Source organism: Pantoea sp. PSNIH1 (genome assembly GCF_007680655.1).
GTDB lineage: Bacteria > Pseudomonadota > Gammaproteobacteria > Enterobacterales > Enterobacteriaceae > Pantoea > Pantoea eucrina.
The window spans coordinates 143,914-193,515 of the sequence record NZ_VEIP01000005.1 but is presented as its reverse complement, the minus strand read 5'-3'; the positions used below and the strand labels follow the sequence as shown (position 1 = coordinate 193,515).

The window sequence follows — 49,602 nt, the reverse complement described above, 5'->3', positions numbered from 1 at the left end:
GCGTCTGCTGCGAGGTGGCGTATATTACGCTTTCCTCCTCCGGAGTCAACCACTTTTTTCAGCGTTTTCTCCGGCGGAAGTTCTTACCGAATCTTCCTGTCGACGCCGTTTTCCGTAAGCCGGTGTGCCGTGTCGATGGAGGCGCATTATAGGGAGTTCTTCCGGGCTGACAAGCGTTAAATACAAAAAAAGAATCGTTCGCGCTATTTTTCGCCACAACGCTCTATTTCACAACGATTTGCCTGGTAACTGCGCAAATTCATACGCAAATCTGCTCACTGCAGACCAGTCGGTGTACTCGACTTCTTTAGAGGTATCGGTTTCACCACCGGTCATGCGCATAATTAACTGAATCATTACCCGATCAAACCAGCGATAGCGCGGATAACGTAACGCGCCAGCAAACACAGCGCAGCAGTCGGGCTGCCACGGTGACTGCTCAAGAAATTTGCGGGTATAGGCATTGGTTTGCGGGGAACGCTTGTCAGCTTTGCGCGCCGTCAGATTCACGCTAAAAAATCCGCTTACCCGCTGCTGCAGCGACTGCCGGTGCTGCGTGACAAACTTCATCAGCGCCGTATCAAAATGACCATAGCGAATCGAGGCGCCTATCAGTACGCGATCGTACTGCGACCAGTCAATCTGTCTCGTCTCTGCAAGATCCTGCACATCACATAACTGCTGCGGTACCAGAGTCTGAGCAATACGCGCTGCAATTTCGCGGGTTTGTCCGTCGCGGGTGGAATAAAGTATTAATGCTTTCATTACAGGTTCCTGTTTCTCTTATTCACGCCAGAAAGTCGGCGTGAACAGCACCAGCAGCGTAAAGACCTCAAGACGCCCGAACAGCATCGTCAGGATCAATATCCATTTCGCCACATCATTCATGGTTGTGAAGTTGTCTGCGACTACACCCAGCCCCGGCCCAAGGTTGTTCAGCGTTGCCGCAACGGCAGCAAACGCGGAGAAGTCATCAACGCCGGTCGCGATAATTGCCAGCATGCTGAGCAGAAACACCAGCGCATAGGCGGAGAAGAAACCCCATACCGCTTCCAGAATACGCTCCGGCAGCGCCCGGTTGCCAAGCTTAATGGTGTAAACCGCATTAGGGTGCACCAGACGTTTTAGCTCACGTGAACCCTGCTTGAACAATAGCAGAATACGAATAACCTTCAGGCCGCCCCCGGTTGAGCCAGCCATACCACCGATAAATGCTGAGCAGAGCAGCAGCACCGGCAGGAACAGCGGCCAGCGTGCAATGCTATCTGTGGTGAAGCCCGCCGTTGTTGCCCATGACACTACCTGGAAAAAAGCCTGATTCAGCGTTTGCCAGCCGCTGTCATAAACATTATGCAGCCAGAGCACCAGCGTGCAGATCACCACCAGCGTAAACTGCACGCCAATAAACATCCGGAATTCAGGATCGCGCCAGTAAACCTTCAGGTTACGCCCGCTCAGCAGTGAAAAGTGCAGGCCGTAGTTACAGCCGGAAATCAGCAGAAACACCGCAACAATCGTGTTGATCGTCGGGCTGTTAAAATAGCCGATGCTGGCATCGTGCGTGGAGAAACCGCCAATCGCGATGGTAGAAAAGCTGTGCCCGATAGCGTCAAACATCGGCATGCCGGCCAGCCACAGGGCCAGCGCGCAGGCGATGGTCAGCACAACATAAATCAGCCACAGCGTTTTTGCTGTCTCTGCAATACGCGGCCGCATCTTATTGTCCTTCAGCGGCCCGGGCATTTCGGCGCGATAAAGCTGCATGCCACCAACGCCCAGAATCGGCAGTATGGCAACGGCCAGCACGATAATCCCCATACCGCCCAGCCACTGCAGCATCTGCCGGTAAAACAGAATCGCTTTCGGCAGGGAGTCGAGCCCCACCAGCGTCGTTGCACCCGTCGTCGTCAGGCCGGAAAAGGATTCGAAAAAGGCATCGGTCGCGGAGAGGTGAGGCTGCTCGGCAAAGATAAACGGCATTGCACCGACGCTGCCCAGTACCGTCCAGAACAGCACCACAATCAGAAAGCCTTCGCGCGGTTTAAGTTCGGTCTTCTGTTTACGGTTGGGCCACCAGAGCAGCGAACCAATGACAATCGCCATCAGGAACGTCTGACTGAAGGCGCGGCCGGCACCGTCGCGATAAATCAGCGCCACTAAACCCGGTACAATCATGGTTACCGAGAATAAAATAACCAGCAGACCCACAATGCGGGTAATGGCGCGGAAGTGCATTCAGCCGTGTCCTTTGTTCAGTTATCCAGCGGGAGCAGCGCTAGCGCACCCCGGCTGTAGTCAGAGAGGTTTTGCTTAAAGGCCGCTATCTGCGCATGAGGCAGCGCAATGCGCAGCGTGATGCAATCTTCATAGCGGCTCTCTTCGGTAACGCCGTCAAAACGCTGCAGCAGGCGTTCTATATCGCTCATCTGTGCATAATCACAGCGCAGCATAAAAGATTGCATCGGCACTTTGCGCTGACGCGGCAGCTGTTTCAGTCCCTGCTGCACCCCGCCGCCGTAAGCTTTGACCAGCCCGCCGGTCCCCAGCATGATGCCGCCATAATAGCGTACGACTACGGCAGTGATCTCACCAAGGCCGCTCCCCATCAGCTGCGCCAGCATCGGCTTACCTGCCGTGCCGGAGGGTTCGCCATCGTCGGAGAAGCCCAGCTGCTGTGAATCGTCCGGAGCACCGGCAACCCAGGCCCAGCAGTGATGCCGCGCAGCGGGATGCTCGCTTTTGACCCGCTGCACAAACGCCCGCGCCGCTTCAGCACCCGGCGTATGCGCCAGCAGAGTGATAAAGCGGCTTTTTTTGATCGTCTCTTCGCTGCTGCTTATCGCCTCAGCCGGAATATCATAAGCGTCCATCAGGCCAGGTGCAGGTCGCGCGTCATGTTCTCAATGCGATTAGGGTGGATCACCACATTATCTTCAATGCGAATTCCGCCATACGGCTTCAGCGCATCAATCGCCTGCCAGTCAAAGTGCTGGGTGTACTTACCCCCGCGTAGCGGCGCCAGCAGCGAATCGATAATATAGAAGCCCGGCTCAATGGTCAGTACCATGCCGGGCTCCAGCACCCGGGTGCAGCGCAGATAAGGGTATTGCGCCGGCGCAGCCAGAGGCGTGCCGCGATCGTCCTGCATAAAACCGGCCACATCATGTACCTGCAGCCCGAGGGGATGACCCAGGCCGTGCGGCATGAAAGGTCCGGTGAGATTCTCTGCCACCAGCGCCTCTTCCGTCAGGCCTTTTACCAGACCAAATTTCAGCAACAAACGCGCAATGCGCTGATGCATCTGCAGATGATAATCGGTATAGCGCACGCCCGCTTTCAGCGTAGCGATCAGCGCCAGCTCCTCTTTATTCATTGCCTCCACCAGCTCGGCATAGCGCGTTTTACTTTGCGCCGCATAGCTGCGGGTTAAATCTGCTGCATATCCTGCATACTCAGCGCCGGCGTCAATCAGGAAGCTGTGACGTTTGGCTGGCGGCTGGTGATCGAGCCGGGTGTAGTGCAGCACGGCTGCATGTTCGTTCAGCGCCACAATATTGCCATACGGCACATCCGTATCCCGGTGCCCGGTAGCGGTAAGATAGGCGAGGTTAATATCGAACTCGCTCATGCCGGAGAAAAACGCCTCTTTAGCCGCGCGATGGCCAGCAACCGCCAGCTTCTGCGCCTGACGCAGGCAGGCGAGCTCATAATCCGTTTTGATACTGCGATGATAATGCAGGAAATCGATGACCGCCTGCGGGTTGATCTGCGCACTGCTGAAGCCCAGCTGCGCAGCACGTTCCGGTACCGGGCCAATGTAGGCGACGTTTTCACGCGATGCTGGCAGCAGCTGTGCAATCTCATCTGCATTTTTCAGCCCGATGACATCAACATCTCCGGTCCAGAAGCTCTCCGGCAGCGGCTCAACGTTATGCCAGTAGTCGACGGGTGAATAGAACCACAGTTTAGGTTTATTGCTGCCGTCGACCCACAGCCAGCAGTTCGGCACCTGCGTGACCGGCACCCAGGCTTTGAACTGCGGATTCACTTTAAACGGATAGGTGTGATCATCCAGAAAAACGGTCTGTAGCTCGCCGGAGTGGATCAGCAGCGCATCCAGTTTGCCGCGCGCCAGAATCTGTTGCGCCCGCTGCTGCAGCGTTTTGATATGCGCCTGATACAGTGTTTTCAGTGAATCCATGAACGAGTCTCCGATGTCGCGAAAGTGGCCGCAGTGTAGCATAGCCGCGCCGCTATTGGCGCGCCAGCCAGCCTGTGATCGCGGTATCAAATAAGCACACTGCCGTTTGCAAAAGAGGGGCAGGCCGCTCACACTCCTGTTCATCTGGTATGACCAGATCACTTTTCGCGGTTTCAGGAGACGGATATGCTCTACCAAGGCGATACCCTTTCATTACACTGGCTCGAAGACGGCGTTGCCGAGCTGGTTTTCGATGCTCCCGGCTCGGTCAATAAACTTGATATTAAAACCGTCGCCAGCCTGGGAGAGGCGCTGAATGTACTGCAGCAGCAGCCCGGTCTGCGCGGTCTGCTGTTAAGCTCCGCCAAACCCGCTTTTATCGTCGGCGCGGATATCACCGAGTTTCTTTCGCTGTTTGATGCCCCTGAAGAGAAACTGAGCGCGTGGCTGACCTTTGCTAACAGCATTTTTAACCGGCTGGAAGATCTGCCGGTGCCGACCATTGCCGCCATTGATGGCTATGCGCTGGGGGGGGGCTGCGAGTGTGTGCTGGCAACCGATCTGCGCGTCGCGACGCCGGAGACGCGCATTGGCCTGCCGGAAACCCGACTCGGCATCATGCCAGGCTTTGGCGGTAGCGTGCGTTTGCCGCGCCTGCTGGGAGCCGACAGCGCGCTGGAGATCATTGCCGCCGGCAAAGATGTGGATGGATTAAGCGCGCTGAAGCTGGGTCTGGTCGATGCCGTGGTCAGCCGCGACAAACTGCGCAGCGCCGCGCTCACTATGCTGCACGACGCCATTACCCAGCAGAGCTGGCAGGCACGCCGGGCGCCGAAGCTGGCGCCGCTGAAGCTGAGTCCGGTTGAAGCCGCGATGAGCTTTACGCTGGCGAAAAGCATGGTGCTGCAGACGGCAGGTAAACACTACCCTGCCCCGCTGACAGCGGTGAAAACAATTGAAGCTGCCGCCGGGCTGACGCGCGATGATGCGCTTAAGCTTGAAACGGCTGCGTTTGTGCCGCTGGCACAGAGCGATGTTGCCCGCGCGCTGGTCGGCATTTTCCTTAACGATCAATATGTCAAAAGCCTGGCGAAAAAACATAGCGCCCGCGCAGAGCTGCCGCAGCAGGCCGCCGTGCTGGGTGCCGGCATCATGGGGGGCGGGATTGCCTGGCAGTCAGCGTGGAAAGGCGTACCCGTTATCCTGAAAGATATCAGTGAAAAAGCGCTGACGCTGGGTATGAATGAAGCCAGCAAGCTGCTGAATAAGCAGCTGGCGCGCGGCAAAATTGATGGTGCGAAACTTGCTGCCGTGCTGACAACTATCCAGCCGGTGCTGGAGTATAGCGGTTTCCGCCGCGCTGATGTGGTGGTAGAAGCGGTAGTGGAGAATCCGGCGGTCAAAGCGAAAGTGCTCGCTGAGACCGAACAGCAGCTGCGGGACGATGCCATTCTCGCCTCCAACACCTCAACCATCCCGATTAGCGAACTGGCGAAAGCGCTGCAGCGTCCGCAAAATTTCTGCGGTATGCACTTTTTCAATCCGGTACCGCGCATGCCGCTGGTGGAAGTGATCCGCGGCGAACAGACCTCAGAAGCGACCATCAGTAAGGTGGTGGCGTGGGCCAGCAAAATGGGAAAAACAGCGGTCGTGGTTAACGATTGTCCCGGTTTCTTTGTTAACCGGGTACTGTTCCCCTATTTTGCGGCTTTCAGCCTGCTGCTGCGCGACGGCGCTGATTATCGCCAGATTGATAAAGTCATGGAGCAGCAGTTTGGCTGGCCAATGGGGCCGGCGTGGCTGCTGGATGTGGTCGGTATCGATACCGCCCATCATGCGCAGCAGGTCATGGCGCAGGGCTTTCCGGCGCGCATGCAGAAAAACTATCGGGATGCCATCGATGTCCTGTTTGATGCGGGCCGGTTTGGGCAGAAAAACGGCCTCGGCTTCTACCGCTGGGAACAGGATAAAAAAGGCAAACCGCAGAAGATACACGATCCGGACGCCGATACGCTGCTGAGCAGCGTCAGTGAACCAGCACGCGCATTCAGCAATGAAGAGATTATCAACCGTATGATGCTGCCGATGCTGCATGAAGTGGTGCGCTGTCTGGAAGAGAAGATTATCGCCTCACCGGCAGAAGCAGATATGGCGCTGGTCTATGGCCTCGGCTTCCCGCCATTCCGCGGCGGCGCTTTCCGCTATCTTGATACGCTCGGTAACAGCAATGTGGTCGACCAGGCCAGACGCTACGCACATCTCGGCGCGCTTTATACGCTGCCGGAGGCGCTGGTGCAGCGTGCGCACGCGCATCAGAGCTGGTACCCCGCCGTTCAACCTATTGATGAAGCGTCGCTGCAGCGCGCCTGAGGAACAGAGATGGAAAATGTCGTCATTATTGATGCCGCACGCACGCCCATGGGCCGCTCTAAAGGCGGCGCCTTTCGTCAGGTGCGGGCGGAAGATCTCTCAGCACATCTGATGCGGGAGCTGCTGAGCCGCAACCCGGCGATCGACCCCGCCTCGCTGGATGATATCATCTGGGGCTGCGTGCAGCAGACGCTGGAGCAGGGATTTAATATTGCGCGCAACGCGGCGCTGCTGGCGGAAATTCCGCACCGCGTGCCCGCCAGCACGGTGAATCGCCTCTGCGGTTCATCTATGCAGGCGCTGCATGATGCTGCCCGGGCCATTATGACCGGCGATGCGCAGACCTGCCTGATTGGCGGCGTTGAGCATATGGGCCATGTCCCGATGAGCCACGGCGTTGATTTCCATCCCGGCCTGAGCCGGACAGTGGCAAAAGCCGCCGGCATGATGGGCCTGACAGCGGAAATGCTGGCGCGCATGCACCATATCAGCCGCGAACAGCAGGATGCGTTTGCTTTCCGTTCGCATCAGCGTGCATGGGCGGCGACGCAGCGCGGCGATTTTGCCCGCGAAATTATTCCCACCTGGGGGCACGACTCCGATGGCGTGCTGAAGCGCTATGAGAGTGATGAGGTCATCCGTCCGGAGACCAGCCTGGAGGGTCTGGCCGCGCTGCGGCCGGCGTTTGATCCGGTGAGCGGCACGGTGACCGCCGGCAGTTCATCCGCGCTTTCTGACGGCGCTGCCGCCATGCTGATCATGAGTGAAAGCCGCGCCCGTGAACTGGGCATCACCCCGCGTGCGCGTATCCGCAGTATGGCGGTAACCGGCTGCGATCCTTCAATTATGGGATACGGCCCGGTTCCCGCCAGCAAAATGGCGCTGAAGCGTGCCGGACTCAGCGTAGCGGATATCGGACTGTTTGAACTTAATGAGGCTTTTGCTGCGCAAACCCTGCCCTGCATCAAAGATTTAGGGCTTATGGCGCAGATGGATGAGAAAGTAAACCTGAATGGCGGGGCGATTGCGCTGGGGCATCCGCTGGGCTGTTCCGGCGCGCGCATCAGCACCACCCTGCTCAACCAGATGACACAGCATGACGTGCAGTTTGGCCTGGCAACCATGTGTATCGGCCTGGGTCAGGGCATCGCCACCGTATTTGAACGTATCTAAAACAGAGACCTGTGAATCGCACGTGTTCCCGCCCTTCCGGGCGGGCTTTTTTACGGCTGCGCCTCAGATAAACGCAAAGGCATCGCCATACATCTGCGCTTCCAGCGCGCCGCGCTCGCTGCAGAAACGCTCACGGGCAATTTTTGCCATCTCAAAGCGTCCGGCGATATAGATGTCATGGCCGCTCAGATCGGCATGATCCTGCATAACGGCGGTCAGTACCGTCCCGCTGCGCCCCTGCCAGCCATCTGCAGGCTGCTCAACCACTGGAATCACCTTGAGATTCGGGTGTTTTACCGCCAGCGCTTCCAGCTCATCCATATCGTAGAGGTGCTGCAGTTCACGTCCGCCCCAGTAAATGGCGATATCACGATCGGGCTGCTGCGCCAGCGCGGTCAGCAGCAGTGAACGCGCGTAGGAAAAGCCGGTGCCGCCGGCGATCAGAATCACCGGGCGCTCGCTCTCTTCCCGCAGCCACGCATCACCATGCGGCATATCAATCGTTACCTGGCGGTCGCTTCTGATGCGATCCATCACGGCCATAGCGTAAAGATTGAGATCGGATGCGCCAATGTGCAGCTCAATAATCTCTTTCTCCATTGGCGTTGAGGCAATGGAGAAAGGACGCTTGTCGCGCTCATCCATTACCACCATCAGATACTGACCGGCGCGAAAGCTAAATTCCGCTTCCGGGATCAGGCGCACCCGATATACGGTGTCGGTAATCGCCTCAACCGAAGTCACTTTGCAGCTTAACGTCGTCATAATTGCCCTTTCTTATGGTTCTCTGCTGCCGTCAGCGCTGCGGCGGTTCGGCAAAGATTGCTAACTCATCCCAGATTGCGTCAATACGCGCGGTGACCGCCGGATCTTTGACGATCGGCGTGCCCCACTCGCGCTGCGTTTCACCCGGCCATTTATTAGTAGCATCCAGCCCCATTTTGGAGCCCAGCCCCGAAACCGGTGAAGCAAAGTCGAGGTAATCGATCGGCGTATTCTCTACCAGTACGGTATCGCGCGCCGGGTCCATGCGGGTGGTAATCGCCCAAATCACATCATTCCAGTCGCGCGCGTTTACGTCGTCGTCACACACAATAACAAATTTGGTGTACATAAACTGACGCAGAAATGACCAGACGCCAAACATCACCCGCTTGGCATGTCCTGCGTACTGTTTTTTAATCGTCACTACCGCCAGGCGGTAGGAGCAGCCTTCAGGCGGCAGATAAAAATCGACAATTTCCGGAAACTGTTTGATTAAGATTGGCACCAGCACTTCATTCAGTGCCACCCCCAGTACCGCAGGCTCATCGGGTGGACGACCGGTATAGGTGGAATGATAGATCGGTTTACGCCGCTGAGTAACGTGCGTAACGGTAAAGACCGGAAAGCTGTCTACTTCATTATAGTAACCGGTATGGTCGCCATAGGGACCTTCCGGCGCCATGTCGCCCGGTTCAATGTAGCCTTCCAGCACAATTTCCGCGCTGGCGGGCACTTCCAGATCGCAGGAGGCGCATTTTACCACTTCGGTTTTATTGCCGCGCAGCAGGCCGGCGAAGGCGTACTCCGAGAGCGTATCCGGCACCGGCGTGACCGCGCCCAGTATGGTGGCGGGATCGGCACCCAGCGCCACCGCGACCGGAAAGCGTTCGCCGGGGTGGGCTTTGCACCACTCCTGAAAATCGAGCGCGCCGCCGCGGTGCGACAGCCAGCGCATAATCAGCCGGTTTTTGCCGATAACCTGCTGGCGGTAGATCCCCAGGTTCTGCCGCTCTTTATGCGGTCCGCGCGAAACGGTCAGCCCCCAGGTAATCAGCGGTGCCGCATCGCCAGGCCAGCACTTCATCACCGGAATACGCGACAAATCAACCTCATCGCCGCTGAAGATCTCTTCCTGACAGGGAGCATTGCGCAGACGCTTTGTTGGCATATTCAGCACCTGCTTAAACTGCGGCATTTTGTCAAAGAGATCGCGGAAGCCTTTGGGCGGCTCCGGCTCCTTCAGAAATGCCAGCAGTTTACCGACGTCGCGCAGCGCGCTGACCTCCTCCTGCCCCATACCCATGGCCACGCGCTTTGGCGTGCCAAACAGGTTACACAGCACCGGCATGTCATACCCTTTGGGGTTTTCAAACAGCAGCGCCGGGCCGCCGGCACGCAGCGTGCGGTCGGCGATTTCGGTCATCTCCAGTTCAGGATCAATCTCCTGAGTGATGCGCTTGAGCTCGCCACGCTGTTCCAGCAGCGAAAGAAAATCTCGTAAGTCCTGGTATTTCATGTGGCTTCAGTTTTCCGGCCAGAGTGAATCGGGAAATCGTGCAGATCCGTAATGGTCTGGCAGTCTGATACAGATGCGCCCTGGTCGTCAATTCTCTTGCCGCAAAGCGCACAGATAACGCACTAATCAGAAAATTCGCAGAGAATTTCTCTGGCCGGCACGGTATACGCCAGCCGATGCGCTATAACTCTGACTGCAGGTTTGTTATTCTTGGCATCCATTATTTGGGGGCAGTTATGGAATCCTGGTACTTACTCTATTGCAAACGCGGACAGCTGCTGCGCGCCAAGGAACATCTTGAGCGTCAGGCAGTAACATGCCTCAGTCCAACGATCGCGATGGAGAAGCTGGTGCGCGGTAAACGCACCACTGTCAGTGAGCCGCTGTTCCCTAACTATCTGTTTATCGAATTCGATCCGGAAGCGATTCATACCACCACCATCAGCAGCACGCGCGGCGTCAGCCATTTTGTGCGCTTCGGCGCTATGCCCGCCACGGTGCCCTATGAAGTGATTGAAGCACTGCAGACCGATACACCACAGATTGTTCTGGATCCTGAAACGCCGCAGTCGGGCGATGAAGTGCTTATCACCGACGGCACGTTTGAAGGGCTGCGGGCGATTTTTGCCGAGCCCGACGGAGAAACCCGTTCGATCCTGTTGCTGAACCTGCTGAATAAGCAGGTGATGCGCAGTGTGGATAACAAACTGTTTCGTAAGGTTTAAGCCAGCCTGAACAGCTGACGCGCGTTTGCGTCGGCCTGCGCACTCAGCGCCTCCGCCGTCTCTCCGCGCCAGCCCGCCACCTGCTGTACCAGATGAGGCAGAAAACAGGGTTCATTGCGCCGCGAGGCCGGACGGGGCCGCATATCGCGCGGCAGTAAATAAGGCGCGTCCGTCTCCAGCAGTAAACGCTCCGCCGGGATCAGCGGCAGCATCTCACGCAGCGCCATTCCGCGGCGTTCATCACACACCCAGCCGGTAATGCCCACGGAGAGGCCCAGCGCCAGACAGGCTTCCAGCTCCGCACGCGTGCCGGTAAAGCAGTGTACCACCGCTCCCGTCAGCTTCGGCAGCCACGGCTCCAGCACCGCAACAAAGCGATCGTGCGCTTCGCGGCAGTGTAAGAACACCGGCAGCTGCAGCTCTGCAGCCAGCGCCAGCTGGGCATCGAATGCATACTCCTGCTGCTGATGCGCAGCCAGATTGCGGTTGAAGTCGAGCCCGCACTCCCCTATGGCAACCACCTGTTCGCTCTCTGTCAGGCGGCGCAGCGTGCTGGCTGTTTCTGCGGACCACTCACTGGCGTGATGCGGATGGACGCCGGCCGTAGACCAGCAGTAGCCGGGATGCTGTGCTGCCAGCTGTCGTGCCTGCTGGCTCTCCAGCGCGTTAGTGCCGGTAAGCAGCATGCCGGTGACACCTGCTTCGCGCGCGCGCTTAACCACCTGAGCGCGATCTTTTGCGAATTGCGTGCTGGTCAGGTTTACACCGATATCAAACATCTCTTTCCCCAAATAAAAACCGCCCGGCAGGCGGGCGGTTTGTAAAATGCTTTCACCCCGCGCGCAACGGGGCGTCCTGCGTAAACGCGATCAGGAGTCTTCCTCTGCCGCTTTACGCCCTTTACCCACGTAGTAGCGGGAAAAGAATACGCCGACTTCAAACAGGCAGTACATCGGAATAGCGAGCAAAGTTTGGGAAAAAACGTCTGGCGGTGTGAGCAGCATCCCAACAACGAAAGCGCCGACCAGAATATAAGGCCGTTTTTTCCGCAAATCGTCTGGCGTGGTGATCCCGGTCCAGCAGAGCAGCACGATGGCTATCGGCACTTCAAACGCAACGCCAAATGCCATAAACAGCGTCATGACAAAGTCGAGATAGTTCGTAATGTCGGTTGCAATGGTGACGCCCTGCGGCGCGGTCTTGGCAAAAAAGCCAAACGCCAGCGGAAAGACAATAAAGTAGGCAAAAGCCACACCCACGTAGAACAGCAGCGTACTGGAGAAAAGCAGCGGCATAACCAGCCGGCGTTCATGCCGGTAGAGCGCTGGCGCGATAAATGCCCATACCTGATAGAGGATCACCGGAACCGCCAGAAACACCGAGACAATAAGGGTCAGCTTGATCGGCGTAAAAAATGGCGAGGCAACATCTGTGGCAATCATACTGGCGCCGGCCGGCATCTGGCTGATCAGCGGTGCGGCGACCGCGTGATAGATATCGTTAGCGAAATAGATCAGGCAGAGAAAAATCGCAAACACGGCAATGATGCAGTTCAGCAGACGCTTACGCAGCTCGATCAGATGGCTGATGAGCGGCTGGGTATCTTCAACAGCCATGGTTATCGTTCATCTTTTGCAGAAAGGGGAGTGGGTGAGTGCGCCGCATCAGCCCGATCGCTGACGGTTTCTGCGGCGGCAGGTGCCTGCGCCGGAGCGCTGGCGTGATGCTCCGCCTGCGCCGGCGTGACGGCAGCAGCCGGCGGCACATCAGGTTTAACCGCGGCAGGCTGATGAATCGTATTCGCTTCATCCTCCGCTTTTTCGATATCAATACTCTGCTGAACAGAGCGCTTCATGGAGTCAGCTGTTTTACGCAGCTCTTCCATTGACTGCTTCAGCTCCGGAGAGAGCGTTCCCTTTCCCGCCTCTTCCACTTTCTTCAGGCTGTCCTGCAACTCCTGCAGCTTTAGCTCCTGCGCCAGCTCGTGCTGCACATTAGCCGCCAGCGAGCGAATTGCCCGGATCCAGCCCACTACCGTTTTTACCGCCACCGGCAAACGTTGCGGCCCGAGTACAATCAGGCCGATCACGAACACCAGAACCAGTTCACTAAAGCCAATATCGAACACAGTTACACCTTACTTATCCCGCGGCTGATCTTTATTCACCGGGTCATGCTGTTTATCTGCCAGCGTTTTGGCATTGAAGTCAGCATCCTGCTCTTTAGGCAGATCTTTTTTCTCATCTTCATCACTCATCGCTTTTTTAAAGCCGCGAATGGATGAGCCAAGATCTGAACCGAGGTTGCGCAGTTTATTGGTGCCGAACAGAAGTACAACGATGACGGCAATGATTAACAATTGCCAGATACTGATACCGCCCATGAGATATGCCTCTGAAATACTTAACAAAACGAAAAACTGTAATGTGGCGGGCCGGGAAACCGGCTCCGGCCTGCGACATTACGCGATTTGCACCAGGCAAACAATTAGTTTGTCTTGCGCCAGCCCACCAGCCAGGTCACGATGCCCGCCGCCATTAACAGCGCCGGGAAGAAGTCCCAGTCAGGCCGGCTCAGAAGTACTGCCGTCCCGCTTAACAGCAGCGTGGCCCCCACGCCAAACAGGTAGCGCGACTGGTGATGCCGGGTGCGCTGCGCGTTCAGTTCATTAACCAGTTTATCAACGCTGTGCTGCAATAACTTATGCTGGCGCATGCTGTCGTAAAACAGTTCCGGCAGTTCTGGCAGTTTCTCTGCCCAGAAAGGCGCTTTCTCTTTAACCTTACGTACCAGTGCCGGAAGACCAATCTGATCTTTGATCCACTCTTCCAGAAACGGCTTCGCGGTTTTCCATAAATCGAGCTGCGGATAGAGCTGACGTCCAATCCCTTCAATATAGAGTAGCGTTTTTTGCAGCAGCACCAGCTGCGGCTGCACTTCCATATTAAAGCGGCGCGCCGTGTTGAACAGGTTCAGCAGCACGTGACCAAATGAGATCTCCGCCAGCGGCTTCTCAAAAATCGGTTCACAGACGGTGCGGATAGCAAACTCAAAATCTTCAACGTTAGTATCGGGCGGCACCCAGCCAGAATCCACGTGGAGTTCCGCTACCTTGCGGTAGTCGCGGTTAAAAAAGGCAATAAAGTTTTCGGCCAGATAGCGCTTATCTTCTTTGTTAAGCGATCCCACAATCCCGCAGTCGATACCGATATATTGCGGATCTTCCGGACGATCGTAACTGACAAAAATGTTGCCCGGATGCATATCGGCGTGAAAGAAGCTGTCGCGAAATACCTGGGTAAAGAAAACCTGCACGCCGCGTTCAGCCAGCAGCTTCATATTGACGCCGTGCTGCTCCAGCGTGGCGACATCGGAGATCGGGATTCCGTAAATCCGCTCCATCACCAGCATGGTTTCGCTGCAGTAATCGGAGTAGACCTCCGGTACGTAGAGCATGCGGCTCTGATCAAAATTACGGCGCAGCTGAATCGCATTGGCCGCTTCCCGCAGCAGATTGAGTTCATCAATCAGCGTTTTTTCGTAATCGCGGACCACTTCCATCGGACGCAGGCGGCGACCATCCGGCAACAGGCGCGGCACCCAGCGTGCCAGCCGGTAGATCAGCTTCATATCCGCTTTGATTACCGGCAGGATATCAGGGCGGATCACTTTGATGACCACTTTGCGGCCGTTAGATTTCAGCGTCGCGGTGTGGACCTGAGCAATAGAGGCAGAGGCGAGCGGTTTGATATCGAAATCGTCAAACCAGGTCTCAACCGGACCGCCAATCGAGCGCTCAATCTGCGCTTTTGCTTTTACGCCATCAAACGGCGCGACGCGGTCCTGCAGGATTGCCAGCTCGTCGGCAATTTTAGGCGGAAACAGATCGCGACGGGTTGAGAGCATCTGACCAAACTTGATCCAGACCGGGCCAAGCTGCTCCATTGCCAGACGCAGGCGCAGGCCCATCTCCGCTTCTTTATGCCGGTTGGGGATCCAGAATACGCAGCGGCGCCACAGCCGCAGCGGCAGCGTGATGCGCATGTGCGGTATGAGTTCATCCAGCCCGTAGGTCAGAAAAATTTTAACGATAAAATATAAGCGCCGAAGTTCTCCGAGCGTCATTTCGCCTCCCGCTGTGTCAGACGCGCCTCAAAGGCGTTTAGTGAACGCTCCATCGCTTCAACCTCTTCTGCAAACCATGCCAGCTCCAGCGCACCCGGCGCCAGCCGCCACTCTTCGGTTACCACCTGGCTGAGATAGTCCTGACGGCGCGTTACCTGCTGCTGCGCAAAAGCCAGCGCCCGCCTGCCGGCCTGACTGATACCCTGTGCCGCAATATCACCGGTCCAGGGTGCCAGATACTCTGCCGGATCGAGTTCAGCCAGATCCATTAATGCGGAGAACTGCTGTACCACCTGCAGATCGCCCTCAACGTTCAGCTCGCCGCTGCGGATCAGGCCGGTGAGCTGCTGGCGATCGCGCAGTTTAGGCAACGTACTCAGGCGCAGGCTGACGCTGCAGTCGCTGCTGTCCTGCCAGTCGCCCAGCACGTCCAGTCGCGTTTCGCTGAAGACCAGCACAAGGGGAAAATCGAGCTCCTGCAGCCGCAGCAGCAGCACCTTACCTGCCAGGCGCTGCCGGGCGGCTTTCAGGCTACGATCGCGATAAAGTACACGATTCAGCGCGGTTTCAAGCGCGCCGGTAATAAGAGGGGTTAGCGTCATGGTCACTCAGAACTTAAAGCCACGATGCAGCGCGACAATGCCGCCAGTCATGTTGTGATACGTGCTGTTTTCAAAACCGGCGTCGTTCATCATCGCTTTCAGGGTCTCCTGATCGGGATGCATACGAATAGATTCAGCCAGATAGCGATAGCTCTCTGCGTCATTCGCCACCAGCTGCCCGATACGCGGCAGAATATGGAATGAATAGGCGTCATACGCCTTGCTCAGCGGATCCAGCACCGGCTTAGAAAATTCCAGCACCAGCAGACGACCGCCCGGCTTCAGCACGCGAAACATTGAAGCCAGCGCTTTCTCTTTTTCCGTGACGTTGCGCAGGCCAAACGAGATGGTGATGCAGTCAAAATAGTTATCCGGGAACGGCAGAGCTTCCGCATTCGCCTGCACATAGCTGACGTTGCCGGTGACCCCAAGATTACGCAGCTTTTCACGGCCCATTTTCAGCATCGAGCTGTTAATATCCGCCAGAACCACCTGCCCGGTTTCACCCACCAGACGGGAAAATTTCGCCGTGAGATCGCCCGTGCCGCCTGCCAGGTCGAGCACGCGCTGACCGCGACGCACGCCGCTGCTGTCAATGGTAAAACGCTTCCATACGCGATGGACGCCGAACGACATCAAATCGTTCATCAGGTCATATTTTGCCGCAACGGAATGAAACACGTCCGCGACTTTATCGGCCTTTTCACTTTTTGCTACGGTCTGGAAGCCAAAGTGAGTAGTTTCCTGCTGTGATTCATCTGCCATCGGTTTTACCTGTTCCACAAATAATTCTCTCCGAAGTGTATCAGAGTCGCGCGATCCGAGCACGTTGCCGCCGGTTATTCATTGATACGGCGCACTTCCGCTGCCGTTTCCGCATCATCCTCTGCCCAGCGCTCATCCGCTTCATCCGGCAGCGCCTGCTGCACCAGCTGCGGATTAATGGGCCGCTTAACTTCGACTCCCAGCGACTTAAACGCCTCGCTCTGGGCGATAAGATTGCCGCGCCCTTCTGCCAGCTTTTTCATCGCCTGCTGATAGCTCTGCTGCGCCTTGTCCAGATTATGTCCGATGCCGCTCATATCATCGACAAACAGCCGCATTTTGTCATAGAGCCGTGCGGCGCGATCGGCAATCCGCTGGGCGTTGCGGCTCTGATGCTCATAGCGCCACAGATTATTGATAGTACGCAGCGCCACCAGCAGCGTAGTCGGACTGACCAGCATGATATTCTGCTGCAGCGCCTCGCTAATCAGCTCAGGCTGCCGATCGATGGCCAGCAAAAACGCCGGCTCCACCGGTATAAACATCAGCACATAATCCAGCGAGCGTAAACCGGGTAATTGTTGATAATCTTTTCGCCCCAGCAGACGAATATGACCGCGCATCGCCGCAACATGGTCCTGAATAGCCAGCTCCCGTGCGGCATCATCCTCAGCGTTAAAGTAGCGCTCATACGCGACCAGCGTCATCTTGGCATCCACCACCACATCTTTGCCCTGCGGCAGCCGGACAATCACGTCGGGCTGCATGCGCCCCTGCTCCAGCGCGATGTTAACCTGGGTTTCATACTCATACCCCTCACGCAGGCCGGACGCTTCCAGTACCCGACTGAGCACCACTTCGCCCCAGTTACCCTGAATCTTGTTGTCGCCTTTCAGCGCTTTGGTCAGGTTTAACGCCTCCTGCGCCATTTGTGCATTGAGCTGCTGCAGCTGGCGGATCTCATACGTTAACGTATGACGCTCACGCGCCTCCTGACCAAAACTCTCATTGACCTGACGGCGAAAGCCATCCAGCTGATCGCGCAGCGGCGCAATCAGGCTGTTAAGACTCTGACGATTTTGCTCATCAACACGGCGACCGCTGTTTTCAAAAATGCGGTTCGCAAGATTCTCAAACTGGGCGCTCAGACGCTGCTCGCTGCTGGTCAGCAGCCGCTGCTTCTCTTCAGCGGCAAAGCGCGTCTCCTCCAGCCGGATAGTCACCTCGCGCAGCTCCGCTTCCTGTGCGCTGTTGACCTCCAGCTGATTACGCAGCTCGCGGCTGAGCTGTTCACTTTCAGCACGCCAGTAATCCAGCTGCTGCAGGCGCTCCTGCGCCCCGCTCAGGGTGCCATGCAGCTGCCGCAGCTCCTGTTCACGCTGCCGGAGCTGCAGCTGCAGCTGTTCCTGTTCGCGCTGCTGACGCTGCTGCGCCGCTTCCAGCAGGCGATGCTCCGCGGTCAGGCTGGCGTGCTGCTGACCGGCACGCAGCTGCGCCAGCAGCCAGCCGATACCCAGACCGGCCAGTGCCAGTACAAGCGTAATAATAAGTTGCTGATCCATGATCCCCCCGCCCCTCGCGATGCTCAGGGGAAAGGTAAAGTTGGCCTGGAGGAATGTCTACTGAAATCTCTGAACGCCAGGCCGCAGGAGGTCAGCAGGCTCTGACCGTGAGTTCGCCCGCTTTCCAGGCATCGATCAGGAAAAACGGCATCGGCAGCACCCATTCACTCTCATTCACCACGCGCGCCGGATAACACCAGCTCTGGCCGCCACAGGCGAGTTCAACCTGCTGCGCACCGTTGCAGGGGGCAGTGGCCTTACCGGTCATGCTGGCATAGCCGGCGTTACTGCCGACATGAAAATGTTCTGTCTGCCAGCGAACGGGGGCGTGAGCGGGCCACGGCTGCGCCTGATGAAAATGAAAAAGATCGTCATGACTGAGCAGGCTGGCACGAACGGTGGGCCACAGCGCCACTTTGAGGAAATATTGATCGGTGAAGCGCTGATTGCCGGTGTAGCGCGCCATAAAGTCGCGCATCTGCTGCGCAAGGTTGCGGACGACGCCGTGACAGCCGCCCCACATTCCGGCCAGCAGCAGTTCGGTATGGGTAAAGTAGTCACGCATATGATGAAACCAGAACGGCGAGTCGAGCCAGGCCTGCACGGCCGCAGCTTCGCGCTCTGACAGCAGCGAGTCGGCGTCGCGAATGATAAAGCGCCTGACCGTGGGGTCATCCATTACCAGAAAGCGCCAGAGCGTAGGCTGAATCTCTTTTTCGTGCGACATATCCACCAGCTGCGCGCCGGCGTGCTGCAGGCGCTGCCAGACATGCTGCGGCACGCTTTCATCCAGATAGACGCGACACTGCCATGCCGGATAGAGCTCGCGCGCCACTTCAACGTTTTTAATCAGCGTTTCGCAGTAGCGCGGCTGGTTGCCATACAGGCTGAACGCAATACTGTTTTCCGCCGGGTTGTGCGGGTTAAACGCCGGCGGCGCATCAGCCGGAAACGGGTGCTTTTGTCCGGCAGAAAAGCGCGCATCGGAGTGCATCAGCGAAGCTAGGCCGTAGCGTGCCACCTCATCCGGCTTATCCAGCCAGCCACAGACCTCGGTCAGGCCATCCAGCCAGGTTTCCGAAGCCTGTGCACGCTGTGCGTCAGGCGCCTGGCAGATTTTCTGATAGATTTTGTACGATTTTTTATAGTCGCCGGTGCGCATCAGCGTCAGTGCATAGTCGCTGAGCACCTGCATATGGTTCGGCATTACCCGCAATACCGCTTCACAGCACTGACGCGCCTGCGCGTAGTCGCCGTCGGCCATCGCCTGGCGAAACTGCGTGGCGGCGTGTTCAACGCGCGCCTGCGCAGCAGCGGGATTATTGACAGCGGCGGAACGGGGAGCGGAGAAGGTTTTGCGCATAAAAGGGATCCCAGAGTTCGCTGAATAGGTGCGCATCCTGATTCGTCAGCGGCTGAGTTCCCTGTGAGGCGGGTCCCGCATCCATTGCCAACTGGCGCGCTACAGTAAGCGACGCGCGGCTTCCACCACAATTTTCACAGCGTCGCTCTCGGTCTGCTTCATGGTTGCCGCGTCCGGGATCTCTTTTTGCATACGGTTCACAATGACGCCAGCCACCATGCCGGCACGCAGTCCCTGACTGGCGCACATGGTTAACAGTGTAGCGGATTCCATCTCATAGTTAAGTACGCCCATCGCCTGCCACTCCTGCATGGAGCCCTGGAAGCGATTGACCACGCGACCAGAGAAGGTGTCGTAACGCTCCTGCCCCGGATAGAAGGTGTCAGAAGAGGCAGTGATGCCGATATGGGTACGCGCGCCGCACTCTTCTGCCGCCGCGACCAGCGCCGTGGTACAGGCAAAATCGGCCACGGCCGGGAATTCCATCGGAGCAAAGTGCAGGCTGGCGCCATCCAGGCGTACTGAGGCGGTCGTCACCAGCACGTCACCAACGTTAATGTGCGGCTGAATGGCGCCGGTGGTGCCGACGCGCAGGAAGGTCCGGACGCCGAGCTGCGCCAGCTCCTCTACCGCAATTGAGGTTGAAGGACCACCGATACCGGTTGAGCAGACCACTACCGGCTTGCCGTCGATCTCCGCCAGCCAGGTGGTGAATTCACGATGCGACGCCAGATGCTGCGGATTCTCCATCAGCGCCGCGATTTTTTTCACCCGCTCCGGGTCGCCCGGGACGATCGCCAGCGTAGCGCCTTTCAGGTCAGCTTTAGTGATACCAAGGTGGAAAACGTCAGACTGGGTCATATCAGACTCCTGCTAATTAAGTATTGTGACGCGCACTCTACGTGAGGCAGCGCGACAAATATGTGATATCTCTCACTTCAAATAATGAAAGTTACATTACCAACCGCACTATTTGTGATTTTTGTCACAATATAACGCGCCGTTTCACACATTTATCCGGCATGGTGCTGCGTAAGCTTCAGCGGCAATGTTAATACAGAAGCCGCATCTGAGAATCTGTTCCTTTTACCCTGTAACCATCCGGCCATCATGACCAGGCTATAGTTACCTGATTGCGCACCTGCCAGCACGGAGAGAACCATGAAAACCACAGAAAATATGGCACAAGAATCGACCCCGGGTGGCTTCGCCTCAGCGGCGCAGCCCGCCGCCAGCAGCACAATCATTACCCAAAGCGATGCGATTCAGTGTGGCGAGACCTCAATTCCCAGCCAGGGGGAAAATCTGCCCGCCTGGTACGCACGACCTAAATCATTCAGCGGTACGCTGCCGGTGGTACTGGTGGTTCAGGAGATTTTCGGCGTACATGAGCATATCCGCGATCTGTGTCGCCGCCTGGCACTGGAGGGCTACCTCGCAGTGGCACCGGAACTCTATTTCCGCGAAGGCGATCCGCAGGAGTATCACGATATCCCGACGCTGCTCAGCGAGCTGGTGAGCAAAGTGCCCGACAGCCAGGTGCTTGCCGATCTCGATCATGCGGCAAACTGGGCTGCACGGCACGATGGCGATATTCGTCGTCTGGCGATTACCGGCTTCTGCTGGGGCGGGCGCATCAGCTGGCTGTTTGCCGCACACAATCCTCAGGTGCGTGCCGCAGCGGCGTGGTATGGCCGCCTGGAAGGAGAAAAAACGCTGAAGCAGCAGAAGCATCCGATTGATGTCGCCGTCGATCTGAACGCGCCGGTGCTCGGCCTGTATGGCGGGCAGGATGAGGGTATTCCGCTGGAGAGTATTGATAAAATGCGTCAGGCGCTGCATGCCGCCAATGCCAAAGCGGAAATTGTGGTCTATCCGGATGCCGGTCACGCGTTTAACGCCGATTATCGTCCGGGCTACCATGCAGAATCGGCCCGGGATGGCTGGCAGCGTATGCTGGCGTGGTTCAAACAGTATGGGGTAGCCCCCAGCGCGTAACGTTATCCGGGGCGCTGAGGCGCCCTTTTTCATGCACGTTCTGCTTTTGACGCCCGCGTTTGCTGCCTCTGCGCACAGCAGCCCATTCCATTTAGCCATCCAGATGTTTACACCGCCACAATCTGCGGGTAGTGTATAGCTTACCGCGTTATTCGTTTTGTCCCGCTGTGAAGGATTCTCATGATCGAACTCAAACACCTGCGAACGCTGCAGGCGTTACACAACACCGGCTCGCTCGCCGCCGCTGCGGCGCAGCTGCACCAGACGCAGTCTGCCTTATCGCATCAGTTCAGCGATCTGGAGCAGCGCCTTGGCTTCCGGCTGTTTGTGCGTAAAAGCCAGCCGCTGCGCTTTACGCCGCAGGGTGAGATTTTACTGCAGCTGGCAGAGCAGGTACTGCCGCAGATCCAGCAGGCGCTGCAGGCGTGTCATGAGCCACAGCAGCAGGCCACGCTGCGCATCGCTATTGAATGCCACAGCTGTATTCAGTGGCTGACGCCTGCGCTGAATAACTTCCGCAAAAGCTGGCCGCAGGTGGTGATGGATTTTAAATCCGGCGTCACCTTTGATCCGCAGCCGGCGCTGCAGCAGGGCGAGCTTGATGTGGTACTGACCTCAGATATTCTGCCGCGCAGCGGGCTGTTTTATACGCCGATGTTTGATTTTGAGATGCGGCTGGTGCTGGCACCCGATCATCCGCTGGCGCAGCGCACGCATATTACGCCGCAGGATTTCGCTGATGAAGTTCTGATGATCTACCCGGTACAGCGCCAGCGGCTGGATGTCTGGCGTCACTTTCTGCAGCCCGCCGGCGTCAGCCCGGCGCTGAAAAGCGTGGATAATACGCTGCTGCTGATTCAGATGGTTTCGGCGCAGATGGGGATCGCCGCCCTGCCGCACTGGGTGGTTGAGAACTTTGAAAAGCAGGGGCTGGTCGTCACCAAAACGCTGGGCGACGGTCTCTGGAGCCGGCTCTACGCCGCCGTACGCGAAGGCGAACAGCGTCAGCCGGTACTGGAAGCCTTTGTGCGCTTTGCCCGCCAGCACGCCTGCGATCACCTGCCGTTTGTGCGCGACGCTTCGCAGCCGGGCGCGGTATTACCCGGCGCATCCTGATGGTCCGGCGCGGCGTGCGCGCGCCGCGCTGTTATCCCCGCCCCGCCTGCACTATAATGCGCCGCCCTTACTGCATACCCGGAGAGTTTCACCATGACCAATAACGATGTTCTGCGCAGCGTGCGCTATATGCTCGATCTGAGCGATAGCAAAGTGGTGGAGATTTTTGCCCTTGCGGGAAGCGATGTGCCGCTGGAGGATGTGCAGGCCTGGCTGAAAAAAGAGGATGACGCCGCGTTTCGCAAACTGCCTGATGTACTGATGGGCTATTTCCTCAACGGCCTGATCTACTACCGGCGCGGTAAAAGCGACGATGCGCCGGCACCCTCTGTTGAACGCCGCATGAGCAATAACATCTTTCTGAAGAAACTGCGTATCGCGTTTGCGCTGAAAACCACCGATATTCCCGACATCCTGCTGAAAGCCAACTTCAAGGTTTCACAGGGTGAAATCGGCGCTATCTTCCGCAATCCGGATCACAAGAACTATCGCGAATGTGGCGATCAAATTCTGCGTAATTTCCTGAAAGGGTTAACGCTTATCCAGCGTCCGGGAACGCCGGCGAAGAAAAGCTGATCGCACGGCGCAGCCTGCAGGCTGCGCCCGCCACGTGCTCAGGCGTGACGCCTGCCGATCACCCAGCGTTTATGCACATAGAGTGAAGCGAAGATCACCGCAGCGCCCGCAATAAAGCTCGGCCAGTGCGGCTTCTCCTGCCAGATCGCCAGATTTACCAGCAGCCCCGCCGGAACATGCATATTGTTCATAATGCCCAGCGTGCCGGCATCCACCTGCGTGGCTCCATAGTTCCACATAAAATAGCCCAGCCCGGATGCGGCAACGCCCAGCCATATCAGCACGCTCCACTGCAGCGTGGTCGTGGGCAGCTTCTGCGGATTGCCCCACAGCGACCAGGCCAGCGCGGCAATCAGCACCGCTCCGAGATAGAACCAGGAGAACGCCGTATGCTGCGGCATAGGCCGCGTCTCCTGCAGCCGTTTGTATCCCACCATGCCGACAGCAAAGCAGAGATTCGCCGCCTGCACCAGCAGCAGACCCAGCCAGAAATGATCGCTGACTTTGTCATAGCGAATAATGGCTGCCCCCGCTACCGCCAGCAGCGCGCTGAAGGCGTAGCCGATGCGCAGCGGACGCCGGCTCAGCAGGTCATAAATCAGCGTAATATAGAGCGGCGTCATCACCGTAAACAGCAGGAACTCAGATACGCTCAGGTAGAGATAGGCTTCAAAACTGAGCAGATACATAATGCCGAGCTGCAGCATTCCCACCAGCATATAAAGCAGCAGCGTTGATGCCCGGTAGCCGCGCCAGCGCAAAAACGGCAGAAAAACCAGCGCGGCCAGGCCCAGGCGCATCAACACGGAAAACCAGCTATCCACCTGGCCGGCCAGATATTCGCCGATCAGGCTAAAAGAAAAAGCCCACAATACAGTGGTGATAATAAGTAACAGCACGGCACACCATTCCCCGATAAACAGAGGCGCTAGTGTAATCAAACCTGCATGAACCAGCTGAATAATCTGGTTTACAACTGAGCATATTTTGCCCGCTTGTGGCGGACAGCTGGCGATACGCGCTGGTCAGCTGTTACCTCCTGACACAGGCTCTGGTCAGAATGCGCATGAACACCGGCTTAAAACCTGGCAAAATGCGCGAAATCCAACATTTCCTGGTTTTTTTCGCTCCTGATTGTCATAAAACTGTAACATGTGTGTCACACGTCACAGTAACGTGCAGCAACCATCTCTATCCTTTGCGCGATATGGAAACACCAGGTTTCCTTTGCGCTTATGCGTATTTCTGCCCCAACCTGCTGGGAAATTCATAACTATTCTGCGCCCCGGAGGGCCACACTCATGCTGAGTATTTTTAAACCTGCACCGCATCGGCCTCAGGTCGCTGACGATCGTGTTGATCCACTGTATCGCCGGCTGCGCTGGCAGATCTTCCTCGGGATCTTCTTCGGCTATGCGGCTTACTATCTGGTACGCAAAAACTTCGCGCTGGCGATGCCCTATCTGGTTGAACAGGGGTTCTCGCGCGGGGATTTAGGGTTTGCCCTCTCCGGCATCTCTATTGCGTACGGCTTTTCCAAATTTATCATGGGTTCTGTTTCCGATCGCTCAAACCCTCGCGTTTTTCTGCCGGCGGGCCTGATTCTTGCCGCCTCGGTCATGCTGTTTATGGGCTTTGTGCCCTGGGCGACCTCCAGCATTATGGTGATGTTTGTGCTGCTGTTCCTGTGTGGCTGGTTCCAGGGAATGGGCTGGCCGCCGTGTGGCCGCACCATGGTGCACTGGTGGTCACAGAAAGAGCGCGGCGGCATTGTTTCCGTGTGGAACTGCGCGCATAACGTCGGAGGCGGTATCCCGCCACTGCTGTTCCTGCTCGGTATGGCGTGGTTTAACGACTGGAAAGCGGCGCTCTATATGCCCGCGTTTGGCGCCATTCTGATCGCGCTGTTTGCGTTTGCCATGATGCGCGATACACCGCAATCATGCGGTCTGCCGCCGATTGAAGCGTGGAAAAATGACTATCCGCCTGATTACAGCGAGGACCATGAGCAGGAGCTGACCGCAAAGCAGATCTTTATGCAGTACATCCTGCCCAATAAGCTTCTGTGGTATATCGCGCTGGCAAACGTCTTTGTCTATCTGCTGCGCTACGGCATCCTCGACTGGTCGCCGACCTATCTGAAAGAGGTGAAACACTTTACGCTGGATAAATCCTCCTGGGCCTACTTCCTGTATGAGTATGCGGGCATTCCCGGTACGCTGCTGTGCGGCTGGATGTCAGACAAAGTGTTCAGAGGCAATCGCGGCGCGACCGGCGTGTTCTTTATGACGCTGGTGACAATCGCTACCGTGATCTACTGGCTTAACCCGCCGGGCAATCCGGGCATCGATATGCTCTGTATGATTGTGATTGGCTTTCTGATCTACGGCCCGGTGATGCTGATTGGCCTGCACGCGCTGGAACTGGCACCGAAGAAGGCCGCCGGCACCGCAGCGGGCTTTACCGGCCTGTTCGGTTATCTGGGTGGCTCCGTGGCAGCCAGCGCTATCGTTGGCTATACCGTTGATTTCTTCGGCTGGGATGGCGGGTTTATGGTGATGATCGCCGGCTCGGTGCTGGCAGTGGTGCTGCTGCTGCTCACCATGATCAACGAACATAAGCATAAGAAACAGCTCGGATAAGCGAGGCGGGCCGGGAGAGACCGGCCCGTTTTTTTACTCCAGAAAGAGTTTACGCAGCGTGTGCGGCACCGCATCGTCCGCATTGCTGCCAATGATCTCCAGCGACGGCAGCGTATCCTTCAGGCGCTGCTGACCGTTGTGCATAATGCACCCTTTACCGGCCATACTCAGCATCTCAACATCATTCATGCCATCGCCGAATGCGATGCACGCTTTCAGCGAATGCCCCAGCTGTTTTGCCACAGCCTCCAGCGCGTGCCCCTTCGACACGCCGCCCGCCATCACTTCCAGACAGGTTGGCAGCGAGAAACTGACGTTAACGCGATCGCCCCAGCGCGCTTCAATCGCCTGCTCCAGCGGCAGCAGACGAGCCGGATCGCTGCAGGTGAAGAAGACTTTGCTGATGCCATCGGTGGGCAATATTCCCGGCTCATAGAGCTGATACATAAACTCCGACTCCTGAAAATAGTCCTGCTCATCGGGATGGTGACGGTTCATAAACCACTCATCATCGCGATAAACATGGGTCAGAATATTTTCATCCTGATATTTCAGGGCGTAAAGCTCGCTGGCGATATCGCCGTCAAGATTGTGGCTGAAAATCAGCTCGCCTGCGGCGTTATGCACGCGCGCGCCGTTGGAGGTGATCATATACGCCGGAATGCCGAGCTTGTCGCGCATCTGTCCCACGTCGATATGGTGGCGGCCGGTGGCAAAAACAAAATGGATATCACGCGCCACCAGCGCCTGCAGCGTGGTACGGGCAAACGGCGTCAGACGATGTTGCGGCGAGAGCAGCGTGCCATCCAGATCGGATGCAACGATGTGAAACATGGAAACCTCGGGTTGTAATAACGGAAATAACGTCAGCTGAGATGACGGGCAAAAAAATCCACGGTGGCATTGAGCGCTTCGGCGCGCATTGCATCTGATTCAAACAGAATTTCATGGCGCGCGCCTTCAATGACGCGCGGTGCGTTACCTTCGCAGGGATGCCCGGCTGCCGCCAGCGCCTGGCAGAAGAGATCCTGTGCACGGTTGTCCACCACATCATCTTCACTCGCCTGCAGCAGCAGCAGCGGCGTGGTGATATTTGCCGCCTGACGCATGATATTGCGTCCGGCCTGCACGCCTTCACGCACCCAGTGATAGGTCGGACCGCCGACGCGAATAGCCGGATCGTCAGCATAAAAGCGCAGATTGCGTCGATAGCGCTCGCGGCTGTGCGTCAGGCGGTTAATGCCAAACGGATGCGCGCGCCAGCGTCCGGTACCAAGGGCGTATCCGTCGCGCAGCGCCGGCCGCTTCTCTGCCCAGTCAAGAATACGGTGCGCCAGAAAGGGCGGCAGCGGTAGCACAATGCCAAACATAGGTGCGGACAGCACCGCCGCATGAAATGCCCGCGGCTGCCGGGCCAGAAACAGCGCGACAATCGCACCGCCCATTGAGTGAGCGAGGACATAGCGCTGCTGATAATGCTGGCTGACAATCTCTTTCAGGTAGAGCGTCTCCAGATCGTCAACATAGTCGCTGAACTCCACCACGTGTCCGCGGTGCGAATCTGCCAGCAGCCGCTCAGAGCGCCCCTGCCCGCGATGGTCAATAATCACCACATCGTAGCCGCAGTGAAACAGGTCGTATGCCAGCTCCGGGTATTTGATATAGCTTTCAATACGCCCCGGCACAATCAGGATCACGCGCGTGTGGTGTGGCGCAGTAAAACGTACATAGCGGAGAGTAAGATTGCCCGTTCCGGTGAACTCACACTCTTCCCGCTGCCGCCAGAAGTCGAGCAGCGGACCGGTAGCAAACGCCGCAAAAGCGCGTTCACGCCTGAGCCAGCTCTCTCTGTGATGCTGCATCTGCCCCTCCCGGAGAGTTCAGTTCGCCCTGCTGGTATGCCATAGCGCAGCGCAATTTTCTGGCGTATTGTGTCATACTTCGCTCGCTTCAGGGAATGTCACACATGACGACAGAATGGTGGTTAACCTACCTGCTTACCACAACCATCCTCAGCCTTTCACCAGGCTCAGGCGCTATCAATACCATGAGCACCGGTATCAGCCACGGCTATCGCGGTGCGGCCGTATCGATTACCGGCTTACAGCTCGGACTGGCGGTGCATATTGTGCTGGTGGGGGCCGGACTCGGCGCGCTATTTTCACAGTCGCTGCTGGCGTTTGAGATCCTGAAATGGGCCGGCGCTGCCTATCTGATCTGGCTGGGTATTCAGCAGTGGCGCGCCGCTGGCAGCCTCGACCTGAACGCCGTTGCCAAAGCGATGCCGCGCCGGCACCTGTTTCAGCGCGCGCTGCTGGTGAACCTGACCAACCCTAAAAGTATCGTGTTTCTCGCCGCGCTGTTTCCGCAGTTTATTCTGCCCCATCAGCCGCAGCTGATGCAGTATCTGATTCTCGGCGTGACCACGATTGTGGTCGATATCATCGTGATGATTGGCTACGCCACGCTGGCAACGCGCATTGCGGGCTGGATCAAAGGCCCGAGACAGATGAAGCTGCTGAACCGCATTTTTGGCGGATTGTTTATGGCGGTCGGCGCGCTGTTAGCCAGCGCGCGTAAAATAGCGTAATAAACGGCCGGGTGTGCAGTCAGCCACACCCGGCGCAGCGTCGCCGTTTCAGGCGACCGGGCCTAGCGCGAAATAATCAGGTGAATGCCAAAACCGGCAAACAGCACGCCCGCCATGCCATCCACCCACTTTGCCATGCGCTGATACTTCTCGCGCATCCACGGCAGGGCAAAGATAGCGGCCACCAGCGCAAACCATGCAAAGGTTTCCGCAATAATCAGCAGGAATAGCCCCCAGCGCGTCGCGGCACCGACATCATTACCGACAAACAGCGAAAAGACGCTGCCAAAATAGATAATGGCTTTGGGATTGGACAGGTTTGTCAGCAGCCCTTTCAGAAAGCTCATGCCGCGCTTCGGCAGCTCCACCTCGGGTGCATCACTCTGCGGCTGCTTATGGCGCTGACGCGCCGAGCGCAGCAGCTGCCAGCCCATCCACAGCAGATAGAGCCCGCCGCCCACCATGATAATTTCATGCAGCCACGCCATTTTGGCCAGCAGCAGGTGCAGCCCCATCAGCGCTACGCCCGCCCAGACAACAATGCCCAGCGTAATGCCCAGCACGCCCATCATCGCCTCTTTACGCGAGCGGCTGGCCGCAGTTTGCGACACAAAAAAGAAGTCAGGGCCGGGGCTCATCAGCGCAACCAGGTGCACCAGCGCGACGGTAGCAAATAATATCAGCATGCGTTTAGTCCTTTATTCGTCATTATCAAGATGTTCCCGGATCATCAGCAGGAACGGCTTACCAAAGCGCTCCAGCTTGCGATGCCCTACGCCGTTTACGCTCAGCATATCTGACGCGCTGACCGGCAACTGTTCCGCCATTTCAATCAGCGTGGCGTCATTAAACACCACGTAAGGCGGAATATTCTCTTCATCAGCTATCGCCTTGCGCAGCTTACGCAGCTTGGCAAACAGCTTGCGATCGTAGTTGCCGCCGTACACTTTTGGCGCACTGCTGCGGCTTTTCGCCGTCACGGTACGCGGTACCGCAAGCATCAGCGGTATTTCAGCGCGCAGTACCGGACGCGCGGCCTCGGTGAGCTGCAGCGCAGAGTGCATGGCGATATTTTGTGTCACCATGCCGAGGTGAATGAGCTGACGCAGTACGCTGATCCAGTGCTCCAGGCTCTGCTCGCGCCCCAGGCCATAGATCGGCAGTTTGTCGTGGCCGTTATCGCGAATACGCTGGCTGGCTGAGCCGCGCAATACTTCCACAATGTAGCTCATGCCAAAACGCTGGCCGGTACGGTAAATGCACGACAGCGCTTTCTGCCCGTCAACCAGCCCGTCATAGCGGCGGGGAGGATCGAGGCAGATATCACAGTTGCCGCAGGGCTGCTGACGCCCTTCGCCAAAGTAGTTCAGCAGTACCAGACGCCGGCAGGTTTGCGCTTCCGCAAACGCGCCCATCGCATTGAGCTTGTGACGCTCGATATCCTGCAGCGGCCCCGGGACTTTCTCTTCCAGGCATTTGCGTAGCCAGACCATATCCGCCGGATCGTAAAGCATCATCGCTTCAGCAGGCAGGCCATCGCGGCCGGCGCGGCCGGTCTCCTGATAGTAGGATTCGATGTTGCGCGGGATATCAAAATGCACCACAAAGCGTACGTTGGGTTTGTTGATCCCCATGCCAAACGCCACGGTAGCAACCACAATCTGCAGATCGTCGCGCTGAAACGCTTCCTGCACATGCGCGCGCTGTGCGCTGTCGATGCCGGCGTGATAGGCGCCCACGCTCAGACCACGGCTCTGCAGACGCGCGGCGGTATCTTCCACTTTTGCCCGGCTGTTGCAGTAGATAATGCCGCTTTTGCCGCGCTGCTCCTGTACGTAGCGCAGCAGCTGATCGGTGGGTTTAAACTTCTCCACCAGGGTATAGCGAATGTTAGGACGATCAAAGCTGCTGACCTGAATCAGCGGATCGCGCATCTGCAGCAAATGAACAATGTCGTTACGCGTGGTTTCATCGGCCGTGGCGGTCAGCGCCATCACCGGCAACTGCGGAAAGCGCTGCCTCAGCTGCCCGAGTGCGCCATACTCCGGCCGGAAGTCATGCCCCCACTGCGAAATACAGTGCGCTTCATCGACGGCCAGCATCACCGGATTCCAGTGCTGCAGCCCCTCGAGGAAGTTGTCCATCATCAACCGTTCCGGAGCGATGTAGAGCAGTTTGAGCTTCCCGGTACGGCAATCGGCAAAAACCTGCTGCTGCTGTTCGCGCGTCTGCGTCGAGTTAAGACACGCCGCCGCCACGCCGTTGGCCAGCAGCTGATCAACCTGATCTTTCATCAGTGAAATCAGCGGGGAGACCACCAGTGTCAGCCCGTCCTGCACCAGCGCCGGGATCTGATAACAGATCGATTTGCCGCCGCCGGTCGGCATGACGACCAGACAGTCGCGCCCCGAGAGCGCTGACTCGATAATGGATTGCTGACCCGGACGAAACTGCTGATAGCCGAAGGTGTCATGTAACACCTGCTGCGCCAGCGTTTCCTGATTGTGCACTGCCGAAATTGCCACGGTAATCCTGTTTTACTGATTAGAACAGATCGTTAAGCGTTACGCCCACGCCTAAACGGGTCTGACGGTGGTTATAGTCGATAAGCGATTCGCCATAGCCGCTGAACAGCTGCGTATAAAAGCGAACGTGTTCAGTGAGAGGATAGCTCCAGGCGAAGGTTGCGCCGCCGTAGCCGCTGTTCCAGTTATAGTTGCCTTCCACGCTGAAAATGCTGTCGCCCATCATATAGCCGAGCTTCGCGCGGTAATAACCCATGTATTTGGTAATGTCCGGGTTATCGTCATTGCTGGCGCTTTCCGGCAGACGATACCAGGGCTTGATCTCCGCAAGGAAGTTGCCGTTTTCTGCCATCAGGCGGGCGTAAAGGCGGTTCCAGCTGCGGGAAGTGGGATCGCTGCGACCATTGGACTGATGATTAACGCCCAGCTCCACATCGCGCAGCGTCCAGCCTGCCAGTGAGTAGTCCGTTGCCCAGCCCAGAAACAGCTGTGGCTCATAGTTCGTTTCGCGGAAGGGTGACGACGCGCCGCGATTCGACAGCTGCCACCATGAACGCTGAGTATACGAGGCGGCCAGTACTGAGTTATCACCTAAAATGCCGCGCCACAGCGGAAACGCCAGGCTGAGCTGGAATTTTACTTCATCTTTTTTCGCTTTGTCTGCCCAGTTGTAAGAGGAAATCGCCTCTTTATTCATGTCGCTGGTGTAGGTGTAAAGCAGGTAGTTGTTTTCATAGGGGTAAAGCACAAACGGATTGTCATGCTTTTCCAGCAGATTTGCGATCACGCTCCCCTTCACCGCAGGTGCGTCGTGAATATTTTTAATCGTGGCTTCATCTGCCTGCGCCAGTGCAGGAACGGTTAATGCCGAGGCCAGCATGACGTATTGCTTACGCATAGTGTTCTCCAGTGCGCTGCGTGGGAAGGTTTTCAGGGCGGTGGTACAAAAAGCAGGCCATTCTACACGCAAAGCGGGGCGTTGATCAGCGCCGATTTCTGAAACTGGAAAGCAGCGCGGGAGCAGCATAATATACACAACTTCTTAACATCTTAAGGCCGTAACTATGTCATCTCCGATGCTGACTCAGCAGGACGCACGCCAGCTGATTGGTGAAATTTTTGTTTATCATATGCCGTTTAATCAGGCGCTGGGCCTGGAACTGGAACACCTTGATGCTGATACGGTCCGGCTGGCATTTGCCAATAAAACCATGCTGGTAGGCAACGCCGCACAGCAAATCCTGCATGGCGGCGTGATTGCCTCAGTACTGGATGTTACCGCCGGGCTGGTTTGCGTCAGCCATGCGCTGACGCGGCAGGAGAGCATCAGCGAAGAGGAGCTGCGGCAGCGGCTGGCGCGAATGGGCACTATCGATCTGCGGGTTGATTATCTGCGCCCGGGCCGCGGCGAGCGTTTTATCGCTACCGGCACTCTGCTGCGTGCCGGTAATAAAGTCGCCGTGGCGCGCGTTGAACTGCATAATGAGCAGCACGATTATATCGCTACGGCCACCGCCACCTACCTGATTGGTTAACCCACGCAGCGCAACCGGTGCGCCGCCTTATGGACAATACAATGGACAGCCAGCAAACGCGGGAGGGCATTTTTTATGCGCTCGGCGCTTATTTTATCTGGGGCGTTGCTCCGGCCTACTTCAAACTGGTCAGGGCAGTGCCGCCCGCCGAAATCATGACCCATCGGGTGATCTGGTCCGTGCTGTTTATGCTGATCCTGATCACGCTGAGCCGCAGCTGGAAGCAGGTGCGCCAGGTGGCCGCTCAGCCGAAAAAAGTTCTGCTGCTGGCGCTGACCGCCGTCACCGTCGGCGGCAACTGGCTGCTGTTTATCTGGGCGGTCAATAATCAGCATATGCTGGAGGCGAGCCTCGGCTACTTTATCAATCCGCTGATTAATGTGGTGTTGGGTATGCTATTTCTGCGTGAGCGCTTTCGCCGTCTGCAGTGGCTGGCGGTTGTGCTGGCGGCGGCGGGCGTACTGGTGCAGCTGTGGCAGTTTGGCTCGCTGCCGGTAATTGCGCTGGGGCTGGCGCTGAGCTTTGCGCTGTATGGTCTGGTGCGGAAAAAGATCCAGGTTGATGCACAAAGCGGCATGCTGATCGAGACGCTGTGGCTGTTCCCGCTGGCGGCGATCTATCTGTTTGGTATTGCCGACAGCGCGACCAGTCATCTCAGCGCCAATCCGCTCAGCCTCAATCTGATGCTGGTGACCGCCGGCGTGCTGACCACCATTCCGCTGATGCTGTTTGCCGCAGCCTGCGCGCGTCTGCGCCTCTCAACCGTGGGCTTTTTCCAGTATCTTGGCCCGACGCTAATGTTTCTGCTGGCGGTACTGTTTTATGGCGAGCGCCTCACCCCCGATAAGCTGGTCACCTTTGGCTTTATCTGGCTGGCGCTGGCGGTGTTTATTTTTGACGCCGTACTCTTCTCAGCCCGCACGCGGATGCGCAAAGCGTGAGATAAAGCGCGCCAGTGCCGGGCCGGTGAGCAGAATGGTAAACAGACGCAGCGTCTGCAGCGCCATCACAAACGCCATATCGACCCGGCTGCCGACTGCGATAATAGCGACGGTATCCAGCCCGCCCGGGCTGGTAGCCAGATAGGCGGTCATCAGGTCAATATGCAGTACCCGTGTCAGCATCCATGCCAGCGCCGCACACAGCACCATCAGCCCGAGGATTGAGGCGAGCATCTGCGGCAGCGTCCGCAGCGCCAGCAGGAAAATCGGGCGCGTAAAGCGCAGTCCGACGCTCCAGCCAATCAGCGCATAGGCCAGCGCCAGCAGCCACTCCGGCACCTGCAACGTCGCGATTTCGCTCCCCTGCAGCGTGGCACCAATCAGCGCCGGCAGCAGCAGCGCACCGGAGGGGATCCGCAGGCGCTGCCCGAGCCAGGCACCGGCGATCGTCACCACCAGCGTCAGCAAAAAACCGTAATCAAGCGCCGGAAACCAGATCACCCCGGTCGCACCGCCGCTGGTATCCAGACCAATACGCGCCACTACCGCCGCCGCCGTGGCGACGAACAGCACGCGCAGATACTGCATAAACGCGACCAGACGCACGTCAGCCCCGAAATCCCCTGCCATCGCCACCATCGCCGAGGCGCCGCCGGGCGACGATCCCCAGGCACCGGTAGGCCCTGGCAGGTTACTGAAGCGCACCAGCAGAAAACCTGAGAGACCGCTGGCGGCCAGCGTGAGGATCAGTACCGCCAGCACCACCGGCCAGTCGTTTAATAATGGGGTCAGTATGGCGGGCGACAGGCTCTGAGCGATCATGCAGCCCAGCACCGCCTGCGCCAGAATAAACAGCCGTTTATCGATACGCAGCGTTGCGCCGCTGAGTCCCATCACGGTTCCGGTGATCATCGGGCCAAGCAGCAGCGCAGCGGGCAAGTGAAGCAGCTGAAGAGCAACGCCCAGCGTCAGCGACGCAATCACCAGCAGCATCCATTGTAAGCGGAAAGAGTAGTGTGACATGAGCAGGATCAGACAAAGATAAGAGTTCAACAGGTTACGCAGGTTGCGCCCCCGGAGCCAGCGCAAATCGTTTTTTAATCAGCAGGCGGGTGCGATGTTTGACCAGGGCGCCATTAATGGCGCCCCTACAGAAACACAGGGGGCGCATTTATGCGTCCCTGCCGTCAGACGGATGCGGTGTTCGGCCAGGGCGCCATTAATGGCACCCCTACAGAAATGTAGGGGGCGCATTTATGCGCCCCTGGCGTCAGACGGGTGCGGTGTTCAACCAGGGCGCCATGAATGGCGCCCCTACAGAAACACAGGGGGCGCATTTATGCGCCCCTGCCGTCAGACGGATGCGGTGTTCGGCCAGGGCGCCATTAATGGCGTCATCAGACGGGCACAATTATTCAGCCAGGGCGCCATGAATGGCGTCATCAGACGCGTGCGATATTCAACCAGGGCGCCATGAATGGCGCCCCTACAAAAATGTAGGGGGCGCATTTATGCGCCCCTGGCGTCAGGCGGGTACGGTATTCAGCCAGGGCGCCATGAATGGCATTATCAGACGGGTGCGGTGTTCGACCAGGGCGCCATTAATGGCGCCCCTACGTTCCTGTAGGGGGCGCATTTATGCGCCCCTGGCGTCAGACGGATACGGTATTCAACCAGGGCGCCATGAATGGCGCCCCTACAGAAATGTAGGGGGCGCATTTATGCGCCCCTGGCGTCAGACGGATACGGTGTTCAACCAGGGCGCCATTAATGGCGTCATCAGGCGGATGCGATATTCAGCCAGGGCGCCATGAATGGCGCCCCTACAGGAATACAGGGGGCGCATTTATGCGCCCCTGGCGTCAGACGGGTGCGGTGTTCAACCAGGGCGCCATGAATGGCACCCCACGATCACAGCCAGTTTTTGCGTTTGAAATAGAGATAAGGTGCCAGGCCTGCCAGCATCATCAGGCAGATTGCGCCAGGATAGCCGAAGCTCCATTTTAGCTCAGGCATAAACTCAAAGTTCATACCATAGCTGGAAGCCACCAGCGTTGGCGGCAGGAACACCACCGAGACCACCGAGAAGATCTTGATAATGCGGTTCTGTTCGATATTGATAAAGCCCATCGCCGCCTGCATCAGAAAGTTGACCTTCTGGAACAGGGATTCATTGTGCGGCAGCAGCGATTCAATATCGCGCAGGATCTCACGTGCCTGCTCCAGCTGGTTACCTGGCAGGCGCGCCTTACGCACAAGGAAATTGAGCGCACGCTGCGTATCCATCAGGCAGAGACGGACTTTCCAGCCGATATCTTCCAGCTCGGCGAGACGCGACAGCGCCTCGTCATACTCTTCACCCTGCTGGCCTTCCATAATCACGCGGCTCAACTTCTCCAGCGCGCTATAGATATTTTCAATCTCATCCGCCAGCTGCTCAATTTTGGTCTCGAACAGATCCAGCAGCAGCTCGTAAGCGTTGCCGTCGGTCAGCTGCTGATTGCGGGCGCGCATGCGGTAAAGGCGAAAGGCTGGCAGCTCGCGCTCGCGCAGCGTATAGAGGCGATCTTCGCGGATTGTAAAGGCCACGGTGGAGTTGCCGGCGTGATCTTCAGCATCCTCAAAGAAAAAGAACGAGTGGATATGCAGGCCATCTTCATCTTCAAAGAAGCGCGCCGAGGCTTCAATATCCTCCAGCTCCGGACGCGTTGCCAGGCTCTGTCCCAGCTCTGACTGCACGCGCTCGCGCTCGCTGTCATCCGGCTCGATGAGATCGACCCATACCGACGTGTTGAGTTTATCGTTGTTGTCTTCCAGCTCGATGCGCGTCAGGCGATCGCGCTCGAGTTTAAATGCGCTCAGCATAGCAATACTCCCCATTGCAGACCAAATGGGACAGGGCGGTGCCCGTCACGTCCGAAACGTAACGGACACGGCAAAGCCTTAACGCGGAAACTTTCGCTTCAGGGTGTGATCAGTGCTGACTCATGCGACGGATAAGCAAAGGAGGTCGCGGATAACCTTTAAGGCTACCTGCGTAAAGAGGTAGCCTTAGATATTCCTGCTAAACAGGATGTTGAGCCAGCATCGACTGGGCGCGTCCAAGGCATTGTCCTCTCATGATAATAGTGCGCGCATGTTACGCTGAGACGAAAAAGTCGTCAAGGTAGCGCAGCCGCGCTACATCGCCTCCAGCCGCGCATACGCGGCGACCAGCCACTTAATGCCCTGCCCCTGGAAAGCGACCTGCAGGCGACTGTGCTCGCCGCTGCCTTCCAGATTAATAATGGTGCCTTCGCCAAACTTCGCGTGGCGCACCCGCTGACCCAGGGTAAAGCCGCTGTCGCTTTTGCTGGTGGGCGTGCCCATGCGCTGATGGCTGACCGGACGGCTGACGCTGGCGCGCAGGCGCACTTCCTCCACGCACTCTTCCGGCAGTTCGCCAATAAAGCGCGACGGGCGATGATAGACTTCCTTGCCGTAAAGCCGCCGCGTCTCGGCGTAGGTGAGCGTCAGCTTGACCATCGCCCGGGTGACGCCAACATAGGCCAGCCGCCGCTCCTCCTCCAGACGCCCGCCCTCATCCAGCGACATCTGGCTCGGGAACATGCCCTCTTCCATGCCGACAATAAAGACCTGAGTAAACTCCAGCCCTTTTGCCGAGTGTAGCGTCATCAGCTGTACGGCATCCTGCCATTTATCCGCCTGACCTTCGCCCGCCTCCAGCGCGGCGTGCGATAAAAACGCCTGCAGCGGCATCAAATCTTCATCTTCATCCTGATAGCTGAACTGGCGGGTGGCCGTGACCAGCTCCTCTAAGTTCTCGATACGCGCCTGGCCTTTTTCGCCTTTTTCCTGCTCATACATCAGCCACAGACCGGAATCTTTAATCACGCGATCGGTCTGCACATGCAGCGGCATCTCTGCGGTTTCATGCGCCAGCGCATCAACCAGTTCGCAGAAGCGCTGCAGTGCCGACGCCGCCCGGCCCGCCAGGGCCCGGTTCTGCAGCAGTTCCCGCGTAGCCTGCCACAGCGTCAGCTGTTTTTCGCGCGCCGTCTGCCGTACCACATCCAGCGTTCTGTCGCCCACGCCGCGCGTCGGCGTATTGACCACGCGTTCAAACGCGGCGTCGTCGTTGCGGTTGGCGATCAGGCGCAGATAGGCGAGCGCATCTTTGATCTCCTGGCGTTCAAAGAAGCGCATACCGCCATAAATACGGTAGGGCATGCTGGCCTGCAGCAGCGCCTCTTCCAGCACGCGCGACTGGGCGTTACTGCGATAGAGAATCGCGCAATCCTGCAGCGCATTGCCGTTCTCATGCCAGGTTTTAATGCGGTTAACCACAAAGCGCGCTTCATCCAGCTCGTTAAACGCGCAGTAGATTGAAATCTTTTCGCCGTCGCTGCCGTCGGTCCAGAGCTCTTTTCCAAGCCGCCCGCTGTTGTTGGCGATCAGGGCATTGGCAGATTTCAGGATATGGTTGGTGGAGCGGTAGTTCTGCTCCAGGCGGATAGTTTCCGCCCCGGGAAAGTCCTGCAGGAAGCGCTGGATATTTTCAACCTGCGCGCCGCGCCAGCCGTAGATGGACTGATCGTCATCGCCGACAATAATTACCCGGCTGCTGTCGCCCGCCAGCATGCGGATCCACGCATACTGAATGTTGTTGGTGTCCTGAAACTCATCGACCAGAATATTGCTAAAGCGCTCGCGATAATGATTCAGGATCTGAGGCTTATGCAGCCACAGCTCATGCGCGCGCAGCAGCAGCTCGGCAAAATCGACCAGGCCGGCGCGATCGCACGCCTCCTGATAGGCCTGATAAATACGCAGCCACGTCTGCTCAACCGGATTGTTGTAGCTTTCGATATGTTTTGGCCGCAGGCCCTCATCTTTCTTACCGTTGATGTACCACATGCCCTGCCGTGCCGGCCACTGCTTATCATCCAGATTCATTGACTTAATCAGACGCTTCAGCAGCCGCAGCTGATCTTCGCTGTCGAGGATCTGAAAATCCTGCGGCAGTCCGGCATCCAGATGGTGCGCCCGCAGCAGGCGATGCGCCAGGCCATGGAATGTGCCAATCCACATGCCGCCCTGTCCGCTGCCAATCAGCTGATCGATACGATGACGCATCTCAGCCGCCGCTTTATTGGTGAAGGTGACCGCCATGATGGAGTATGGCGAGCAGTTCTCCACCGACAGCAGCCAGGCGATGCGGTGCACCAGCACACGGGTTTTGCCGCTGCCTGCTCCGGCCAGCACCAGCAGATTGCTGCGCGGTGCGGCAACCGCCTCACGCTGTTTGTCATTCAAGCCGTCGAGCAGATCAGAAACGTCCATAAGCACCGTTTTTAAAGAATAGAGTTGCGTACCCTGAGTCATTCGTCCTGCAGCGATGCTGCAGATCTCTGAATGGTCGCGCGCTTACGCAGGTAAGTCGCCAGAGTGAACCGGCACAGCCCGTAAAGCCGTGCGCCGGAGGATACGACTGGATAAATTTACAGCCATTATAGCAGTGAGGTCAGGGATGCCAACCGATGAATTTCAACGTGCGGCAGCAGACGGGCGTCATCAATCTGCATCAGATTGCCGCTGTTCAGGTTGATCCAGCACGCCTGCAGGCCGGCGCGCAGCGCGCCTGCAACATCGGTGGTCAGGTCATCGCCAACGTGCAGGATTGCCTCCGGCGCAATAGCAAGCCGCTCCGCCGCGAGATGATACATATCCTGCCACGGCTTGGCGCGACCGTGCGGACCGGCGCGCAGCGTAAACTGAAAGTAGTGCTGAATACCGAGCTTTTCCGGATCGGCATTGCCGTTAGTAATGGCCACCAGCGGCACGCGCTCGCCGAGCCAGCACAGCGTCTGGTGCGTCTCTTCCGGCATCACAACCTGACTGCGCCAGTGGTGAAAGGTGCGCATCACCTCTCCTGCGCCCGCGGCAGCGTCGGCGGCCGGCAGGCCAATATTCAGTAACGCCAGCTCCACCGAACGGCGGCGCCACTCTGAGACGTCATGATAAATATCGGGTTCGCGCGCCAGCAGCTCATCACGCAGCTGCTGATAATCGGCCGGTGTGAATTCACGCAGCGCCGGGTGAAACGCCTGCAGCGCCGCATGCGTCTCCTGCGCGGTCTTACGGATCACCGGGCGGTTGTCATACAGCGTATCATCCAGATCGAAGGTCAGCGCCTTAACCGGATGCAGGGAGCGGTAAAACTTCATTCTGATTTTCCTCGTTTGGCACGCGGATGCGCGGCATCGTAGACCGAGGCCAGATGCTGGAAATCGAGATGGGTATAAATCTGGGTGGTCGAGAGATTGGCATGCCCGAGCAGCTCCTGTACCGCGCGCAGATCGCCGCTTGACTCCAGCAGGTGCGTGGCAAATGAGTGGCGCAGCTTATGCGGATGAATATGGCTGGCCACGCCCTGCTTGATGCCCCACTCGGCAAACCGCTTCTGCACGTTGCGCGCGGAAATCCGGCTGCCGCGTGAAGAGACAAACAGCGCATCATCCTGCGGAGCAAAGCTGTCGCGCAGCGCCAGCCAGTGCTGCAGCCAGGTCACCGCCGTTGCGCCAACCGGCACGCGCCGCTCTTTACTGCCTTTACCCAGCACCTGAACTTCGCCGGACTCCGCATCGAGATCGCGGCAGTTGATCCCGACCAGCTCGCTGAGACGCAGGCCGCCGCCATACATGGTTTCAAGCATTGCGCGATCGCGCACCGCCAGCGGATCATTAAGGTCAATCTCCAGCAGCTGCGTGACTTCATCCACGTCCATATTTTTTGGCAGATGGCGGGCGTTACGCGGCGTGGCGATACCTTTCGCCGGATTTGCGCTCAGCATGCCCTGGCTGACCTGCCAGTCGAGAAAGCTGCGCAGGGCAGACATCCGCAGCGCCAGACTGCTCGCCTGCAGGCCATCGCGCCGGCTGCGCGCCGCCAGACTGCGCACCTGCGCCGGCTCCAGCTTTGACCATTCGGTTAACTGCATGCTTTCCGCGAGAGTCACAAGCGCCAGCAGCTGGCGACGATAGTTTTTCTGCGTCAGCGGGCTGAGCTGACGTTCAACCTGCAGGTAGCGCAGAAAGGCGTCGACCGCGGGCAGCAGCGTACTCATACGCGCTCGATCCAGCGCGCCAGCAGCGCCGGCAGCATCTGGGCCAGGTGCTGCAGTAAGAGTGTCCCCATGCCGGCCTGATAGTGCTGATTATCGCGGCTGCTGAAGATGACGACGCCCGCTTCACCCCGCTCGCCCAGCAGCGACATCGCAACCGAGCCGACCGCTTTCGCCTGCGGCAGCAGCAGCAGCAGCTCCGGCCCGTTCAGGCTGCCAAGATAGTGCTGCTGCTGACCAAAACGCTGAATACGCAGCGGCTCAAACGCCTGTCGCGCCAGACCCAGCTGGATAAAATCAGAGGGTGCGCCGAGGCGCCATTGATCGCTGAACAGCCGCACATTGGCGCCCGCCAGACCCAGCTCGCGCGCCCAGCGCTGCAGGCGGTTCAGCATCTCCTGCAGGCTGTCAGCGGCGGCGAGATGTCCCTGCAGCGCCAGCAGGCGATCGAAGAGCTGATGATTGGCGTTGGCCTGTTCCATCAGCAGCGTGATCTCCTCTTCCAGCTGACGGATGTGGTTGCGCTGGCGCGCCATATGCCACTCTACCAGCGAGACGCTGCCGCGCACCGCGTGCGGCACCGCCATCTGTTCAACCTGACGTGCGTTGCGGATAAAAAAATCGGGGTTCTGCTGCAGATAAGCGCTGACGGCGCGATCGTTGAGCTGCACCGCGCTGTCAGTCTGCTCTTCCGGGTATTTCATAAATGGATAAATCCGTCATAAACGTGGGTGGCGGGTCCGGTCATATATAGCGGCTGTCCGGCCCCCTTCCAGGCGATATGCAGCGTCCCGCCGGGCAGATCGACACGCACTTTTTCTGCCAGCAGCCCCTGCTGAATACCACAGGCTACCGCTGCACAGGCGCCGCTGCCGCACGCCTGGGTTTCGCCGGCTCCGCGCTCATAAACGCGCAGGCGTACGTGCTCACGGCTGACCACTTCCATAAAGCCGACGTTAACGCGTTCCGGGAAGCGCTCGTGACTCTCCAGCGCCGGCCCCAGCGTCTCAACGGCTGCAGTTATCACGCTCTCCACCTGAATCACACAGTGCGGATTACCCATTGAGACGGCACCAAACATCACGGTCTGCTCAGCGACGCGCTGCAGATAGAGATTCTCCGCCTTGTTAGCGCGCAGCGGCACACGCTGCGGATCAAAATCAGGCTCGCCCATATTGACCCGTACCAGCTCATCGCTGGTCACGCTCAGCACCATACGTCCGGTTTGAGTGCTGACGCGAATGTCACTTTTATTGGTCAGCCCTTTGAGGCGCACAAAGCGGGCGAAACAGCGCGCGCCGTTGCCACACTGCGCCACTTCACTGCCGTCAGCGTTAAATATGCGATAGTGAAAGTCGAGATCCGGATCGTAGGGTGGCTCTACGATCAGCAGCTGATCAAAGCCGATCCCCAGATGCCGATCCGCCAGGCGGCGAATCAATTCCGGCGAAAAAAAGACGTTTTGTGTCACTGCATCCACGACCATAAAGTCGTTGCCGAGACCGTGCATTTTCGAGAACTGCATTTTCTGCTCCGCCGGATTACTCATTAAATTTAGTTTGACTGTACGCCTGATGAGCTGCCGGTGACCAGGCCCCCGGTATCCGCCTGCTGAGCGGCCTGCTGCTGCTGTTCTGTCGGCTTGTCGTTCTGCTGCGGCTTATCCGCGGGCGGGAAGTATAACGGGCCTTTCAGGCCGCAGCCTGCCAGGCTGACCAGCATCAGCGCCATGCCCAACTGGCTTATGACTCGTCTCATTTTATCTGCTCGTATTGTCCAATTCTCAGCTGCTTATCATCGCAGCTGATGGTGTAAAAGCAACAGGAAATATCGGACAGGGTGGCCGCGCAGGCTGGCTGAAAACCCGCGATCAGTGCACCTGATAACGCGGCATAAAATCGGCGTTGTCGTTATCCGGCGGGGTCGGGCAGAGCTGCGTCAGGGTCTGACTGCGGAACGGGATCACCTGAAAACGGTCGCCGGTGTTCACGATTTGATAAAACTGCGGCAGATTGAAATTGATAAAGCTTGAGCCGTAGGTAAAGCGATCGTGTGATGAAGAGTAGAAACGGCTGACGTCGCGCACCAGCTCCTCTTTACTGCCTTCGCAGTGGTGGTAAATCTCCACGCGATTGCTCTCATCGAGAATATAGATGTTGAATCCGCGATCGTCGCTGGTGTCTTCAAAGAAGAACTGAATAATGCCTTCGCTGGCGTAGCCGTTTACCACCGGCGGCAGCGGAGTCTGGTTCGATTCCACCTTAATCGATAACCCATGCAGCTTGTTGTTGGAAATCGCGCCGTAAAACTCTACCGCGTTCTCCAGCTTCTGCACCGAGACGCTCATGCGTTCAAAGAAGAGTCCCCAGGTCTGCCCCGCGACGCGAATCGCTTTGAAGCGGCCCGGCTCCTGCCGCGTACTCGACAGGCGCAGCTCAATGCACTCTGATACCAGCTGCTGTACCCGCGTGCGGATCAGGCCACGCAGATGCTGACTGTAGCAAAATACCTCAACCGTATCGGGCGGCGCCGCATCCTGATGCATCTTGCCCAGAATGGTTTTCAGCGCGTCAATCATCGCCTGTTCACCGCTGAAATGCAGGGTACGTACTTCATTCCACGAGTTGCGGTAGAGCAGATCGACGCTGCCAATCAGGCACTGCTGCTGCTGACCAAAGCTGAATACATCCAGCTTGCGGAAATCAAAGTGCACCACCTGGTTACGGAATGCCGCAGTGGGATCGTGCTCAAGATTGACAATAATCGCCAGATGGCGGATTTCGCACGGGCTGTAGAGCGCTTTTGGCGTAGGCGCCGGCAGGCGCAGCGGAAAGTGGCCGGAGACATCGCTGACCAGCTCCTGCAGACGCGCCAGGTCGCACAGCTCGTTACCTTTAATGTGCAGCCGCGTTTTCTGCGTCAGTAATCCGTTGAACCATGCCCACGCCACCAGCTTGTTCAGATAGCGGTTATATTCCAGCGGCTGATGGCTGATAATAGAACTCATATCCGGCGACTGATTATAGAGATACCAGCCTGGCCGGTTCGCGCGCCCGGCGGGCACGTGGATAAAGGTCAGATTCTCTTCTGACAGATCGGGTGATATTTGCGGGTTGACCAGCGTGACTTTACCCGGCAGCGCTTCAAAAGCGGCATACAGTTTACGCGTCAGTACGCCGATATCCTGCGGGCTGGCACTGACGCTTAAATTGTTCCGGCGCGCAAAGCGGATCAGATTACGATAGCTCTGCATCATCGCATCCAGCAGCTCATTATGCGCCTCGCGCACGCGCTCGATCTTCCACTCCGCCCGATTATCCAGAACGGCGAGTTTCGCTTCGTCCCAGCCCCAGGCTTTTACCAGCTGCAGCAGAATTTCGCGCCGCCAGCCGTTGCGGGCGTGCTGATCGTCACCGGAAAGCTTCTCGCACACTTTCAGATAGAAACAGCGCCGCACCAGATCGAGGCGGGCGTGATCTTCCACGCTGGTCAGATAGCGCGTGACCCGCTCCAGCATCATGCAGTAAGGATCCAGCCCGAAGCTGACGATCTCGCCTTCATGCAGACGCTGTCTGATATCCATCGCCAGCAGCTGCGTATTCGGATACTCCCAGCTGTACGCTTCCAGCAGCAGCGTTTTCAGCACCGCTTTATAAGGGGAGTCGATACTTTTATAGAGCTGCCACAGGCTGGCGCCAAAATACTCTTCTGCCGACAGCGTACCGAGGCCGCCTAAATCGAGCCATTCGTTCGGTGTCAGTACGCCCTGTGAATAGAGCGACATGACGTAATCGTCATAGTGATGCTCTTCCTCATTCGGCACCATATTCCACAGGATGCGCTTACCTGCCATACGCACCGCCGTGCGATAGAACTCATCGAGCAGCAAAATATGCTGGGTCGATCCGCAATCCTCACCGCCGAGGCTGCCGCTCTCGTTGTGACGAAAACGGTTTTCATCAATAAGGAAAAAGCTGACTTCCACACCCATTGACACACACCACTTCTGTAACAGCGTACACTTACGCTGCAGGGCCAGACGCTCTTCGTTATCAAGCCAGGAGTGGTGGCACACCCAGATATCCAGATCGGATGCGCTGTTCTGCCCGACCGACGAGGTGCTGCCCATCGAGTAGATAGCGGTAATTGGCCGTTCGCCCCCGGCCGCTGGCGTCAGGTCTGCCGCCGGTTTGCCGGTAACGGTATGCAGCAGCTGCTGTTGCTGTTCATCAGGCGTGAAGAAGCAGACGCCGTGTGGAACGTTACCTTCGAGGTAACCCGGCATCAGAGGATGATGATAGTGCAATAATGTTGGCAGCAGACTGTAGACGTGCTGGAAAGCAGGCCCCATGGCAGCCAGCGCGCGATCTACGCGCAGCTGGTTAATCGCATCCAGTCTCTGTTTAAGTGTCTCAATGTAGAGGTACAAGACGTTTCGCCTGATTGTCCCAGTGTTAAGCACCCTGCTTCCAGCGTTTGCCATTTTAATAATGAGGTATGCAGGCAAATTATTGCTGGAAACGTGATCAATCTAACACCAGAAGGATTGACCGTAAAGAAAGTTGCGCTACATGACAGTTTAGCATCTGCCGCAGAGCAACCCGCTTTTTTTGCGCCACGCCTGCTGAGGTATGGCGAGCCACAAATGAATAGTGCGGCCTTTTCAATCCGTTGAAACTGACAGCATTCCCCTATCGATGATAGGATAATCGATGAACGATCAAAATGGTTAACGGTATGTTAAACAAAATTTTCAGAATTGCTACCCGTCAAAGTCCTCTCGCACTCTGGCAGGCACAATATGTTCAGCAGCGCCTGATGGCAGCCCATCCGGGCCTGCAGGTAGAGCTGGTGCCGATGGTGACCAAAGGCGATGTTATTCTCGATACCCCGCTGGCAAAAGTGGGCGGCAAGGGTTTGTTCGTTAAAGAACTGGAACAGGCCATGCTGGAGAATCGCGCCGATCTGGCGGTGCATTCCATGAAAGATGTGCCGGTTAACTTTCCGGAAGGCCTGGGTCTGGTGACTATCTGCGAACGTGAAGATCCACGCGACGCTTTTGTCTCTAATCACTATAACGCTATCGATGAGCTGCCTCAGGGTGCAGTAGTTGGCACCTCCAGCCTGCGCCGCCAGTGTCAGCTGAGCGCACGCCGGCCTGACCTGATTATCCGTTCGCTGCGCGGCAATGTCGGCACCCGTCTCGGCAAGCTTGATGCGGGTGAATATGATGCCATTATTCTGGCCGCTGCCGGTCTGAAACGCCTTGGGCTGGAAGATCGCATTCGTCAGGCACTGCCTGCAGAGCTTTCACTGCCCGCCGTGGGACAGGGTGCCGTAGGCATTGAGTGCCGGCTTGATGACAGCGCATTAATTACGCTGCTGCAGGCGCTGAACCACCGTGAGACAGCAGTATGCGTGCGCGCTGAGCGCGCCATGAATACCCGGCTTGAGGGTGGATGTCAGGTGCCGATCGGCAGTTTTGCCGTACTGGAAGATGACCAGCTCTGGCTGCGCGGTCTGGTCGGTGCGCCCGACGGCAGCCAGATGGTAACCGGTGAACGCCGTGGCCCGCGTGAGCAGGCGGAGCAGATGGGCATTTCGCTGGCTGAAGAGCTGCTGAATAAGGGCGCGCGCGAAATTCTGCATGAGGTCTATCAGGGACAGCCGCCGGTATGACTATTCTCGTGACCCGTCCGGAACCGGCTGCCAGCGAGCTGGTTGCGCGCCTGCGCGGCCTGGGCAAGCTGGCGTGGGCGTTTCCGCTGATTGAATTTACGCCGGGTCGCGATTTAGCACAGTTACCGCAACAGCTGACGGCGCTGCGGCCGGGCGATCTGGTGTTTCTGCTGTCACAGCAGGTAGTGAATTTCGCCCATCCGGCGCTGCAGCACAGCCAGACAGCCTGGCCCGCTACCGCTGACTACTATGCGATTGGTCGCTCAACCGCGCTGGCGCTGCATACCGTCACAAATCTCAAAGTAGACTATCCTCATGCGCGGGAGACCAGCGAAGAGCTGGTTCGCCTGCAGCGCCTGCGGCAGGTCAGCGGCAAGCGCGCGCTGATCCTGCGCGGCACTCCCGGTCGGGAATTATTAGCTGAAACTCTCATCGAACGTGGCGCAGAAGTGCAATACTGTGAGTGCTATCAGCGCAATGAGAAGCACTACGACGGCGCTATTGAGGGTCGGCGCTGGCGCGACCGCGGGATTACCACGCTGGTGGTGACCAGCGGTGAAATGTTAAAACAACTCCATGCACTGTTTCCGCCAATCGATCGGCGGGAGTGGTTACTGCACTGTCGACTGGTGGTCGTCAGTGAACGTTTGGCTACCCAGGCCGCTGAAGCGGGCTGGCAGGAGATAGACGTAGCCGATGGTGCCGATAACGACGCGCTGCTGCGTGCGTTACGCTGAACTTAACAATGGGATGAGCCACAATGACGGAACACAAAGCTTCCTCCGCCATGGTTGAAGAAACTACCCCAGCGGACACTTCCCCGACGCCAGAAAACCAGCCGCCACGCGAAAAACAGCGCGATGGCCGGGTATTAAGCGCCGTGGCAATTGTGATTGCGCTGGCGATTGGCGCAGGCCTTTACCTCAACGGGAAACACCAGGCCGATGTACAGGCTCAGACTAACCAGCAGCTCAGCGAGCAGCTCAGCGCGCTGCAGCAGCAGCTTGGCAGCGACAAACGCCAGCTGACGCAGCAGCTGACTGACGCGGGCACTGCCCTGCAGGAAGCGCGCACGAAGCAGGATAACAGCGCAAAAGAGCTGGAAACGCTGCGCGAAAAAGTCGCCACTATCTCCGGTAATGACACCCGCACCTGGCTGCTGGCGCAGGCTGACTATCTGGTAAAACTGGCGGGCCGCAAACTCTGGAGCGATCAGGATGTCACCACGGCCGCTGCTCTGCTGAAAAGTGCCGATACCAGTCTGGCTGAGATGAACGATCCCAGCATGACCAACGTTCGTCGGGCGCTGACGCAGGATATCAGCTCACTTTCGGCCGTCAGCCAGGTCGACTACGACGGCATCATTCTCAAGCTGAATCAGCTCTCTAACGGCGTAGACAATCTGCGCCTGGCGGACAACGACAACGACGATGCGCCAATGGATAGCGACGGCGGCGAACTCTCCGGCTCGCTGCACGAATGGCGGCAGAATCTGGTGAAGAGCTGGCATAATTTTATGGATGATTTCATTACCATCCGCCGCCGTGATAATACCGCTCAGCCGCTTCTGGCGCCTAATCAGGACGTCTATCTGCGTGAGAATATCCGCTCCCGTCTGCTGGTGGCTGCGCAGGCGGTACCGCGTCATCAGGAGGAGATTTATAAACAGTCGCTGGATGCGGTATCGAGCTGGGTACGCGCCTGGTATGACACCAACGATGCGGCGACCCGGGCGTTTCTTGCACAGCTGGACGAACTGAGCCAGCAAACCATCTCAATGGATGTGCCGGATTCGCTGGAAAGTCAGCCGCTGCTGGAAAAACTGATGCAAACGCGCGTGCGCAATCTGCTGGCGCAGCCATCGGTTGCGGCTGAACAACAGGGAGGCTGACCATGCTAAAAGTACTGGTACTTTTCCTGCTGTTGCTGGCTGGCGTCGTGCTGGGCCCGATGGTAGCCGGGCATCAGGGTTATGTGCTGATCCAGACTGATAACTGGAATATTGAGACCAGCGTGAACGGGCTGGGGATCATCCTGGTCCTGAGCCTGCTGGTGATTCTGCTGGCAGAGTGGATCCTGCGTCGTCTGTTCCGCACCGGCGTCCGTACGCGCGGCTGGTTCACCGGCCGCAAGCGTCGCAGCGCGCAGCGTCATACGCAGCATGCGCTGATGAAGCTGGCTGAAGGTGACTATCAGCAGGCAGAGAAGCTGCTGGCGAAGAATGCCGATCACGCCGATCAGCCGGTAGCAAACTATCTGCTTGCGGCTGAAGCGGCACAGCAGCGCGGCGATGAAACCCGTGCTAATCAGCATCTGGAACGCGCTTCTGAACTGGCAGAGAACAATACTATCCCGGTGGAGATCACCCGGGTCCGGCTGCAGCTGGCGCGCAACGAAGATCATGCGGCGCGTCACGGTGTTGACCGTCTGCTGGAAGTTGCGCCGCGCCATCCGGAAGTGCTGCGTCTGGCGGAGCAGGCCTATATTCGTACCGGTGCCTGGGGTGCCCTGCTGGATATTCTGCCGGCGATGCAAAAGGCCAAAATTAACGATGATGCGCAGCGTCATGCGCTGCAGCAGCAGGCGTGGCTGGGGCTGATGAACCAGGCGATGGCCGATCAGGGTAGCGAGGGCCTGAAGCGCTGGTGGCAGAGTCAGAGCCGCAAAACGCGGCAGGAGACTGCGCTGCAGGTCGCCATGAGTGAGCATCTGATCGAGTGCAACGATCCCGACACGGCTCAGGATATCGTGCTGGACGGTCTGAAAAAGCAGTATGACGATCGGCTGGTGCTGCTGATGCCGCGCATTAAAAGCGGCAATCCTGATGCGCTGGAGAAAGCGCTGCGTCAGCAGATCAAACAGCATGGGGCAACGCCAATGCTGCACAGCACGCTGGGGCAGCTGCTGATGCGCCACGGCGAGTGGCAACAGGCGGCCGATGCGTTTGAGCAGGCGCTGGCGCAGCGTCCTGATGCGTTTGATTATGCCTGGCTGGCGGATGTCTACGATCGCCTGCAGCGTCCGGAGGATGCGGCCAGCATGCGCCGCGAGGGCCTGCTGCTGACGCTGAAGAACAATCCGGCAACCTGATTTATGCTTGTTGTTTGTCTGCCGGGCTTGTCCCGGCTTTTTTTTGCCTGAACCGTGCCATCCCCGCCGTAAGCAGATAAAAAAACACCTGCCAGAAGCAGGTGTAAGATCAGGTCGTAAGACAACTGATGGTATCCGACTCAACGTAATGTCCGTCTAACTACAGTAGCGCACAGCGTTACTGCCAGGCTGGACAACGGATACCGTAAGGGGCTCTGCATCATTCCCAGGTTTATGTCGCCTGAGCGGACATAAGAGGTGGAATGAGCATCTACGACAGGAAGTATTGCACAAGATGTGCCAGATTGGCATTTTTCTTAAAAAGCTTTTCTGGTTCAGAGAGTTAACGCTGCTGTTCTCTTATCTTAAAAGCGACATGCCGCAGGCAGTATGCCATTGTGGTCATTTCCGTCGCAAAACAACGACAAATAGTTCTCTTATGGAACAAATTCAATTTATTCAAAGCGTTATCTGTCGCAAAAATACGACAAAAACTGTAGCGGTCGAATGGCGGGTTTAAACCAGGGCGCCATTAATGGCGCCCCTACGGTTTGGTGGGGGCCGCGCATCGTATCGCGGATTTTTTGCAGGGGTCGCATTTATGCGACCCTGGCCGCAGA

General features: G+C 57.7%; 46 protein-coding genes. 14 read left to right on the top strand and 32 right to left on the bottom strand.

Features of this window, described 5'->3' with window-relative positions:
- Nucleotides 1-228 precede the first annotated feature (228 nt).
- Genes hemG through pepQ form a run of 4 tightly spaced genes read right to left on the bottom strand, consistent with a single transcriptional unit; the run spans nt 229 to nt 4,201 of the window.
- Complete coding sequence (gene hemG / locus FS690_RS14195) at nt 229-765, bottom strand: menaquinone-dependent protoporphyrinogen IX dehydrogenase (protein WP_104085841.1); 537 nt, start codon at nt 763-765, stop codon at nt 229-231.
- 18 nt (nt 766-783) lie between these two features.
- Nucleotides 784-2,235, bottom strand: a complete 1,452-nt coding sequence (trkH, locus tag FS690_RS14190; protein ID WP_065647777.1) for a Trk system potassium transporter TrkH — start codon at nt 2,233-2,235, stop codon at nt 784-786.
- Nucleotides 2,236-2,252: 17 nt separating this feature from the next.
- Nucleotides 2,253-2,870: an IMPACT family protein gene (locus tag FS690_RS14185; protein ID WP_145339811.1), complete on the bottom strand. Its 618-nt coding sequence runs from the start codon at nt 2,868-2,870 to the stop codon at nt 2,253-2,255.
- The gene (gene pepQ, locus FS690_RS14180) at nt 2,870-4,201 is read right to left on the bottom strand and encodes a Xaa-Pro dipeptidase (RefSeq protein ID WP_145339810.1); all 1,332 of its coding nucleotides are present in this window, start codon (nt 4,199-4,201) and stop codon (nt 2,870-2,872) included. Before pepQ ends, FS690_RS14185 begins: the two co-directional genes overlap by 1 nt.
- A gap of 186 nt (nt 4,202-4,387) precedes the next feature.
- Between pepQ and fadB the strand changes: the two genes are divergently transcribed.
- Both fadB and fadA read left to right on the top strand, forming a co-directional pair.
- Nucleotides 4,388-6,571, top strand: a complete 2,184-nt coding sequence (fadB, locus tag FS690_RS14175) for a fatty acid oxidation complex subunit alpha FadB (protein WP_104085843.1) — start codon at nt 4,388-4,390, stop codon at nt 6,569-6,571.
- Nucleotides 6,572-6,580: 9 nt separating this feature from the next.
- Nucleotides 6,581-7,744 (top strand): acetyl-CoA C-acyltransferase FadA, encoded by a 1,164-nt coding sequence (gene fadA / locus FS690_RS14170; RefSeq protein ID WP_145339809.1) that lies wholly within the window; start codon nt 6,581-6,583, stop codon nt 7,742-7,744.
- Nucleotides 7,745-7,807: 63 nt separating this feature from the next.
- Here fadA and fre read toward each other — a convergent pair whose 3' ends face one another.
- Both fre and ubiD read right to left on the bottom strand, forming a co-directional pair.
- Nucleotides 7,808-8,509 (bottom strand): NAD(P)H-flavin reductase, encoded by a 702-nt coding sequence (gene fre, locus FS690_RS14165; RefSeq protein ID WP_039381815.1) that lies wholly within the window; start codon nt 8,507-8,509, stop codon nt 7,808-7,810.
- Nucleotides 8,510-8,540: 31 nt separating this feature from the next.
- Nucleotides 8,541-10,025 carry a 4-hydroxy-3-polyprenylbenzoate decarboxylase gene (gene ubiD, locus FS690_RS14160; protein WP_145339808.1) on the bottom strand — a complete coding sequence of 495 codons (1,485 nt, stop codon included), beginning with the start codon at nt 10,023-10,025 and terminating at the stop codon, nt 8,541-8,543.
- A 236-nt stretch (nt 10,026-10,261) separates the two neighbouring features.
- Between ubiD and rfaH the strand changes: the two genes are divergently transcribed.
- Nucleotides 10,262-10,750, top strand: a complete 489-nt coding sequence (gene rfaH, locus FS690_RS14155) for a transcription/translation regulatory transformer protein RfaH (RefSeq protein ID WP_039381813.1) — start codon at nt 10,262-10,264, stop codon at nt 10,748-10,750.
- Here rfaH and tatD read toward each other — a convergent pair.
- The 10 genes from tatD to udp all read right to left on the bottom strand — a co-directional run bounded on the left by tatD (nt 10,747) and on the right by udp (nt 20,028).
- Nucleotides 10,747-11,529, bottom strand: a complete 783-nt coding sequence (tatD, locus tag FS690_RS14150; protein WP_145339807.1) for a 3'-5' ssDNA/RNA exonuclease TatD — start codon at nt 11,527-11,529, stop codon at nt 10,747-10,749. The two genes, rfaH and tatD, sit on opposite strands and share 4 nt — an antisense overlap.
- A gap of 90 nt (nt 11,530-11,619) precedes the next feature.
- A complete protein-coding gene (tatC, locus tag FS690_RS14145) occupies nt 11,620-12,366 on the bottom strand; it encodes a Sec-independent protein translocase subunit TatC (protein ID WP_039381808.1) in 747 nt (248 codons plus the stop codon).
- Between the two features lie 2 nt (nt 12,367-12,368).
- Nucleotides 12,369-12,878, bottom strand: coding sequence for a Sec-independent protein translocase protein TatB (tatB, locus tag FS690_RS14140; RefSeq protein ID WP_039381806.1), 510 nt, complete (start codon nt 12,876-12,878; stop codon nt 12,369-12,371).
- Between the two features lie 9 nt (nt 12,879-12,887).
- Nucleotides 12,888-13,133 (bottom strand): twin-arginine translocase TatA/TatE family subunit, encoded by a 246-nt coding sequence (gene tatA, locus FS690_RS14135; protein WP_039381803.1) that lies wholly within the window; start codon nt 13,131-13,133, stop codon nt 12,888-12,890.
- Nucleotides 13,134-13,237: 104 nt separating this feature from the next.
- Nucleotides 13,238-14,875: a ubiquinone biosynthesis regulatory protein kinase UbiB gene (ubiB, locus tag FS690_RS14130; protein ID WP_039381801.1), complete on the bottom strand. Its 1,638-nt coding sequence runs from the start codon at nt 14,873-14,875 to the stop codon at nt 13,238-13,240.
- Nucleotides 14,872-15,477, bottom strand: coding sequence for an SCP2 domain-containing protein (locus FS690_RS14125; RefSeq protein WP_145339806.1), 606 nt, complete (start codon nt 15,475-15,477; stop codon nt 14,872-14,874). The genes ubiB and FS690_RS14125 overlap by 4 nt, the downstream gene beginning before the upstream one ends.
- 6 nt (nt 15,478-15,483) lie before the next feature.
- A complete protein-coding gene (ubiE, locus tag FS690_RS14120; RefSeq protein WP_039381797.1) occupies nt 15,484-16,242 on the bottom strand; it encodes a bifunctional demethylmenaquinone methyltransferase/2-methoxy-6-polyprenyl-1,4-benzoquinol methylase UbiE in 759 nt (252 codons plus the stop codon).
- Nucleotides 16,243-16,316: 74 nt separating this feature from the next.
- Nucleotides 16,317-17,804, bottom strand: coding sequence for a DNA recombination protein RmuC (gene rmuC, locus FS690_RS14115; RefSeq protein ID WP_104085848.1), 1,488 nt, complete (start codon nt 17,802-17,804; stop codon nt 16,317-16,319).
- A gap of 91 nt (nt 17,805-17,895) precedes the next feature.
- Nucleotides 17,896-19,167 (bottom strand): lipopolysaccharide assembly protein LapB, encoded by a 1,272-nt coding sequence (locus FS690_RS14110; RefSeq protein ID WP_108570300.1) that lies wholly within the window; start codon nt 19,165-19,167, stop codon nt 17,896-17,898.
- Between the two features lie 99 nt (nt 19,168-19,266).
- A complete protein-coding gene (gene udp, locus FS690_RS14105) occupies nt 19,267-20,028 on the bottom strand; it encodes a uridine phosphorylase (RefSeq protein ID WP_145339805.1) in 762 nt (253 codons plus the stop codon).
- A gap of 300 nt (nt 20,029-20,328) precedes the next feature.
- Here udp and FS690_RS14100 point away from each other — a divergent pair, with 300 nt between their 5' ends.
- From FS690_RS14100 to FS690_RS14090, 3 genes are all read left to right on the top strand, one after another.
- On the top strand, nt 20,329-21,165 hold the full coding sequence (locus tag FS690_RS14100; protein ID WP_104085850.1) for a dienelactone hydrolase family protein: 837 nt from the start codon (nt 20,329-20,331) through the stop codon (nt 21,163-21,165).
- 180 nt (nt 21,166-21,345) lie between these two features.
- Entirely contained in the window at nt 21,346-22,281 is a 936-nt protein-coding gene (metR, locus tag FS690_RS14095; protein WP_039381784.1) for an HTH-type transcriptional regulator MetR, read from the top strand.
- Nucleotides 22,282-22,374: 93 nt separating this feature from the next.
- Nucleotides 22,375-22,857 carry a DUF1456 family protein gene (locus FS690_RS14090; RefSeq protein WP_071668203.1) on the top strand — a complete coding sequence of 161 codons (483 nt, stop codon included), beginning with the start codon at nt 22,375-22,377 and terminating at the stop codon, nt 22,855-22,857.
- A gap of 38 nt (nt 22,858-22,895) precedes the next feature.
- Here FS690_RS14090 and FS690_RS14085 read toward each other — a convergent pair whose 3' ends face one another.
- Nucleotides 22,896-23,756 (bottom strand): carboxylate/amino acid/amine transporter, encoded by an 861-nt coding sequence (locus FS690_RS14085; RefSeq protein WP_039385681.1) that lies wholly within the window; start codon nt 23,754-23,756, stop codon nt 22,896-22,898.
- A 402-nt stretch (nt 23,757-24,158) separates the two neighbouring features.
- On the opposite strand from FS690_RS14085, the gene glpT reads away from it, so the two are divergent.
- Entirely contained in the window at nt 24,159-25,499 is a 1,341-nt protein-coding gene (glpT, locus tag FS690_RS14080) for a glycerol-3-phosphate transporter (protein WP_071668204.1), read from the top strand.
- Between the two features lie 33 nt (nt 25,500-25,532).
- Here glpT and yigL read toward each other — a convergent pair whose 3' ends face one another.
- Together yigL and pldB are read right to left on the bottom strand one after the other, a co-directional pair.
- Nucleotides 25,533-26,333, bottom strand: coding sequence for a sugar/pyridoxal phosphate phosphatase YigL (yigL, locus tag FS690_RS14075; RefSeq protein ID WP_094111152.1), 801 nt, complete (start codon nt 26,331-26,333; stop codon nt 25,533-25,535).
- Between the two features lie 32 nt (nt 26,334-26,365).
- Nucleotides 26,366-27,361 (bottom strand): lysophospholipase L2, encoded by a 996-nt coding sequence (pldB, locus tag FS690_RS14070; RefSeq protein WP_145339804.1) that lies wholly within the window; start codon nt 27,359-27,361, stop codon nt 26,366-26,368.
- A 104-nt stretch (nt 27,362-27,465) separates the two neighbouring features.
- Between pldB and rhtB the strand changes: the two genes are divergently transcribed.
- Complete coding sequence (rhtB, locus tag FS690_RS14065; protein ID WP_094111154.1) at nt 27,466-28,089, top strand: homoserine/homoserine lactone efflux protein; 624 nt, start codon at nt 27,466-27,468, stop codon at nt 28,087-28,089.
- Nucleotides 28,090-28,151: 62 nt separating this feature from the next.
- On the opposite strand, the gene rhtC is transcribed toward rhtB, so the two are convergent.
- The 3 genes from rhtC to pldA are packed head-to-tail and all read right to left on the bottom strand — an operon-like array spanning nt 28,152 to nt 31,512.
- Complete coding sequence (rhtC, locus tag FS690_RS14060) at nt 28,152-28,775, bottom strand: threonine export protein RhtC (protein WP_104085852.1); 624 nt, start codon at nt 28,773-28,775, stop codon at nt 28,152-28,154.
- 12 nt (nt 28,776-28,787) lie between these two features.
- Nucleotides 28,788-30,614 carry an ATP-dependent DNA helicase RecQ gene (recQ, locus tag FS690_RS14055; RefSeq protein ID WP_039381770.1) on the bottom strand — a complete coding sequence of 609 codons (1,827 nt, stop codon included), beginning with the start codon at nt 30,612-30,614 and terminating at the stop codon, nt 28,788-28,790.
- A gap of 19 nt (nt 30,615-30,633) precedes the next feature.
- The gene (gene pldA, locus FS690_RS14050) at nt 30,634-31,512 is read right to left on the bottom strand and encodes a phospholipase A (protein WP_145339803.1); all 879 of its coding nucleotides are present in this window, start codon (nt 31,510-31,512) and stop codon (nt 30,634-30,636) included.
- A gap of 166 nt (nt 31,513-31,678) precedes the next feature.
- Between pldA and FS690_RS14045 the strand changes: the two genes are divergently transcribed.
- Together FS690_RS14045 and rarD are read left to right on the top strand one after the other, a co-directional pair.
- Nucleotides 31,679-32,149: a thioesterase family protein gene (locus FS690_RS14045; RefSeq protein WP_039381765.1), complete on the top strand. Its 471-nt coding sequence runs from the start codon at nt 31,679-31,681 to the stop codon at nt 32,147-32,149.
- A 41-nt stretch (nt 32,150-32,190) separates the two neighbouring features.
- A complete protein-coding gene (gene rarD / locus FS690_RS14040; RefSeq protein ID WP_104085853.1) occupies nt 32,191-33,090 on the top strand; it encodes an EamA family transporter RarD in 900 nt (299 codons plus the stop codon).
- Here the strand turns inward: rarD and FS690_RS14035 are convergent.
- The 10 genes from FS690_RS14035 to FS690_RS13995 all read right to left on the bottom strand — a co-directional run bounded on the left by FS690_RS14035 (nt 33,061) and on the right by FS690_RS13995 (nt 44,642).
- Nucleotides 33,061-34,113: an AbrB family transcriptional regulator gene (locus FS690_RS14035; RefSeq protein ID WP_145339802.1), complete on the bottom strand. Its 1,053-nt coding sequence runs from the start codon at nt 34,111-34,113 to the stop codon at nt 33,061-33,063. The two genes, rarD and FS690_RS14035, sit on opposite strands and share 30 nt — an antisense overlap.
- 888 nt (nt 34,114-35,001) lie before the next feature.
- A complete protein-coding gene (corA, locus tag FS690_RS14030; RefSeq protein ID WP_039381760.1) occupies nt 35,002-35,955 on the bottom strand; it encodes a magnesium/cobalt transporter CorA in 954 nt (317 codons plus the stop codon).
- 186 nt (nt 35,956-36,141) lie between these two features.
- A complete protein-coding gene (ysgD, locus tag FS690_RS18665) occupies nt 36,142-36,195 on the bottom strand; it encodes a YsgD/CorL family protein (RefSeq protein ID WP_349919670.1) in 54 nt (17 codons plus the stop codon).
- 75 nt (nt 36,196-36,270) lie between these two features.
- On the bottom strand, nt 36,271-38,433 hold the full coding sequence (gene uvrD / locus FS690_RS14025; RefSeq protein ID WP_039385680.1) for a DNA helicase II: 2,163 nt from the start codon (nt 38,431-38,433) through the stop codon (nt 36,271-36,273).
- 167 nt (nt 38,434-38,600) lie between these two features.
- Nucleotides 38,601-39,317: a 5-amino-6-(5-phospho-D-ribitylamino)uracil phosphatase YigB gene (yigB, locus tag FS690_RS14020; RefSeq protein ID WP_145339801.1), complete on the bottom strand. Its 717-nt coding sequence runs from the start codon at nt 39,315-39,317 to the stop codon at nt 38,601-38,603.
- Nucleotides 39,314-40,216 carry a tyrosine recombinase XerC gene (gene xerC, locus FS690_RS14015; RefSeq protein WP_108570304.1) on the bottom strand — a complete coding sequence of 301 codons (903 nt, stop codon included), beginning with the start codon at nt 40,214-40,216 and terminating at the stop codon, nt 39,314-39,316. The genes yigB and xerC overlap by 4 nt, the downstream gene beginning before the upstream one ends.
- Nucleotides 40,213-40,917 (bottom strand): DUF484 domain-containing protein, encoded by a 705-nt coding sequence (locus FS690_RS14010; protein ID WP_145339800.1) that lies wholly within the window; start codon nt 40,915-40,917, stop codon nt 40,213-40,215. Before FS690_RS14010 ends, xerC begins: the two co-directional genes overlap by 4 nt.
- Complete coding sequence (dapF, locus tag FS690_RS14005) at nt 40,914-41,738, bottom strand: diaminopimelate epimerase (protein WP_039385679.1); 825 nt, start codon at nt 41,736-41,738, stop codon at nt 40,914-40,916. Before dapF ends, FS690_RS14010 begins: the two co-directional genes overlap by 4 nt.
- Nucleotides 41,739-41,767: 29 nt before the next feature.
- Entirely contained in the window at nt 41,768-41,971 is a 204-nt protein-coding gene (locus tag FS690_RS14000; RefSeq protein ID WP_039381747.1) for a lipoprotein, read from the bottom strand.
- A 112-nt stretch (nt 41,972-42,083) separates the two neighbouring features.
- Entirely contained in the window at nt 42,084-44,642 is a 2,559-nt protein-coding gene (locus tag FS690_RS13995; protein ID WP_104085856.1) for a class I adenylate cyclase, read from the bottom strand.
- Nucleotides 44,643-44,950: 308 nt separating this feature from the next.
- Between FS690_RS13995 and hemC the strand changes: the two genes are divergently transcribed.
- The 4 genes from hemC to hemY are packed head-to-tail and all read left to right on the top strand — an operon-like array spanning nt 44,951 to nt 48,982.
- Entirely contained in the window at nt 44,951-45,892 is a 942-nt protein-coding gene (gene hemC, locus FS690_RS13990) for a hydroxymethylbilane synthase (RefSeq protein ID WP_145339799.1), read from the top strand.
- A complete protein-coding gene (gene hemD, locus FS690_RS13985; protein ID WP_145339798.1) occupies nt 45,889-46,629 on the top strand; it encodes a uroporphyrinogen-III synthase in 741 nt (246 codons plus the stop codon). The genes hemC and hemD overlap by 4 nt, the downstream gene beginning before the upstream one ends.
- A gap of 23 nt (nt 46,630-46,652) precedes the next feature.
- Complete coding sequence (hemX, locus tag FS690_RS13980) at nt 46,653-47,783, top strand: uroporphyrinogen-III C-methyltransferase (RefSeq protein WP_039381739.1); 1,131 nt, start codon at nt 46,653-46,655, stop codon at nt 47,781-47,783.
- Between the two features lie 2 nt (nt 47,784-47,785).
- A complete protein-coding gene (gene hemY / locus FS690_RS13975; RefSeq protein ID WP_145339797.1) occupies nt 47,786-48,982 on the top strand; it encodes a protoheme IX biogenesis protein HemY in 1,197 nt (398 codons plus the stop codon).
- The last annotated feature ends 620 nt before the right edge of the window (nt 48,983-49,602 follow it).

Excerpts from the sequence above, each read along its gene's own strand:
- hemG (WP_104085841.1), bottom strand. The coding sequence starts at position 765 with ATGAAAGCATTAATACTTTATTCCACCCGCGACGGACAAACCCGCGAA.
- trkH (WP_065647777.1), bottom strand. The coding sequence starts at position 2,235 with ATGCACTTCCGCGCCATTACCCGCATTGTGGGTCTGCTGGTTATTTTA.
- FS690_RS14185 (WP_145339811.1), bottom strand. The coding sequence starts at position 2,870 with ATGGACGCTTATGATATTCCGGCTGAGGCGATAAGCAGCAGCGAAGAG.
- pepQ (WP_145339810.1), bottom strand. The coding sequence starts at position 4,201 with ATGGATTCACTGAAAACACTGTATCAGGCGCATATCAAAACGCTGCAG.
- fadB (WP_104085843.1), top strand. The coding sequence starts at position 4,388 with ATGCTCTACCAAGGCGATACCCTTTCATTACACTGGCTCGAAGACGGC.
- fadA (WP_145339809.1), top strand. The coding sequence starts at position 6,581 with ATGGAAAATGTCGTCATTATTGATGCCGCACGCACGCCCATGGGCCGC.
- fre (WP_039381815.1), bottom strand. The coding sequence starts at position 8,509 with ATGACGACGTTAAGCTGCAAAGTGACTTCGGTTGAGGCGATTACCGAC.
- ubiD (WP_145339808.1), bottom strand. The coding sequence starts at position 10,025 with ATGAAATACCAGGACTTACGAGATTTTCTTTCGCTGCTGGAACAGCGT.
- rfaH (WP_039381813.1), top strand. The coding sequence starts at position 10,262 with ATGGAATCCTGGTACTTACTCTATTGCAAACGCGGACAGCTGCTGCGC.
- tatD (WP_145339807.1), bottom strand. The coding sequence starts at position 11,529 with ATGTTTGATATCGGTGTAAACCTGACCAGCACGCAATTCGCAAAAGAT.
- tatC (WP_039381808.1), bottom strand. The coding sequence starts at position 12,366 with ATGGCTGTTGAAGATACCCAGCCGCTCATCAGCCATCTGATCGAGCTG.
- tatA (WP_039381803.1), bottom strand. The coding sequence starts at position 13,133 with ATGGGCGGTATCAGTATCTGGCAATTGTTAATCATTGCCGTCATCGTT.
- ubiB (WP_039381801.1), bottom strand. The coding sequence starts at position 14,875 with ATGACGCTCGGAGAACTTCGGCGCTTATATTTTATCGTTAAAATTTTT.
- FS690_RS14125 (WP_145339806.1), bottom strand. The coding sequence starts at position 15,477 with ATGACGCTAACCCCTCTTATTACCGGCGCGCTTGAAACCGCGCTGAAT.
- ubiE (WP_039381797.1), bottom strand. The coding sequence starts at position 16,242 with ATGGCAGATGAATCACAGCAGGAAACTACTCACTTTGGCTTCCAGACC.
- rmuC (WP_104085848.1), bottom strand. The coding sequence starts at position 17,804 with ATGGATCAGCAACTTATTATTACGCTTGTACTGGCACTGGCCGGTCTG.
- FS690_RS14110 (WP_108570300.1), bottom strand. The coding sequence starts at position 19,167 with ATGCGCAAAACCTTCTCCGCTCCCCGTTCCGCCGCTGTCAATAATCCC.
- udp (WP_145339805.1), bottom strand. The coding sequence starts at position 20,028 with ATGACCCAGTCTGACGTTTTCCACCTTGGTATCACTAAAGCTGACCTG.
- FS690_RS14100 (WP_104085850.1), top strand. The coding sequence starts at position 20,329 with ATGAAAACCACAGAAAATATGGCACAAGAATCGACCCCGGGTGGCTTC.
- metR (WP_039381784.1), top strand. The coding sequence starts at position 21,346 with ATGATCGAACTCAAACACCTGCGAACGCTGCAGGCGTTACACAACACC.
- FS690_RS14090 (WP_071668203.1), top strand. The coding sequence starts at position 22,375 with ATGACCAATAACGATGTTCTGCGCAGCGTGCGCTATATGCTCGATCTG.
- glpT (WP_071668204.1), top strand. The coding sequence starts at position 24,159 with ATGCTGAGTATTTTTAAACCTGCACCGCATCGGCCTCAGGTCGCTGAC.
- yigL (WP_094111152.1), bottom strand. The coding sequence starts at position 26,333 with ATGTTTCACATCGTTGCATCCGATCTGGATGGCACGCTGCTCTCGCCG.
- pldB (WP_145339804.1), bottom strand. The coding sequence starts at position 27,361 with ATGCAGCATCACAGAGAGAGCTGGCTCAGGCGTGAACGCGCTTTTGCG.
- rhtB (WP_094111154.1), top strand. The coding sequence starts at position 27,466 with ATGACGACAGAATGGTGGTTAACCTACCTGCTTACCACAACCATCCTC.
- rhtC (WP_104085852.1), bottom strand. The coding sequence starts at position 28,775 with ATGCTGATATTATTTGCTACCGTCGCGCTGGTGCACCTGGTTGCGCTG.
- pldA (WP_145339803.1), bottom strand. The coding sequence starts at position 31,512 with ATGCGTAAGCAATACGTCATGCTGGCCTCGGCATTAACCGTTCCTGCA.
- FS690_RS14045 (WP_039381765.1), top strand. The coding sequence starts at position 31,679 with ATGTCATCTCCGATGCTGACTCAGCAGGACGCACGCCAGCTGATTGGT.
- rarD (WP_104085853.1), top strand. The coding sequence starts at position 32,191 with ATGGACAGCCAGCAAACGCGGGAGGGCATTTTTTATGCGCTCGGCGCT.
- FS690_RS14035 (WP_145339802.1), bottom strand. The coding sequence starts at position 34,113 with ATGTCACACTACTCTTTCCGCTTACAATGGATGCTGCTGGTGATTGCG.
- corA (WP_039381760.1), bottom strand. The coding sequence starts at position 35,955 with ATGCTGAGCGCATTTAAACTCGAGCGCGATCGCCTGACGCGCATCGAG.
- uvrD (WP_039385680.1), bottom strand. The coding sequence starts at position 38,433 with ATGGACGTTTCTGATCTGCTCGACGGCTTGAATGACAAACAGCGTGAG.
- yigB (WP_145339801.1), bottom strand. The coding sequence starts at position 39,317 with ATGAAGTTTTACCGCTCCCTGCATCCGGTTAAGGCGCTGACCTTCGAT.
- xerC (WP_108570304.1), bottom strand. The coding sequence starts at position 40,216 with ATGAGTACGCTGCTGCCCGCGGTCGACGCCTTTCTGCGCTACCTGCAG.
- FS690_RS14010 (WP_145339800.1), bottom strand. The coding sequence starts at position 40,917 with ATGAAATACCCGGAAGAGCAGACTGACAGCGCGGTGCAGCTCAACGAT.
- dapF (WP_039385679.1), bottom strand. The coding sequence starts at position 41,738 with ATGCAGTTCTCGAAAATGCACGGTCTCGGCAACGACTTTATGGTCGTG.
- FS690_RS14000 (WP_039381747.1), bottom strand. The coding sequence starts at position 41,971 with ATGAGACGAGTCATAAGCCAGTTGGGCATGGCGCTGATGCTGGTCAGC.
- hemC (WP_145339799.1), top strand. The coding sequence starts at position 44,951 with ATGTTAAACAAAATTTTCAGAATTGCTACCCGTCAAAGTCCTCTCGCA.
- hemD (WP_145339798.1), top strand. The coding sequence starts at position 45,889 with ATGACTATTCTCGTGACCCGTCCGGAACCGGCTGCCAGCGAGCTGGTT.
- hemX (WP_039381739.1), top strand. The coding sequence starts at position 46,653 with ATGACGGAACACAAAGCTTCCTCCGCCATGGTTGAAGAAACTACCCCA.
- hemY (WP_145339797.1), top strand. The coding sequence starts at position 47,786 with ATGCTAAAAGTACTGGTACTTTTCCTGCTGTTGCTGGCTGGCGTCGTG.